The organism is Xanthomonas sp. 3793 (genome assembly GCF_024806835.1).
Lineage (GTDB): Bacteria > Pseudomonadota > Gammaproteobacteria > Xanthomonadales > Xanthomonadaceae > Xanthomonas > Xanthomonas arboricola_F.
In genome coordinates this window covers 1-57,671 of sequence record NZ_JANTYU010000009.1, presented here as the reverse complement: position 1 = coordinate 57,671, position 57,671 = coordinate 1, and the positions used below count along the sequence as shown (strand labels likewise).

The 57,671-nt window shown below is 65.1% G+C and carries 41 protein-coding genes and 1 pseudogene (1 of these 42 running past the window's edge); 20 read left to right on the top strand and 22 right to left on the bottom strand.

The features are described 5' to 3' along the window. The 4 genes from FHY18_RS21720 to FHY18_RS21705 all read right to left on the bottom strand — a co-directional run. Positions 1–66, bottom strand: partial view of a tryptophan halogenase family protein gene (locus tag FHY18_RS21720; RefSeq protein ID WP_259159985.1) — the 5' end (the start) only. The gene continues 1,461 nt to the left of window position 1, outside the view; the window shows 66 of its 1,527 coding nt (coding positions 1–66); it begins with the start codon at positions 64–66; its stop codon lies beyond the left edge, outside the window. Positions 67–176: 110 nt separating this feature from the next. Then, positions 177–3,209, bottom strand: a complete 3,033-nt coding sequence (locus FHY18_RS21715; RefSeq protein WP_259159983.1) for a TonB-dependent receptor — start codon at positions 3,207–3,209, stop codon at positions 177–179. Positions 3,210–3,512: 303 nt separating this feature from the next. After that, positions 3,513–6,545, bottom strand: a complete 3,033-nt coding sequence (locus FHY18_RS21710; protein ID WP_259159979.1) for a TonB-dependent receptor — start codon at positions 6,543–6,545, stop codon at positions 3,513–3,515. Between the two features lie 166 nt (positions 6,546–6,711). Continuing rightward, positions 6,712–7,764, bottom strand: a complete 1,053-nt coding sequence (locus tag FHY18_RS21705) for a LacI family DNA-binding transcriptional regulator (protein WP_259159978.1) — start codon at positions 7,762–7,764, stop codon at positions 6,712–6,714. Positions 7,765–8,169: 405 nt separating this feature from the next. On the opposite strand from FHY18_RS21705, the gene FHY18_RS21700 reads away from it, so the two are divergent. The 3 genes from FHY18_RS21700 (at position 8,170) to FHY18_RS21690 (ending at position 13,384) form a co-directional block, all read left to right on the top strand. Next, complete coding sequence (locus FHY18_RS21700) at positions 8,170–9,144, top strand: hypothetical protein (RefSeq protein ID WP_259159977.1); 975 nt, start codon at positions 8,170–8,172, stop codon at positions 9,142–9,144. After that, positions 9,144–11,813 carry a glycerol-3-phosphate 1-O-acyltransferase PlsB gene (gene plsB / locus FHY18_RS21695; protein WP_259159976.1) on the top strand — a complete coding sequence of 890 codons (2,670 nt, stop codon included), beginning with the start codon at positions 9,144–9,146 and terminating at the stop codon, positions 11,811–11,813. The genes FHY18_RS21700 and plsB overlap by 1 nt, the downstream gene beginning before the upstream one ends. Positions 11,814–12,403: 590 nt before the next feature. After that, entirely contained in the window at positions 12,404–13,384 is a 981-nt protein-coding gene (locus FHY18_RS21690) for a zinc-binding dehydrogenase (protein WP_259159974.1), read from the top strand. A gap of 407 nt (positions 13,385–13,791) precedes the next feature. Here the strand turns inward: FHY18_RS21690 and FHY18_RS21685 are convergent, their stop codons facing one another. Further along, the gene (locus FHY18_RS21685; protein ID WP_167393935.1) at positions 13,792–13,995 is read right to left on the bottom strand and encodes a YdcH family protein; all 204 of its coding nucleotides are present in this window, start codon (positions 13,993–13,995) and stop codon (positions 13,792–13,794) included. Positions 13,996–14,150: 155 nt separating this feature from the next. On the opposite strand from FHY18_RS21685, the gene FHY18_RS21680 reads away from it, so the two are divergent. Further along, entirely contained in the window at positions 14,151–14,723 is a 573-nt protein-coding gene (locus FHY18_RS21680; protein ID WP_259159971.1) for a hypothetical protein, read from the top strand. A gap of 157 nt (positions 14,724–14,880) precedes the next feature. Next, positions 14,881–15,309 carry a hypothetical protein gene (locus FHY18_RS21675; protein ID WP_259159970.1) on the top strand — a complete coding sequence of 143 codons (429 nt, stop codon included), beginning with the start codon at positions 14,881–14,883 and terminating at the stop codon, positions 15,307–15,309. 65 nt (positions 15,310–15,374) lie between these two features. Here the strand turns inward: FHY18_RS21675 and FHY18_RS21670 are convergent, their stop codons facing one another. Continuing rightward, positions 15,375–15,629: a hypothetical protein gene (locus tag FHY18_RS21670; protein WP_259159967.1), complete on the bottom strand. Its 255-nt coding sequence runs from the start codon at positions 15,627–15,629 to the stop codon at positions 15,375–15,377. Positions 15,630–16,153: 524 nt separating this feature from the next. Between FHY18_RS21670 and FHY18_RS21665 the strand changes: the two genes are divergently transcribed. Beyond that, positions 16,154–16,507 carry a ribonuclease E inhibitor RraB gene (locus FHY18_RS21665; protein WP_259160026.1) on the top strand — a complete coding sequence of 118 codons (354 nt, stop codon included), beginning with the start codon at positions 16,154–16,156 and terminating at the stop codon, positions 16,505–16,507. Positions 16,508–16,590: 83 nt separating this feature from the next. Here the strand turns inward: FHY18_RS21665 and FHY18_RS21660 are convergent, their stop codons facing one another. After that, positions 16,591–17,124 (bottom strand): lipocalin family protein, encoded by a 534-nt coding sequence (locus FHY18_RS21660; RefSeq protein WP_259159965.1) that lies wholly within the window; start codon positions 17,122–17,124, stop codon positions 16,591–16,593. 253 nt (positions 17,125–17,377) lie between these two features. On the opposite strand from FHY18_RS21660, the gene FHY18_RS21655 reads away from it, so the two are divergent. Then, on the top strand, positions 17,378–18,028 hold the full coding sequence (locus FHY18_RS21655; RefSeq protein ID WP_259159962.1) for a DUF6058 family natural product biosynthesis protein: 651 nt from the start codon (positions 17,378–17,380) through the stop codon (positions 18,026–18,028). Between the two features lie 182 nt (positions 18,029–18,210). Here FHY18_RS21655 and FHY18_RS21650 read toward each other — a convergent pair whose 3' ends face one another. The 3 genes from FHY18_RS21650 to FHY18_RS21640 form a co-directional block, all read right to left on the bottom strand. After that, entirely contained in the window at positions 18,211–19,245 is a 1,035-nt protein-coding gene (locus FHY18_RS21650) for a glycoside hydrolase family 43 protein (protein ID WP_259159960.1), read from the bottom strand. A 34-nt stretch (positions 19,246–19,279) separates the two neighbouring features. Next, the gene (locus tag FHY18_RS21645) at positions 19,280–20,767 is read right to left on the bottom strand and encodes an MFS transporter (protein ID WP_259159958.1); all 1,488 of its coding nucleotides are present in this window, start codon (positions 20,765–20,767) and stop codon (positions 19,280–19,282) included. A 241-nt stretch (positions 20,768–21,008) separates the two neighbouring features. Continuing rightward, positions 21,009–23,948, bottom strand: coding sequence for a TonB-dependent receptor (locus FHY18_RS21640; RefSeq protein ID WP_259159957.1), 2,940 nt, complete (start codon positions 23,946–23,948; stop codon positions 21,009–21,011). Positions 23,949–24,391: 443 nt separating this feature from the next. Here FHY18_RS21640 and FHY18_RS21635 point away from each other — a divergent pair, with 443 nt between their 5' ends. The 7 genes and pseudogenes from FHY18_RS21635 (at position 24,392) to FHY18_RS21605 (ending at position 35,433) form a co-directional block, all read left to right on the top strand. Beyond that, positions 24,392–25,708, top strand: a complete 1,317-nt coding sequence (locus FHY18_RS21635; protein WP_259159956.1) for an MFS transporter — start codon at positions 24,392–24,394, stop codon at positions 25,706–25,708. Positions 25,709–25,717: 9 nt separating this feature from the next. Further along, complete coding sequence (locus FHY18_RS21630) at positions 25,718–26,710, top strand: endo-1,4-beta-xylanase (protein WP_259159954.1); 993 nt, start codon at positions 25,718–25,720, stop codon at positions 26,708–26,710. Positions 26,711–26,757: 47 nt separating this feature from the next. Then, on the top strand, positions 26,758–28,179 hold the full coding sequence (uxaC, locus tag FHY18_RS21625; RefSeq protein ID WP_259159952.1) for a glucuronate isomerase: 1,422 nt from the start codon (positions 26,758–26,760) through the stop codon (positions 28,177–28,179). Positions 28,180–28,333: 154 nt separating this feature from the next. Then, on the top strand, positions 28,334–31,030 hold the full coding sequence (galB, locus tag FHY18_RS21620; protein WP_259160024.1) for a beta-galactosidase GalB: 2,697 nt from the start codon (positions 28,334–28,336) through the stop codon (positions 31,028–31,030). Between the two features lie 455 nt (positions 31,031–31,485). Beyond that, positions 31,486–32,532, top strand: coding sequence for a hypothetical protein (locus FHY18_RS21615; RefSeq protein ID WP_259159951.1), 1,047 nt, complete (start codon positions 31,486–31,488; stop codon positions 32,530–32,532). Positions 32,533–33,242: 710 nt separating this feature from the next. Beyond that, positions 33,243–34,319, top strand: a pseudogene (locus tag FHY18_RS21610) (endo-1,4-beta-xylanase); the annotation flags it as partial. A 76-nt stretch (positions 34,320–34,395) separates the two neighbouring features. Beyond that, the gene (locus tag FHY18_RS21605) at positions 34,396–35,433 is read left to right on the top strand and encodes an SMP-30/gluconolactonase/LRE family protein (protein ID WP_259159945.1); all 1,038 of its coding nucleotides are present in this window, start codon (positions 34,396–34,398) and stop codon (positions 35,431–35,433) included. Between the two features lie 145 nt (positions 35,434–35,578). Here FHY18_RS21605 and FHY18_RS21600 read toward each other — a convergent pair whose 3' ends face one another. Further along, the gene (locus FHY18_RS21600; RefSeq protein WP_259159943.1) at positions 35,579–36,622 is read right to left on the bottom strand and encodes a kelch repeat-containing protein; all 1,044 of its coding nucleotides are present in this window, start codon (positions 36,620–36,622) and stop codon (positions 35,579–35,581) included. Between the two features lie 220 nt (positions 36,623–36,842). On the opposite strand from FHY18_RS21600, the gene FHY18_RS21595 reads away from it, so the two are divergent. From FHY18_RS21595 to FHY18_RS21580, 4 genes are all read left to right on the top strand, one after another. Continuing rightward, positions 36,843–37,985 (top strand): DNA-binding protein, encoded by a 1,143-nt coding sequence (locus FHY18_RS21595; protein WP_259159941.1) that lies wholly within the window; start codon positions 36,843–36,845, stop codon positions 37,983–37,985. A gap of 473 nt (positions 37,986–38,458) precedes the next feature. After that, positions 38,459–38,881 (top strand): hypothetical protein, encoded by a 423-nt coding sequence (locus tag FHY18_RS21590; RefSeq protein ID WP_259159940.1) that lies wholly within the window; start codon positions 38,459–38,461, stop codon positions 38,879–38,881. 88 nt (positions 38,882–38,969) lie between these two features. Next, the gene (locus tag FHY18_RS21585) at positions 38,970–39,290 is read left to right on the top strand and encodes a hypothetical protein (protein WP_259159939.1); all 321 of its coding nucleotides are present in this window, start codon (positions 38,970–38,972) and stop codon (positions 39,288–39,290) included. Positions 39,291–39,356: 66 nt separating this feature from the next. Beyond that, positions 39,357–39,746, top strand: a complete 390-nt coding sequence (locus FHY18_RS21580) for a VOC family protein (protein ID WP_259159938.1) — start codon at positions 39,357–39,359, stop codon at positions 39,744–39,746. A 66-nt stretch (positions 39,747–39,812) separates the two neighbouring features. On the opposite strand, the gene FHY18_RS21575 is transcribed toward FHY18_RS21580, so the two are convergent. The 4 genes from FHY18_RS21575 to FHY18_RS21560 all read right to left on the bottom strand — a co-directional run bounded on the left by FHY18_RS21575 (position 39,813) and on the right by FHY18_RS21560 (position 43,481). Next, on the bottom strand, positions 39,813–41,435 hold the full coding sequence (locus FHY18_RS21575; protein WP_259159937.1) for a lactate permease LctP family transporter: 1,623 nt from the start codon (positions 41,433–41,435) through the stop codon (positions 39,813–39,815). A gap of 37 nt (positions 41,436–41,472) precedes the next feature. After that, positions 41,473–42,477 (bottom strand): 2-hydroxyacid dehydrogenase, encoded by a 1,005-nt coding sequence (locus FHY18_RS21570; RefSeq protein WP_259159936.1) that lies wholly within the window; start codon positions 42,475–42,477, stop codon positions 41,473–41,475. Positions 42,478–42,706: 229 nt separating this feature from the next. Then, complete coding sequence (locus FHY18_RS21565; protein WP_172454289.1) at positions 42,707–42,865, bottom strand: DUF2256 domain-containing protein; 159 nt, start codon at positions 42,863–42,865, stop codon at positions 42,707–42,709. A 325-nt stretch (positions 42,866–43,190) separates the two neighbouring features. Continuing rightward, complete coding sequence (locus tag FHY18_RS21560) at positions 43,191–43,481, bottom strand: SymE family type I addiction module toxin (protein WP_259159930.1); 291 nt, start codon at positions 43,479–43,481, stop codon at positions 43,191–43,193. 473 nt (positions 43,482–43,954) lie between these two features. Between FHY18_RS21560 and FHY18_RS21555 the strand changes: the two genes are divergently transcribed. After that, on the top strand, positions 43,955–44,341 hold the full coding sequence (locus FHY18_RS21555; RefSeq protein ID WP_259159929.1) for a VOC family protein: 387 nt from the start codon (positions 43,955–43,957) through the stop codon (positions 44,339–44,341). Positions 44,342–44,492: 151 nt separating this feature from the next. On the opposite strand, the gene FHY18_RS21550 is transcribed toward FHY18_RS21555, so the two are convergent. From FHY18_RS21550 to FHY18_RS21520, 7 genes are all read right to left on the bottom strand, one after another. Next, positions 44,493–45,959 (bottom strand): mannitol dehydrogenase family protein, encoded by a 1,467-nt coding sequence (locus tag FHY18_RS21550; RefSeq protein ID WP_259159928.1) that lies wholly within the window; start codon positions 45,957–45,959, stop codon positions 44,493–44,495. Positions 45,960–46,183: 224 nt separating this feature from the next. Beyond that, a complete protein-coding gene (locus tag FHY18_RS21545; protein ID WP_259159927.1) occupies positions 46,184–48,874 on the bottom strand; it encodes a glycoside hydrolase family 3 protein in 2,691 nt (896 codons plus the stop codon). A gap of 2 nt (positions 48,875–48,876) precedes the next feature. After that, a complete protein-coding gene (locus FHY18_RS21540) occupies positions 48,877–50,544 on the bottom strand; it encodes a glycoside hydrolase family 43 protein (protein WP_259160022.1) in 1,668 nt (555 codons plus the stop codon). Between the two features lie 155 nt (positions 50,545–50,699). Beyond that, positions 50,700–51,959, bottom strand: coding sequence for a D-mannonate dehydratase ManD (manD, locus tag FHY18_RS21535; protein WP_259159926.1), 1,260 nt, complete (start codon positions 51,957–51,959; stop codon positions 50,700–50,702). A gap of 11 nt (positions 51,960–51,970) precedes the next feature. After that, on the bottom strand, positions 51,971–53,935 hold the full coding sequence (locus tag FHY18_RS21530) for a sialate O-acetylesterase (RefSeq protein ID WP_259159924.1): 1,965 nt from the start codon (positions 53,933–53,935) through the stop codon (positions 51,971–51,973). Beyond that, the gene (locus FHY18_RS21525; protein WP_259160020.1) at positions 53,932–56,118 is read right to left on the bottom strand and encodes an alpha-glucuronidase family glycosyl hydrolase; all 2,187 of its coding nucleotides are present in this window, start codon (positions 56,116–56,118) and stop codon (positions 53,932–53,934) included. Before FHY18_RS21525 ends, FHY18_RS21530 begins: the two co-directional genes overlap by 4 nt. A 94-nt stretch (positions 56,119–56,212) precedes the next feature. Next, entirely contained in the window at positions 56,213–56,368 is a 156-nt protein-coding gene (locus tag FHY18_RS21520; protein WP_259159922.1) for a hypothetical protein, read from the bottom strand. Here FHY18_RS21520 and FHY18_RS21515 point away from each other — a divergent pair. Continuing rightward, positions 56,295–57,362, top strand: coding sequence for a LacI family DNA-binding transcriptional regulator (locus tag FHY18_RS21515; protein WP_259159920.1), 1,068 nt, complete (start codon positions 56,295–56,297; stop codon positions 57,360–57,362). The genes FHY18_RS21520 and FHY18_RS21515 overlap by 74 nt on opposite strands. Positions 57,363–57,671 lie beyond the last annotated feature (309 nt).

Sequence of the window (57,671 nt, the reverse complement as noted above, 5' to 3'; positions counted from 1 at the left end):
GGCCGCCATCCAGCCAGCGGTACCGCCGCCGACGATGACGATGTTGCGAAGTGGAGCGGGGATCATGCGGCGTTCGACCCTGTACAAACGTGGAAACCGCCAACAAGCGGACGGGGCCAGCTGGCCCCGTCCGGGTCATCTGCCTGCACAGCGCAGTCAGATGGCGTTGGGCTGCATCAGAACTTGGCGCCCACTTCCAGCACGACACTGCGTGGCACGTAGCTGATTTCGCCGTTGTCGACCACGGTGATGTCGGGCTGCAGGCGTCCATCGCTGCCGAAGCTGTTGTACTGGTACTGGGTGAAGTTCTTGAAGTTGAAGGCGTTGAGCACGTTGATGCGGGCATTGAGCTTGAAATCGCCCACCACCGTGAACTCCTTGTTGGCCTGCAGGTCCACGGTGCGGTAGCCCCAGATCTTGCCACCGAGCAGGAACTTGCCATTGCCCGGCGGGGTCACGCCCACTGCCTGGCAGGTGCCACCATCGGGATCGGTGAAGCCATAGCAGGCGATCGTGTTGATCGGCTCCGGCGTGGCCAGCACCAGCTTGGCACCGAAGGTCACGCCCCACGGACCGTCGATCGAGCCGGACGCAACAAAACGATGCGCCGAGACGGCATCGGACTTCACGAACGGGTAGTCGCGAATGGTCGCCTTGTCGAACGCGAACGGCTCGTCGATGGTGCGGTTCTGGCGCGCGCTGGTGTGGGTGTAGGACAGGTTCAAGCCCCAGCCCGATTCCTTGGTATAGGGCTTCTCAGCCGACAGCAGCACCTGGCTGCTGCGTTGCTCCAGGCCGTTGTAGCCCAGGATGGTGTTGCGGTAACCCGGCACCGGCTCGCCCCACGGCACGCTGCCGGTGGCGTCGAAATACGCGCCGTTCGGGTAGCGGTTGACCAGGCTCATCACCAGGCCGTCATAGGCCAGCACGCGCTGGAAGGTGACGTCGGTCAGCCAGTCGCCCACCTGGTTGCTGATACCGATGCTGTACTGGTCGCTGTACGGGGTCTTGAGCTTGTTCTTGAACATGAAAAGCTCGGAGCTGTCGCTGGTGCCCGGGATGGTGTTCAGCTGATCGATACCACTGAGATACCCCGGGTTCCACGGCGTGCACGCACGGTCGTCGCGGAAGCAGGGCTGTCCGCTGGCGGCATCGCTGAAATACACCACCACCGGCGACAATGCAGCCTTGACCGATTCCAGTGCGAGCTGCTCGAACAGGTTGCGATCGTAGGAACGGCCGGCACCGCCGTGCAGCACCGCGCTCTCGTCGCCGAAGAAGTCATACGAGAAGCCCAAGCGCGGCGCCCAGGCATCCTTGAAGTTCTTGCGGTTGTTGCCGGTGCTGATGTAGTCGGCCACGTTGATGCCGCTGGGCAGCAGGCGGTTGGCCCACGGCTGACCCGGGTTGTCAGGATCGTTCGAATACAACGCGTCCACAAACGGCTGCGACGTCACGAAGTCGGTGTACGCAGGTGTGTCCTCGTAGTCATAACGCACGCCGATGTTGAGCATAAGCTTGTCGTTCACCGCCCAATCGTCCTGCAGGTAGATGCCGTATTGCTTGGACGGCGACTCCACCACCGGCAACTGGCCAGGGTTATCGAAGGCACGGATATAGCGCACCTGGAACGGCACCGGCGCCACGCCGTTCTGGCCAACCTCATAGCTGAACTGCGGGTTGAGCGAGCTGGATTCGCGTGAGGTCAGCTTGATGTCGCGGTAGGTCACGCCGGTCTTGATGGTGTGCTCGCCATGCCACTGCAGTGCGTTGAAGGTCAGATCGTTCTGGAACGACCAGCCCTTTTGACTACGCAACTTGAAGTCTTCGCCGCTGGCGGCGCCGGTGTTGAGGAACACCCACTGGCGCGGATCGGCCTGGGTCCGGTCGATGTAGGTGTAGATGGAGCCGTTGCCGGTACCGCGCGGCGTTGGCACGTTGCGCGAATCCTCGGTGGTGAGGATCGCTTCGTTGAACCAGCTGTCGGCGCTGTGCTGCCAACGCAGGCTGGTGCGCTTGTCCTTGTTGATCTTGTCCACCGCGCGGTCGGGCGCGTTCTGGCCGCCGACGTTACTGACCTGGGTTTCATCGCGGTACTGCGTTGCCAGTTCGATGCGATCGTTATCGGTCGGTTCGAAGTCGATCTTGCCGAAGTACAGGTCTTCGGTGAACGGCATGTTGGACGCACCGTACTGATCGCGCAGGTTGGACGGCAGCAGGCCAATGAACGGCGAGGCTTCGGCGCTGGGCTGCACGCTCTTGGGCGCCACGTTGTCCTTGCCTTCATAAGCGAAGAAGAAATGCATGCGGTCCTGGATCAGCGGGCCGCCGATCGCAAAGCCGTACTCCTTGGTCTGCGAGTCCACCTTTCCATCTTCTTCGTCCGGACGTTCCTTGCGCAGATCCTGGTTGGTGAAGCGGTAGAACGCTTCGCCGTGGAACTCATTGGTGCCGGACTTGGTGGCTGCAGTGATCGCCGCGCCGCTGATCTGGCCGTATTCGGCCTTGTAATTGGAGGTGATCACCTTGTACTCGCCGATGGCGAGCTGCGGGAATGGATTGCCCTGGGTCTCGTCCTGCCCGGCAATACCACCGCCGGACACGTAGCTCTTCTGGCTCACGCCGTCGATATACAAGTTGCTGGAGCTGGCATTGGAAGCGCCACCGCGCAGTTTTGTATTGCCGTCCTGGTCGATCGTGAACACCATGCCCGGCACGGTATCGGCAAACTCAAGGAAGTTACGCGTCGCCTGCGGCAGCTGTTGGATCTGACGCAGAGAGACCGTGTTGCCCACCTCCGACGTCTTGACGTCGCGAATCATTGGCGCGCTGACCGTCACCGTGTCCAGCGTGGTCGCATCGCCGGCGGGCGCGGCCGCCGTCTCCGTGCCGAGATCGACGGTGGCGCTGGAGGCCACCGACAAGGTAACCGTGCGGCTGACGCCGTTGGATTCGACCTTGTAGGTGCCCGGCTGCAGACCGACGATGGTGTAGTTGCCGTTCGCATTGACCGGCGCGCGACGCACCGAGCCGGTGGCGAGGTTGGTGACGACGACTTCGCTGCCGCTCTGTGCGGAGGCGACCTGGCCGCGCAACGTGGCGTTGCTGGACTGGGCCATGGCCGGAGTGGTGGCGAACAACGAGGCGGCCAGGGCGCAGCACAACAGGCTGCGCGCCGGCAGGGTGGAGACGGTACGGTGGGTCTTCATGACTTTCCCCCTCCCAGGGGTAAAGCGCGAACCAGTGGAGTGACTGGCGCGTCGAGGTTGGTACTTTGATGTGAGTGATACGGGGACAGCAGGCAACGCAACAAACGACAGCAACTGCAAACAAGAACCACAAACCAGCAAGCGTTGCAGCACGCGCAGCGCGTCATTGCTCGCGCTGCACGGCATGCACCGCAACGGACCGTAAGCGTTACCAGTCCAGAGCGGCGCGATCTTCGTGCGGGGGAAGAAGGAAGTGTGCGAAACCTGCGGTCTGCAACAGTCGTGGCAGACCGCAGGGCCGGCTTACCAGATGATGCGGGCGCTCAAAAACAGGGTGCGCGGCGGAGTGGAGATCGCGCCGTACTGGTTGATGCTCACGCGCGGGTTGTACACGCCGGCATCGCCCCAGTCGATGGAGTACTGATCGTAGTTGCGGAAGTTCAGCGCATTGATCAGATCGCCGCGCACCTGCACGGTGAGTGCGTCGGTGACATGCATGTCCTTGGACAAGGACAGATCCAGCTGGCGCGTGCCGAAGATGTCGCCACCGGCGATGAACTTGCCGCCCGGCGCATCCACCGAGACGATGCGGATGTTGTCCGATGGCGGGCCGCCATACAGGTCGTACGACACCGCCTCGTTGCGCGGCGCCACCGTGGCCAGGGTCAGCTTGGCCGAGGCACTGATGCCCCAGAACAGGTCGTAGATCCCGGTCAACACCAGCCGGTGGCGCGGCACCGAGTTCAGATCCAGGAACGGGTAATTGGCGATGGTCGCGGCATCGAAGCCGTACTGATCGTCGTTGCCGCGATTGCCGCGTGCGCGCGAGAACGTGTACGCCGCGGTCAGGCCCCAGCCGCTTTCCTTGGTGTAGGCCTTGTCGGTGGACAACAGCAACTGCGCGGTCTTGGTTTCGACACCGTTGTTGCCGATGATCAGGTTGCCGAAGCCCGCCGGTGACTGGGTCCACGGTTGCGCACCGGCCTGGAAGAAATCGCCGTTGGGATAGCGATTACCCAGCGTGAGGATCAAACCATCCTTGCTGTGGATGTAGGACACCGTGGCCGAATTGCTCCACTCGCCCACACGGGTACGCAGGCCAAGCGAATACTGGTCCGAATACGGCGTCTTCAGATCGTTGTTGAGCAGGTCGATCTCGCCGTTGCGCACACGTGCATCGACCAGGCCGCCCAGGCTGTCCGGATTGCTGACAAAGGACGGGTTGAAGTTGGTGCAGGTGCCGGCCGCCGGGGTGCAACCGGAGGATTCGACAAAGCGGATGGTGTACTGCGACAGCGCAGACTTGACCTGCTCCAGGCCCATGATGTCGAACAGGTTGCGGTCGTAGCTGCGCCCGGCGCCACCGAACAGCACCAGCGATTCGTCGCCACGGAAGTCGTAGGAAAAGCCCAGGCGCGGCGCGAAGTTGTTGTTGTCCTGTTTGCGATTACGGCCGTTGCTGATGTAGTCGTTGACGTTCACTCCACCCTTGGCCAGTTGCTCGGCATAGGTGGCGCTGACCGCCGGGTCGGTACCGGGGCCGTTCAGTGCGGCGACCACTTCCGGCGGGGTCACGTTGTCCAGGTAGGATGGAATCTTCTCGCCATCCCAGCGTACGCCGATGTTCAACTGCAGCTTGTCGTTGACGTCCCAATCGTCCTGGATGTACAGGCCAAGCTGCTTGCTGGTGGTGGTGACCGACGGCGCGGCGCCGGCAAACGGCAGGTTGAAGCGCACCTGGTAGGGAATGGGCGCGGTGCCTGCGCCATCGCCCACCGCGTAGTAGAACGACGGGTTGGCCGCCGAATTCTCGCTCTGGGTCAGCTCCACTTCCTTGTACTTCACGCCCATCTTGATGACGTGGCTGCCATGCCACTCGATGTTGTTGAAGGTCAGATCGTTCTGGAAGCTCGGGCCTTTCTGCCCCTTGCGCTGGATCGCCAGGCCGCTGGTGGCGTCGTCGTTGATCAGCACATCGTCTTCGGCAATGCCGCGCGTGTACACGGTCTGGCTGCCGATGGTGTAGGCGGTGGGGTTGAACAGCACGTCTTCGTACGACACGCGCGCTTCGTTGACGTAGTTCTCGCCGAAATGCTGCCAGCGCAGGTCGTAGCGCTCTTCGGTATTGAGGTTGATCTTGGCGGCGATGGCGGTATTGCGATCGCCCACGCTGTCGCGGCTTTCTTCGTCGCGGTACTTGGCGGTGAGCTCCAGGCGGTCGTTGTCGCCGATGTCCCAATCGATCTTGCCGAAGTACAGGTCTTCGTTGAAGGGACGGGTGACCGAGCCCAGGCGGCTTTGCACGCCGGCCGGCAAGTCGTCGCGCAGGCTGCTGAAGTTATCGGGCACCGACACCGGATTGGCCGACACCTCGAACCCCTTGCCTTCGTAGCTGAGGAAGAAGTGCGCCTTGTCCTTGACGATCGGCCCGCTGAAGGCCATGCCGTACTCGTCCTGGTGGGTCTGGCGCTTGTTGCCGTCGGCGTTGGGCGCACCGGCGCGCTCGTCGGCCTGGCGCGCACGGAAATCGGTATTGGTGGTGCGCCCGAAGATCTCGCCGTGGAATTCGTTGCCGCCGGACTTGGTGGACGCCACGATCGCCGCCGATCCCACCTGGTCGAACTCGGCCTTGTAGTTGGAGGTGATGACCTTGTACTCGCCGATCGCCAGCTGCGGGAACGGGTTGCCCGCGCTCTGCTGCTGGCCGGACACGCCACCGAACAGGTAGCTCTTCTGGCCCACACCATCGATATAGACGTTGACCGCCGAGCTGGCCTGCGCGCCGCCACGGATGCGGCTGTTGCCATTGGCATCGGTCTCGAACTGCATGCCCGGCACGGTGTCGGCAAACTCCAGGAAGTTGCGCGTCAGCTGCGGCACCGTGTTGATCTGCTTCAACGAAATATTGGTGCCCACCTCGGAGGTCTTGACCTCCTGCAGCGTGGTGGCGGTGACCTGCACCGCATCCAGCGTGGTGGCGTCGCCTGCCGGAGCCGTCGCTTCGCCGCCGCCGCCCAGATCCAGGCTGACCGACGAGGCCACCGACAGGGTCACGGTCTTCTCGGTGCCGGGGCCGGCTTCCACCTTGTAGGTGCCCGGCGGCAGGCCCACCAGCGCATAGGTACCGTCCGCACCGGTGGTCACCCGTCGCACTGCGCCGCTGGCGACGTTGGTCGCGGTCACGGTGGTGCCTGCCTGGGATGTGGCGACCTGTCCGCGCAAGGTGGCATTGCTGGACTGGGCCATCGCCGGGGCGGCGGACAACAACGAAGCGGCGAGGGCGCAGCACAACAGGCTGCGTGCCGGCAGGGTGGACACGGTGCGGTAGGTCTTCATGACTTTCCCCCTCCCAGGGGTCAGGCGCGTACCGGCAAAGTGGTCGGCGTGGCGCGGGTAGTGCGTTGTTTCAAGGACTGCAGGACGGCAACAGGCAAACGACAGGTGTTATAAAAAACATAAGAAACCGCAAAGAATTCGTGAAGATGCGACGTGGCGCATGTGTCTAGCCTCCAGCCGCGCTACGCGGGGCACTGGACGCACGCACGATCAGCTCGGGCACCATTTCCGAAAACGCCGGCGGTGCGGCATCGGCGGGTGGCGCGGGTGCGTCCACCAGCTGCTGGCCCAGCAGCAGGCGCAGCGCACGCGCGCCCAGCCCGGCGATGTCCACGCGCATGGTGGTCAGCGCTGGCAGCACGTAACGCGCCATCGGCACATCGTCGAAGCCGGCCAGCGCGATGTCGTGCGGCACCTTCAGCCCGGCATGGCCGAGCGCGAACAGGCAGCCCAGCGCCATCATGTCGTTGGCGGCGAACACCGCGTCCGGGCGCGCATCCTGCGCCAGCACCTGGCCGGCGCGGTAGCCGGATTCCTCGTCGAAGTTGCCAGGCAGCACCCACGGCTGCGCGTCGGCATCCACCGCCAGCTCGTCGCGATAGCCGCGCAGGCGCTCGTGCGCGTCGAAGTTGTCGTCCGGGCCGGCGATGAAGGCGATGCGGCGGTGGCCGCTGTCGCGCAGATGGCGGGTCATCACCCGCGCCCCGCCGTAGTTGTCGACATTGAGCACCGGGCGCTGGCTGGCGCTGCCGGCGCAGTTGAGCAGCACCGCCGGCAGGCCGCCGGGCAATGCGTCCTCATGCACGCCCGAATCGCCCAGCGACGGCGACATCACCACCACGCCATCCACGCGCCCGGGCAGGCGTTCGAGTGCGCGGCGCTGCGCCTGCGGGTCGCCGTGCGAACTGGACACCAGCAAGTGGTAGCCCTGGTCGCGCGCCACCTGGTCGATGCCGCGGATCAATTCGGAAAAGAACTCGCCATGCAGGTCCGGCAACACCACGCCGATGGTGTGGGTGCGACGGCTGCTCAGGCTGCGCGCAGCGTGATGGGGGATGTAGTTCAGCGCCCGTGCCACCTGCAGCACGCGTTCGCGCACCGATTCGGCCACGTGCTGATGCCCGTTCATGGTGCGCGACACCGTGGCCACCGAGACCTGCGCCTCGCGCGCGACATCCTTGATGGTGACGCTGCCGCCTTCCGAACGTGGCCGACTCATGGCGCTTTCTCCAAGGCAAGGCGGTGGCGACCGCACGCCAGTACAGGGCGCACGGTCTGCTGGCGCAGAACGTTCGTGTCGCACAGGCTCATGAATGTCATCGGCCCCATCCGATGGCGACCTCGAAGCGAGATGGCGCGCACGCTAGCAGGAACTGCAAGCGCTTACATGATGCGCCGCACCATTGCGTCAAACAGAGCTGGGACAAGGGTTGCGACCTGATTGGTGGACAAAGTTGTCCGAATAAGACAACAGCAGCCAATGTCGGACACCGGCTGACATCGCACGGGAACTACGAAAAAGTAACATCTTTGCACCATACCGTGACGCACGGTGGCGCCACGCCTTGCCGCCGGTGCATTCAGACAGCAAGATGCGCCGATCGATCAGGGGAACATCGTGCGCATGTCGCCATTTACCGTCCGCGCAGGCCGGTGTCAGTCCATCGCATGGGTGTTGCTTGCTGCGCTGTGCGTCGGCGGCTGCCAGCGCAACGACGCTGCCGCTCCCTTGCCCGGTGCCGACGCCGAACCGGCCGCCGCGATGCAGTCGATGACCCTGCCGCTGCGGCGCAACGACCTGGTCGCCTATGCGCGGATCCGGGTGACGCCGGCGCAATACACCCAGTTGGAAGCGGCCTGGCGCAGCGGTGCCAGCCGCTGGCCGCTGACCGAGCTGCCGCTGCCCAACGAGGTCGGTGCGCTGCTGGGGTCGTTGTCGGCGCCCGATGCCGAGCGTCGTCTGCAGCAGGCCTTCGACGCGCAGCTGGCCGGGCAATCGCGCGGCATCGCCCAGGCGGCGCAGTCGCTGGGTCAGTTCGGCGTGCAGTACCTGCGCAGCCGCAACGATTACCAGCCCGAGCAGCGCGCCCATTACGTGCAGTTGGTCGACGCGCTGAGCGCCTGGGCGGCCACCGCGCCGCTGGCTGATCGCGCGCGCGCCAAGGCCAGCATCGCCGACCTGGTGGCTGCGGCCCGCGCCACCGGCATCACCTCCGACGCCGACCTGCAACGGCTGGGCATGGAAGACAGCCTGCGCCGGCTCGGGCCGTTCTGGGCGGCGTGCAAAAAGGTGCTGGAGCGCTACGACCTGTCGATCGACACCAGCCTGGACGCGCTGCGCACCGGGTTGATCAAGCAGGACGGCGATAGCGCCCAGGTGCGGCTGCGCTATCCGCTGGCCGCACACGCCATCGACCTGACCGTGGCGCTGATCAAGCGCGATGGGCACTGGTACCAGCAGCAGACCCAGAACGAGATACAGGCGCTGCTCGACGCCATGCCGGCCCCGCCCCTACCCGGTGCCGCGGCAGCTCCTGATACGGCACTGGCACCGCCTGCACCGGCCACGGACGCCGGGCAGCGCCCGGCTGGGCGATAATGACCGCGATGCCAGAACAGAATCCCCTGCCGTTCCCGGACGGCCAGCCCGCCCCGCCCAGCGCTGCCGCCGCCGATCTCGGCGCCACGGCCGCCGCCTTGCCGACCGCCACACCGGTTCCGCCGGAGGTTGCGCCGTCGATCGCGCCTGCCGTCGCTGCCGCCCGCAACGCCAAGCGCCCGTGGTGGGCGCGCCTGCTCGGCCGGCTGGCCGACCCCTGGCTGAGCCTGACCATCGAACCGGACCAACCGAGCCGCTACGACGACGGCACGCCGGTGGTCTATGTGCTGGAGGACTACGGCCTGTCCAGCGCGCTGATCCTGGACAAGGCCTGCCGCGAAGCCGGGCTGCCCTCGCCGCTGGTGCCGCTGCCGGGCGACCCGCTGCAGCGCAAGCGCGCCTACCTGGCGCTGTCGCGGCGCAGCAGCAGCAATTCGCTGATCCCCGAACAGCGGGGCGGCAAGACCCACTCCGATTCGCTGGCCAAGTTGCTGCAGGCGCATCGCGTGCGTGCCGACCTGGACGTGCACCTGGTGCCGGTGTCGATCTTCGTCGGCCGCGCGCCGGACAAACAGAGCGGCTGGTTTGCGGTGCTGTTCTCGGAAAACTGGGCGCTGGTCGGCCGCTTCCGTCGCCTGCTGGCGGTGCTGCTCAATGGCCGCACCACCATCGTGCGTTTCGCGCCGCCGATCTCGCTGCGCCAGACCATGGCCGAAGGCCTGCCGCCCGAGCGCACCCTGCGCAAGCTGCAGCGCGTGCTGCGCACGCATTTCCGCCGTATCCGCGAGGCGGTGATCGGGCCGGACCTGTCCACCCGCCGCTTGCTGGTGGACCAGGTGCTGGCTGCCGATTCGGTACGCGAAGCTATCGCCACCCAGGCCAAGCGCGACAACTCCAAGCCGGTCGATGCCTGGCGCAAGGCGCATGCCTATGCGTGGGAAATCGCCGCCGACTATTCCAGCCCGGTGGTGCGCTCGGCCAGCTTCCTGCTCACTCATGTGTGGAACCGCATCTACGCCGGCGTGCTGGTGCATCACCTGGACAAGCTCAAGCAGGCCGCGCCCGGGCACGAAGTGGTCTACGTGCCCAGCCACCGCAGCCACATGGACTACCTGCTGCTGAGCTACCTGCTGTACGAACGCGGCATCGTGCCGCCGCACATCGTGGCCGGCATCAACCTCAACCTGCCGGTGGTCGGCACGCTGCTGCGCAAGGGCGGCGCGTTCTTCATCCGCCGCTCGATCAAGGGCAATGCGCTGTATTCGGCGGTGCTGAGCGAATACGTCGCCCAGCTGGTGGCCGGCGGTTACTCGATCGAATACTTCGTCGAAGGCGGGCGCTCGCGCACCGGGCGTCTGCTGCAGCCCAAGGGCGGCATGATCGCGATGACGCTGCGCGCCTACCTGCGCCAGCCGCGCAAGCCGGTGCTGTTCCAGCCGGTCTACATCGGCTACGAGAAGCTGATGGAAGGCAACAGCTACCTGGACGAGCTCACCGGCCGGCCGAAGGAAAAGGAATCCATCTGGGGCCTGCTGTGGTCGATCCCCAAGGTGCTCAAGCAGAACTACGGCCAGGTGGTGGTGAACTTCGGCGAGCCGATCGCGCTCAACGATGTGCTGGCCAAGCACGCCCCGGATTGGGATGGCGAGCCGCTGCCGGAGGACGCCAAGCCCAGCTGGCTGGCACCGGCGGTGGACACCTTGTCCACCCAGATCCAGACCCGCATCAACTGCGCTGCCGACGTCAATCCGATCAACCTGCTGGCGCTGGCGCTGCTGTCCACGCCCAAGCACGCGATGGGCGAGGCCGATCTGATTGCGCAGATCGAGCTGTGCAAGAAACTGCTGGCGGAAATGCCGTACTCGGACCGCGTCACCGTGACTCCGCATACCCCGGCACGCATCATCACCCACGCCGAAGAGATCAACGTGCTCACGCGCGTGTCGCACCCGCTGGGCGATGTGCTCAGCGTCAGCGGCGACACCGCAGTGTTGCTGAGCTACTTCCGCAACAACGTGCTGCACTTGTTCACCGCCTCCTCGTGGGTGGCGTGCTGTTTCCAGAACAACCGCCGCATGAGCCGCGCCGGTCTGATCCGGCTGGGGCGCACGGTGTATCCGTTCCTGCAGGCCGAGCTGTTCCTGCCATGGAGCGAAGACCGTTTTGCCGAGCGCATCGAACAGACCATCGATATGTTCGTGCGCGAAGGCCTGCTGCTCAATGTCACCGACGACGACGGCGGCATCCTGACCCGCAATACCGGGCAGACCGATGAGGTGTTCCGTCTGCGCGCCATCGGCCACTCGCTGCAGCAGGCATTCGAGCGCTATTACATCGCCATCTCGGTGCTGGTGAAGAACGGCCCCGGCGTGCTCGGTGCCGGCGAACTGGAAAGCCTGTGCCAGCAGGCGGCGCAACGCCTGAGCCTGTTGTACGCCCCGGCCGCCCCCGAGTTCTTCGACAAGACCCTGTTCCGCAGCTTCATCCAGAAACTGCGCGAGCTGCGCCTGGTGTGGCCGGACGAGAACAGCAAGCTGCTGTTCGACGAACGCCTGGACGCCTGGGCCAAGGACGCCAAGTTCATCCTCGGCCGCGAACTGCGCCACACCATCGAGCGGGTCAGTCCCGAAGCGGTCAAGCCGGGTGTCGTGCTGCCACCGGCCGAGTAAGGCGGCGGTACGATAGCGGAGCCGTAGCAGGGCAGAGCGGTGCCCCTGTGCGGACGCCGCTCCCTTCCTCTCTCCGGGAGAAGACGCCCGAAGGGCGGATGAGGGCCGGCCAGCAAGCGATGTGATGCTGCCACCGGCTGAATAAAGTGGCGATGCAATGGTGGGAGCAGCAAGGCAAAGAGGCGCTCCCCATGCCGACGACGACGTTTCCTTCTCCCTCCGGGAGAAGGCGCCCGAAGGGCGGATGAGGGCCAGCCAGCAAGCAATGTGATGCTGCCGCCGGCTGAATAAAGTCGCGATGCAATGGTGGGAGCAGCAGGGCAAAGCGGCGCTCCCCACGCCGACGACGATGTTTCCCTTCTCCCTTCCGGGAGAAGGTGCCCGAAGGGCGGATGAGGGTCGGCCAGCACGCAGTCACCGGGCGTTGCACAAAACCAACTCACCCCTGGCGTCGTCCATTGACCCCAACGACTTCACATAACAGTTCCGTCCGTTTCATCCGCCTCTTGCAGCCCTGCCGATAGCATCGCGTCACCTTTCATCACGATCGGGGGCGTTGTACGACAGGCGTGCCCGGCAGGAGATTTCTCATGCGCGCAGCCATCCACACCCAATTCGGCGATCCCGCCAAGGTGCTCGAACTCGGCCAACGGCCCGTGCCGCAACCCGGCAAGGGACAGGTGCGCATCGCGATGCGTCGCTCGCCCATCCACAACCACGACCTGTGGACGGTGCGCGGCAACTACGGCTACAAGCCCGAGCTACCGGCGATCGGCGGCAGCGAAGCGGCTGGCGTGATCGACGCACTCGGCGAAGGCGTTGAAGGCCTGCAGACAGGCCAACGCGTCGTCGCCGCCGGCGTGCACGAAAGCTGGGCGGAGTACTTCCTGGCTGATGCCGCCGGCGTGGTGCCGCTGCCCGACGCGCTTGATGACGACCGTGGTTGCCAGCTGATCGCCATGCCGCTGAGCGCGCTGATGCTGATCGAATTCCTGCGCGTGGAAAAGGGCGACTGGATCGTGCAGAACACCGCCAACGGCGCGGTCGGCAAGACCGTGGCCATGCTCGCCGCCGCACGCGGCATCAACGTGATCAACCTGGTGCGCCGCGATGCCGGCGTGGACGAGTTGCAGGCGCTGGGTATTGGCAACGCAGTCTCCACCGCGCAGGACGGCTGGCAGGACACCGCGCGCGCGCTGGCCGGCGACGCACCCATCGTGCGCGCGATCGATTCGGTCGCCGGCAGCGCGGCCGGCGACCTGATGGGGCTGCTGGCCGAAGGCGGCGAGCTGGTTTCGTTCGGCTCGATGACTGGCGAGCCGCTGCAGATTTCCAGCGGCGATGTGATCTTCAAGCAGGCCAGCGTGCGCGGCTTTTGGGGCAGCAAGGTCATGGCCGCCACCAAGCCAGAAGACAAGCGCCGCATGATCGGCGAACTGCTCAAGGCTGCCGTCGATGGCAGCCTGGCCTTGCCGGTGGAGGCGGTGTTCGACCTGGAAGACGCCGCCAAGGCTGCTGCCGCGAGCGACGAACCCGGGCGCCGCGGCAAGATCCTGCTGCGCGCAGGCTGAGCGCTGCACGCAGGAATCTGATTGTCTCGCCTTGGCGCTTCCTTCTCCCGCTTGCGGGGGGGAGGTGCCCGAAGGGCGCATGCGGGCAACGCAGCGACAGTTGGTCAACGTCTGCGGACTGGCGGTCAGGCGGTTACGTGCGCGCAACGCCACGTCAAGGCCAAGCTTGCTCAACCAGCCATGACACGCCGCGTCCCCCATCGCGAATCACATGTTGCGCATTCGCACCCCTTCAGCCAATCTGCTGACAGGCACCGTAGGAGCGCGCCTGAGCGCGACGGGCCTTCTGGGGGAGCGCCTCATCGCGCCCAGGTGCGCTCCTACGCAGGGGAGTTGGCCCCAAGAGCGGGCAGACGCAGCGATCAGCGCGCGGGTGTCGACAGGCGAACCCAACTGCAGGCATGGCCTCACGCCGGCTCGTCAGGCACCAGCTCCATCTCCAGCCGCGTGATGCAGTCCTTGAGATGCAACTTGCGCTTCTTCAAGCGCTTCATCTGCAGTTCGTCCTCCACGTTTGCGGGCACGCGCTGGATCTCCTCGTCCAACGCGCGATGGGCGCGTCGCAACTCAGCGATCTGCTCGGCGATCTCGGCGGGTGAGAGGGTTTCCACGCCCCGAGCATACACAACCCCGGGCGACACGCGTCACCTGCGCTTGCCAAGTGGCCGCCGGCTGCGACAATGTCCGGGCGCCGACGGGGACACGGCGGCGCACCCGATCCCATCATTGCCGCGCGGCCCCGGCCGTCGAGAAAGGAGTCTTTACGATGCGTTTGCGTTCTTCCCTGCTGGCCCTGAGCCTGCTCACCGCCGTCAACCTGGCCTCGGCCGCCGATGTGGCCAAGTACGACGGCTTTCTGTGCTGCAACCTGCGCACCGACGGCAGCTGGATCAGCGACAGCAACTACGCCGAAGACGGCAAGCGCGTGCTTCCGGTGGGCACCCCGGTCAGCGTCACCGGCTTCGGCCGCAACCGCGTCAACCTCAAGATCGCCGGCGAAAAGCAGTCCATCGGCAACGACTACAGCCGCGATCTGGACAACACCGCCTTCGCCGCCCGCTACGTGGTGACCGCCGACCCCAAGCTCAAGCTGGCCACCTTCCCGCCCAAGATTCGCCAGGCGATCAACGATGGCAAGCTCACCGGCGGCATGACCCGCGAGCAGGTGCTGATGGCAGTCGGCTACCCGATCAGCAGCGAGAACCCCAACCTGGAAGCGTCGCTGTGGCGCTACTGGCGCGACAGCTTTTCCGAGTACCAGGTGCAGTTCGGCCCCAGCGGCAAGCTGGTCAAGGTCACCGCCGACCCGCAGTTGATGAATCTGGTTTGGGTGCCGTAACAATCACTGGCGGAGCGGATAGATGCCTCCGCCTCTTGGCTTTTGCTGAGACGGTCAAATTATCAAGTTAATCCGCTCTTTTTTAGCTCTATCGTTGGGTGGCTATAAAGCCCAGGTCTCATGAATTTATTTGGTCCTGCGGTATGTAAAGAAATTCGTGCTTGAAAATATTTTACGATCCTGGCCGGAAGCGCTTTCATCATGGCAGGTCCGCTCAAACAGCGAGGTTTTCTTGATTAGTAATAAAATAATTTTTTCAGCTATTATTTTTTGTTGTCTGTCTGGTTGCGCAACTGGATCGGTGAGGATGATAGGCGTAGCTAACAACTATAAGAGCGGCAGCTGCGAAGTGACGGTCTATCAAACAAAGAGTCAGGCCATAGAGGGTGGGCTGAAAAGAGAAGTGTGCGTTGTCGAAGGAAGTAGTGCATTTAGCTTCAACCACAGCATCGAAGGCGCCATCAAGAACAACATCAAGAAAGTCTGCCAGTGTGGGGTCAGTCGCGCCTACGTTGAATCAGGCCACACCGAATCTCAGATGGGCGTCAAGGGTGTGTCTTATATAAATTTGATTGGTTTCGAATAATCGAAGGCGTGGCTGCAACTGCGGGCTGGGCACCTTGGGGTGCCAGCCCCCCGATCTTGCCGCCGCTACTGCGTCAAGTTAGGTCCTAGAAAATCATCGGGCGTCAGCGTCTGGTTCAACACGTTTTCCAACTGCTCAGCCAACAGATCAAAGCAGAATGCAAGTGCATTCAGGCTCACGTGCGGCTCATTGAAATGACTCTCGATGGTTGCACTTGGCTGCGCCAGCGTCGCCAGGAAGCGCAAATGATCGCGCGTTTGCAGCAACCGAAGCTGCGCGTTTTCCGGCAACAGGTAATACCCGAACAGAGACTGCTCCATGCTCACTCCTCCGGAACAGGCTCCCGCCGCACGATGCGGCGGGATGCCGGGAGGTTAGCAACCGCAGATAGCCGGCGGGCTTATTTCCCTTGCGGGTGTTGTATTCGCCGCCCTCCCGACGTGGAAACGCCGAGCATGCGCCCAAACATCAGGCACAAAAAACCACCGCTTGACGGGGGTGGCACCGCTATCTGTGGAGTTGCTACGCTCCGTGAAGGAGTGTGCTACCGATGCATGGAGGAGTCAAGGTGCAGGCCTGGAGTCTTCGCGCCCTTTCGGTTATCAATGCCGTGTCGCAGAGATGTAGGTATTAACATGCAGACATTTCAGCTCAGGGGAATACTTAGGCGACTCGAATGCGCCTGCTGATGAAGCGGAAAATGGTGTGATCGCCAGAAATATAGTGAGCTCGAAGGGCATTCTGACACCATTTGATTTCATGCACGCAGTTAATGACAGGCCCCACACAAGCCGGGCGCTAGGATTCCTCCTCGGTAAATTGGTCAAAAAAAATGAAGCTTCCCATGCAACGAAATCCGGATCTGTATCCTAACGACGATAACGGCGACACCCTCTGGCACATTGCCCAGCAAGGAGTGGATCTATCGAAGCCGCGCGAGATCGCGTTCTCCGTGGTCTTCCCCACGAAGGAGTCGGCACTGGAATTTTCGGTGATGCTGCTGCGCTTCGAGCAGAAGGTGCGTTGCTGCCATTACCCGGACAACACGGCGTTTCCGATGGACGTGACGGTGTATCCGACCATGGTGCCGTCGCACAAGGCGATTTCGGCCTTAGAGGAAGAGCTGGCCGTGGAGGCCAAGCCCTTGGGTGGCTTGAATGACGGCTGGGAGTTTTCTGTGGATGACAAGGACACCTGACGCCGCCAGTGTGCGAGAGCTGGCGATGCAGTCACTGCATCGCTGAGCTCGTTGCACCCTTGCCGTGTCACCGCGTCACCGCGTCACCGCTGCGACTGCGGGACGCGGCGCAGCTGCGACACGTCGTAGCCCATGGCGGCGATACGTTGGACGGCCTGCTGATAGTCGGCCTCGGAGACCTGCGGCGTGCGCGCCATATACCAGACGTAATCGCGCTTGCTGCGTGCCACGATGGTCTGCGAATAGTCTGCATCCCGCCAGGCGATCACGTATTCGGCCTTGAATGGCCAGAAGAATTGCATGCTCCACAGCGCGCCATTGCCCTCCTTCGCCACCTGGCCGATCGGATGCATGGACTTGAGCGGCGCCTCGAAACTTCCCTTGCGGAAGGTGAAGGTGGTCTGGATGCGGCCATCCGGTCGCAACGCATAGCGCTCCACGGCATCGTAGGCCTTGCGCTCCGGCCGGGTAGGAATGTGCGCGATGACGTACCAGTCGCCCATGAAACGTGGCACGTCAACGGTGTCTGCGCGCGGCAGGGCAGCGCGTGGGTCGCTTGCGCTGGCACTCCCGTAGACCGCAAGCGTCAGTAACAACAGCATCGAACGATGTCGCATGGCAACCTCCATCAAAAGAGCACATACATAGGCCTACGTAACTGCAATGCGCTTGGATGCGGCCCCATGCGATGTAGTTCCGGCCCAGGTGCAAGCTGGCCCTCGGTGCCAGTGACATGACGGTACCGTGCGAGAAGTCGTGGCAGCGTTTGGTCGTCGTCTGTCCAGCTCTCGCGAACAGAGGCCGATCTTGTGCCTGCCTGCGTACCGGTGTGATAGCGTCTCGCACCTCTACAAACACGGGTGATTGTCCATGCAGCAGTCGGTGACGCTGGCAAACTATCTGCAAACGCACTTCGTCGACAAGCCAACGTTCGCATCGCTTGCCGGCATCACGGTCGATCGGCTCGATGCGCTTCTGGAAGCGGATGCCATACCAAAACCGACGTATACGTGCGACGGACATTCCATCCGTTCGGCGGCGTTTGGAGTCACACACATCGACGAGCGCCTTGTGGGCGACTACTTCCGTCCCGAATGCAGGAAATGGGTGGACATCGCCGACCGAGCCGCAAAGGGGGACGCGCGTGATGCCGTGCTTGCGGCATTGGGTCGGGAATTGGAGACAGGGCTGCGCGCGCACATCGAGGACACGGATGCCATCGAAAAAAGGATCCAGGGGTTCATCCCCTATTTTCTTGATGGGACCTTTGGCCTGTGCGTGGCAGATCCTTCCCTCGGCATGGAGATCGCCAGGAAGGAAATGCTTCAGGAACGGCTGACATCGCTGACCGAGGCCGGCAGTAATCCCGCGTCGGAGGAGATTGGCAGGGAAGCACTCTTGCAGCTCATCGATGCCTACGCAGACTCGGCAATGCCGTTCTCCCCGGTCGAGTACGCGCGTAGCAGCAGAAAGCGCCTTGTGGACGATCTGCGTCCCTTGGTGGCCATGCGCGAGGCGTGAGGCGTGCGCGATGGAGACAAGGCCTGAGTGGCTGGCTGCACAAAGCATGCAATGCAGTATCGACGCGCTACAGCACGCTCCCCGGAGGACCGCCAGTCAGCGGCAACGAGCGGGCCATGGCTCACTTGCCTTGGCGCCAGCCAATGACTAGCGTCTGCAACTGACCGCACAGCGGCGACCATTCACCAGGGCGACACAGCCGCTTCCCCGTACGGGTAGATCGTCGCGATCTTGCCGTCGGCATCGTGCTGCAACGGTGCCATCTTGATGCTGCGCAGATGCGTCTGCCCGCCCGACAAGACAGCGTCGTGATAGAACAGATACCACTGGTCTTCGAACGCACAGATGGAGTGATGCGTGGTCCAGCCAATCACCGGTGCGAGCAGCACGCCTTGGTAGGCGAACGGTCCATATGGGGAATCGCTGGTGGCGTAGCAGATCAGGTGGGTGTCGCCGGTGGAATACGACAGGTAGTAGCGGCCCGCATGGCGATGCACCCAGGGGCCTTCGAAGAAGCGCCGGGCGTGGTCGCCGGCGCGGAGCGGGGTGCCGTGTTCGTCGAGGATGACGATCTCGCGGGTGGGTTCTGCCAGTTGCGTCATGTCCTCGCGCAGGCGCGCCACGCGCGGGCCGAGTGCGGGTGCGTCGTCGGCGGGTTCCTGATGGGTCTGCGCGTAGACGTTGTCGCGGTAGTGCTGCAGCTGGCCGCCCCAGATGCCGCCGAAGTACAGGTAATGCGCACCGTCGTCGTCGGCGAAGACGGCCGGGTCGATCGAATAGGTGCCGGCGATGGGCTCGGGTTCGGCGACGAACGGGCCGTGCGGGCCATCGCCGACCGCCACGCCGATCTGGAAGATGCCGTCGGCCCGCTTCGCGGGAAAATACAGGTAGGTCTTGCCGTCGCGCTGTGCGGCATCCGGTGCCCACATCTGCCGCTGTGCCCAGGGGACGTCGCGTACGTGCAGCACTTGTCCCAGGTCTTCCACCGGCGCGTTCGGATGCGCCATGCGCAGCACGTGGTAGTCGGCCATGTCGAAATGCGAGCCGTCGTCGCTGAAGGCAACGCCGGCATCGATGTCGTGCGAGGGGTAGAGGTACAACGCGCCGTCGAATACGTGTGCGGAAGGATCGGCGGTGTAGAGATGGGTGACCAGCGGTGCGGAAATGGCGGTGCGCGCCAGCGCCTGCAGTGCAGCGGTGTGCAGTTCATCGGACATGCGCGTACCTGTGCATGAAGTGGAGGGGAGGGCGTCAGTGAGTAGCTGGCGTTGCGGTCTGTCGGCGGGCACCCAGCTCGTGTTCGATGCGGGTTTCCAGCGTCTTGTCGATCTCGTACAGCGCCAGCAGTGCGGTGCCGAGCAGAAACGGAATGGACGCATACACGCTGATGGCCAGGCGAATGCCGCTCGTCACTGCATCGCTTTGCAGCGGTAGCGCGGCGTCGTAGCCATAGAACGCCAGAATGCCGGCGACCAATGCGCCGCCGACGCTCAGGCCGATCTTCAGGCCGCACAACATCGCCGAGAAAATGATCGCGGTGGCGCGGCGGTGGTTCTTCCACTCGGAGTAGTCCGCCACGTCGGCGATCATCGCCCACAGCAGCGGGATGGTGATGCCGTAGAAGAAGCCGTGCAGCACGTAGGAGGCGAACACCCAGCCGATCGCCGTCGGCGGGTAGACGTAGAACGCCAGCAGAAACACGGTGGAGATCAGCAGCGCGCCACCGAACACGTTGCGCTTGCCGTAGCGATCGGCCAGGCGCTTGGAAAAACCGATACCCACGATCATCGCCAGAATGCCGCCGGCACTGAACACGCTGAAGGCCGAGGTCGGCGCGTCCTGCGGCCATTGCAGCGCGCTCATGCCGGCGCCGGTGAGCACGTTGTTGATTGCAGCGATGAAGCGGTTGAAACCGGCATTGTCGAGGAACAGCGTCAATGCGTTCGCGTCGAGGTAGTACTTGAAGTAGTAGATGTACATCCCGCCCTTCATGGCGAGATTGATGAAGACCAGGATGGTCAACGCCAGCATCACCAGCCAGGGTTTGTTGCGGACCAGGTCGGTGAGGTCCTGGCGCACGCTGGTGCGTTGTTCGGCGATCGGCAGCACGCGCTCGCGCGTGGTGAAAAAGGTGATCAAAAAGCACAGCGTGCCGACGGCGGCAAACAGCGCCATGGTGTTGCGAAAGCCCTGCGCCTTGTCGCCATTGCCCAGGATCAGTACCAGCGGCAGCAGCAGCACCTGAATCACGAACTGCGCCATTGTCACCGCCAGAAAGCGATATGCCGACAGGCTGTTGCGCTGCTCCATGCTGCCGGTGAGCACGCCGCTCAATGCCGAATAGGGCAGGTTGTTGGCCACGTACACCAGCATCAGCAGCGTGTAGGTGGCGAAGGCGTAGGCGATCTTGCCCTGCTCGCCGAGCGTGGGCGTATTGAACGCGGCCAGCGACAACGCACCGAACGGCACTGCCGTCCACAGGATCCACGGCCGGAACTTGCCCCAGCGCGTGCGGGTGCGGTCGGCCAGGATGCCGATGATGGGCGTGAACACGAACGCGCCGAGCATGCCCACCACGAAGATCAACGTGGCGGCCACACCCGCCGGGATGCGGAACACATCGGTATAGAAGAACGCCAGGAAGGTGACCAGCGTCTGGAAGATCAGATTGGCCGCCAGGTCGCCCAGGCTGTAGCCGATCTTTTCGCGCAAGGAGAGCTGCTGTGACCGATCGTTCATGAGGTGGGGCGGTCTCGTCGAATGCTGCGGGAAACGCCGCAGTGCGCGCGATGCCGCCGACCGCGATCGGTCCGGATCGCGGCAGCGGGCATGGCGCCTGAAGTGTCCGGCAAAACCGCGTGCGCCGTCGCCAGGGAGGCGCACGCGGCATGCGGTGCGCGTGCCATGCGGCAAGACCCTGCGCTCCGCGCAGATCGGCCACACCCGCCGGGTCCCTGCGCTGGCGTGTCGATGACCACGCTCAGAACGTACCGCGAATGCCGAGCATGACCGTGCGCCCGGGCTCGTACAGGTCGTAGGTGGCGTTGGGCCACGCATAGGTGGTGCGCAGCGGCTCGTCGGTGATGTTGGTGACGTTGAGGGTGAGTTGCGGTTTGGACGGCAGCCAGTCCAGTGCGTAGCTGGCCGACAGATCCAGCTGGCCACGCGCATCGGCGTTGAGGCGTGCATACGGGATGCCGTTCTGGTTGGCGCCGGAGATCACCATGTCGTCGTTCCAGGTGTAGGACAGGCGCACCGATGCAGCGTTCTTTTCCCAGTACACGGTGCCGTTCCACAGGTTGGGTGCGACGCCGACGGCCACCGCCGGCACGCCTTCGCCTTCGGACGACTGATTGACATGGGTGTAGTTGACGCTGAAGCCCATGCCGTCGATGAGCCTGTCCAGCGGCTGCACCCAGATCGCCTCGGTGCCGCGGATGTTGAGTACGCCATCGGCGTTGACCTGGGTCTGCACGTCCACGGTGGCCGCATTCGGGCCGCCGCGCTGATCCAGGCCGGCCTGCTGGATCGGCAGCAGGCTTTCGTACGGCACGCCCAGGTCGTTGAAGGGAATGCGCCGCACACCGTTGACGGTGAAGCCGCTGATGCGCTTGTTGAACAGCGTCAGGCCCACATAGCCTTCGCCGCCGGTGTACCACTCGCCGCCGAAATCCACGTTGGTGGACAGATATGGCGCCAGGTTCGGGTTGCCCTGGGTTGCGGTCTGCGCGGAGGGGTCGCTGAAGTTGGTGTTGGGCAGCATTGCGCTGGGATCGGGGCGGGTGAGCGTACGCGAGCTGGACAGGCGCAGCACCACGTTGTCGGCCACGTCCCAGGCGGCGTTGAACGAGGGCAGGGTTTCCTTGTAGTCCGAATCCAGCACCTGGATGCGGCGGATGCCGTTGATGGTGACCGGGCCGGTGATGGTCTGGTCGGTGGTCACGTAGCGCACGCCTGCGTTGAAGCGCAGCGTACGGTTCCACACTTCGGTTTCGGCGTTGGTTTCGATGTAGAAACCCAGGTTCTTTTCGCGGATGCCGCCGGCCGAGGCGCCGGTGTTGGCGGAGTTGGTTTCCGGGGCGGAATCGCGTAAGGCGTAGTAGTTGGTATCGCCCAGGAAGCGGTTGAAATCGGCGGTGATGAAGCCGTCCGGGCCGGGGCGCAGATAACCGGCCAGGGCCGCATTCGGAATTGCCGAGCCGGGGCCGCCGTTGCAGATGGTGCCGCCGCCGCCGCGGCAGACCACCTGCTCCCAGGCGATGCTGTTGTCGAAACCGCGAATGGTGCGCTCGGCCTGGTCGTAGGCGGCGCCGATCTTGATGTTGCGCTTGTCCTCGCCAAACTGCAGGTCGGCGCGTCCGCCACGCGTTTCGGTCACGCGCTTTTCGTTCTGGATATTGACCCGGCCGCCGCTCCAGCCCCAGCCCAGATTGGGGTCGTTGAGATCCAGCGGGCTGGTGATGCTGGGGCGGTCGCCGCCTTGGTTGCGATAGTCCACGGTGGTGAACGGCGAGGTGACCAGGATGCTGGGCGACTCGCGATCCAGCCAGCTGCGCGTGGCATTGGCCTGCACGTTGAGCTTGATGTCCTGGTCCGCGCCGAACAACAGCTCGGCACCAGGGTTGACGCTCCAGAACTTGACCTCCTCCCGGTACGGGCGCGCTTCCAGGAAGTACTGCGCATTGGCGAAGGTGGCGCTGGTGACCACATTGTTCTGGTCCAGCTGCATGCCCAGCGGGATCATGTTGCCGTTGCGGCCGATCAGATTCATGCTGATCCGCTCGGTGGTGCGCTTGGCTTCCGAATACAGCGTATCCAGGTAAAAATGCATGCTGTCGGACGGGCGCCATTCCAGCGACATCACCGACGCGTCCCGGTCGCGATCGCCATTCATGTAGACGCTGCGGCCCAGGCGCGGAATCAGCGCGTCGCTGATCTGGTCGATGCTCAGCCCCGGGTTGCGCGCCAGCAGCCAGGCTGCATCGATGGTCTCGCCGGTGGTCAGGCCGCTGCCGGCGGTGGCCGGCACGCGGTCGGGAATGCGCCAGTTGCCGCCGCCATTGACGTTGCACGCGGCCGGTTGATTGGTGGCCGGCGTGCCCGCAGGCGGGGTGAGGCCGCACTGCGTATAGGTCAGGCCCGGGTTGGTCCAGCCCACGCTTTCGAAGCCGCGCACGCCCAGCTTGCTGCGCACCGAGGCCACGCCGAACAGTGCGCCGAAGGTGCCTTCCTCGTTGGTCCAGCTACCCATGAAGGCGCCACGCGGAGTGGTCTTTTCGCTGGTGCTGTTCCAGTCGGCCTGCGCCTGATAGGTGAAGTGCACGCCGGGGCGGTCGAACGGCCGCGCGCTGCGCATGTCCACCACACCGGAGACGCCGCCTTCGAGCATGCTGGCGGTAGGCGTCTTGCTCACGGTGAGCTGGGTGAAGAACTCGGTGGGAAACAGGTTCAGGTCGACTTCGCGGTTCTGGTTCTGCGCGTTCAGGCCGATCGAGGCGGTGGCGATGCTGGCGCCGTTGAGCGTGGTCTTGGTGAAGCTGGTGCCCAGGCCTCGGATGGCGATGTTGAGGCCTTCGCCATTGACGTCGCGCGACAGCTGCACGCCGGGGATGCGGTTGAGCGACTCGGCGATGTTCATGTCCGGAAACTTGCCGATGTCTTCGGCAAACACGGTGTCGGCAAAGCCGACCGAGTCGCGCTTGGCGTCGGTGGAAAACTGGATGCTGCGTCGGTAGCCGGAGACGGTGACGGTATCGAGCTGGGTCACGGCATCGTTGTTGCCGGCCGTGGCCGGTGGCGTTTGCGTGGCGCTGTCGGCGTCGGCGTCGGTGGACTGTGCCCAGGCGGCAGTACTGGCCATGCCCAGCAGGATGGACCCCAACGCGCAGGACAACGCGGTTTGTGCGTAGCTGTTCTTCACCGTATTCCCTTCCCTAACAGGTGAGCAGATGTCCCACGCATCGCCCCTGCGCAGGGAGTGCCGCTGCCGATGCGTGGCGCGGCGATGGTGCGGTGGGGAAGAACGGGCGATCAGTGGCGCTGGATGTTAGCGCTACCAAATTCGGAACAGCACGCTGCAGGGCAGCATAGTTGCCGGGGCGTGGCGCATTGGCGTTGTCGTGCGGCCTGACATGCTGACGAACGGTTGCGGCGTGCTGCAGTGCGCGATGGATTTATGCCGACGGCATGGTAATGGTAGCGCTATCACCCGTGGCGCAAGGCCACCTTCGTGCAGGTGCAGTGGTCGATGATCCGAACCGGACAACGTGCAAGCGGGATGCTGCATGCGCCCGCCGATGTTGCGAGCTGCAGCACGTGCCAGCGCGCATGCGTGGCGGTTGCGCGCTTGCAGGGGCTGCGCCCATGAGCGATGTGCCTGCGGCCGACGCTGCCGGCCCGCGCGCGGGCCTGGGGCGGGTGCGTTGGCGTGTCTGCGCGCTGCTGCTGGCTGCGACCACCATCAACTATGTGGACCGCCAGGTGCTCGGCGTGCTGGCGCCGTTCCTGCAGACGCAGATCGGCTGGAACGAAATCCAGTACGGCTACATCGTCACCGCCTTCCAGGCCGCCTACGCGCTGGGGTTGTTGTGCAGCGGTGCGGTGATCGACCGCTTCGGCACGCGCGTCGGCTACGCGCTGGCGATCGGCATCTGGAGCCTGGCGGCGATGGGGCATGCGCTGGCCACCAGTGTGGTGGGCTTTGCGATCGCGCGTTTCTTCCTGGGGCTGGGCGAGTCCGGCAACTTCCCCGCCGCGCTCAAGACGGTGGCGGAGTGGTTCCCGCGTCGCGAGCGCGCACTGGCCACCGGCATCTTCAATTCCGGCTCCAATATCGGTGCCATCGTCGCGCCGTTACTGGTGCCGGTGATCGCCACCGCCTGGGGCTGGCAGGCGGCGTTTCTGTTCACCGGTGTGCTCAGCGCCACCTGGCTGCTGGTGTGGTGGCTCAGCTATCACCCGCCGGAGCAGCAGCCTGGCCTGTCGGCGGCAGAACTGGCGCATATCCGCAGCGATGCGCACGAGCCGGTGCAGCGGCGGCTGTCGTGGTTGCAGGTGCTGCGGCACCGCCAGGCCTGGGCCTTCGTGCTGGGCAAGTTCATCACCGACCCGATCTGGTGGTTCTTCCTGTTCTGGCTGCCCAAGTTCCTGCACGCCGAGTACGGCTTGAGCCTGCTGCAGCTGGGTGCGCCACTGATCGTGATCTTCGTGCTGGCCGATATCGGCAGCATCGCCGGTGGCTGGATGGCGGGGCGGTTCATCGCGCGCGGCTGGAGCGTCAACCGCGCGCGCAAGACCGCGATGCTGCTCTGCGCCGTGTCGGTGGTACCGATCGTGTTCGCCGCACGCGCCGATAATCTTTGGCTGGCGGTGGGCCTGATCGGCTTGGCCACCGCCGCGCACCAGGGCTGGTCGGCCAATCTGTTTACGCTGCCGTCGGACATGTTTCCACGCCATGCGGTGGCCACCGTGGTGGGTATCGGCGGATTTGCCGGCGCGGTGGGCGGCATGTTGATTGCCACCTTCATCGGGTTTTTACTGCAGGCGACCGGCAGCTACGTGCCGGTGTTTCTGATGGCCGGCTCGGCCTATCTGCTGGCATTGGCCGTCGTGCATGCGCTGGTGCCGCAGCTGCAGCCGGCGCAGCTGCCTGCGGCCACCGTAACGCCTCCATCTTCCTGAGGAATCACCATGTACCTGCACATCGCGAGAATCGGACTGTTGCTGGCGGCAAGCATGGCATCGGTTGCGCAGGCCGCGCCCTTGGCCGCGGGCGCGGCCAAGTTTCTGGGCAGCGCCTACAGCCCGCAACAGGCGCAGGGTTTTGCGCAGTACTGGAACAAGCTCACCCCGGAAAATGGCGGCAAGTGGGGCACGGTGGAAGCGGTGCGGGACCAGATGGACTGGCGCACGCTGGATACCGCCTACCGGTTCGCCAAGGCCAACGGCATGCCGTTCCAGATGCATGTGATGGTGTGGGGCAACCAGCAGCCGGAATGGATCAAGTCGCTGCGGCCGGCCGAGCAGCGCCGCGAGATCGAGCAGTGGTTTGCTGCGGTGGCGCAGCGTTACCCGGACATCGACCTGCTGGAAGTGGTCAACGAACCGCTCAACGACCCGCCCAGCAAGGACGACACCGGTGGCGGCAATTATCTGCAGGCGCTCGGCGGCGACGGCGCCAGCGGCTGGGAGTGGGTACTGCAGTCGTTTCGGCTGGCGCGCCAACACTTTCCGCATACCAGGCTGATGATCAACGACTACAGCATCACCAACAACGCGCAGGCCACGCAGAAGTATCTGCAGATCGTGCGGTTGCTGCAGCGCGAGCGGCTGATCGATGCGATCGGGATTCAGGAGCATGCGTTCGAGACCACATCGAATGTGGCGATGTCGGTGCATCGCACCAATCTGGATGCGCTGGCCGCCACCGGCTTGCCGATCTACATCACCGAATTCGACCTCGATGGTCCAAGCGATGCGCAGCAGCTGGCCGATTACCAGCGCGTGTTCCCGATTTTCTGGGAGCACCCCGCGGTGCGCGGCATCACGCTGTGGGGATTCCGCCCCGGCCTGTGGCGCGACAAGGAAGCGGCCTATCTGGTGCGTGGCGACGGTAGCGAGCGCCCGGCGCTGACCTGGTTGCGTGATTACGTTGCCGCCCATCCCGGCACGCCTGCGCCCTGACGCAGGCGCTGCACGACCCACCCCGTTTTGTCTGGTACCCCGACCCCATGTCTACCTCCTTGCCGTTGACCTTGCACGACGACCGCCTGTTGCCGGCCGACCCCGGCACGCGGGCGATCGCGCGCCGGGTGTATGCGCAGATCGCCACGCTGCCCATCATCAGCCCGCACGGCCACACCGACCCGGCCTGGTTTGCGACCGATGCCGTGTTCGCCAATGCCACCGAGCTGTTGCTGGTGCCCGATCACTACGTGTTCCGCATGCTGTACAGCCAGGGGATCGACCTGGATGCGCTGGGCATTCCGCGTGCCGACGGCACGCGCGCACCGGTGGACCCGCGCGCGGCGTGGCGCGTGTTTGCCGCGCACTTCACCTTGCTACGGGGCACGCCTTCGGCGGTGTGGCTCAATCATGTCTTCCACACCGTCTTCGATCTACGCATCCGCCTGGATGCCGGCACCGCCGATCACTACTACGACCACATCACTGCAGCGCTGCAGACGCCTGGCTTTCGCCCGCGCGCACTGTTCGAGCGTTTCAATATCGAGGTGATCGCCACCACCGAATCTCCGCTGGACACGCTGCAGCATCACGCAGCCATTCGCGACAGCGGCTGGAAGGGACGCGTGCTCACCGCGTATCGTCCGGACCCGGTGGTCGACCCCGAGCACGAGCAGTTTGCCGGCGCGCTGCAGCAGTTTGGCGCGCTCACCGGCGAAGATGTGTTGACCTGGCAGGGCTACCTGCGTGCGCATCGGCAGCGCCGCGCGTTCTTTGCCGCGCACGGTGCGACGTCGACCGACCACGGGCATCCCAGCGCCGCTACCGCCGATCTGTCGGCGAATGAGGCGCAACGCCTGTTCGAGACTGTTGTGCGTGGTGCGGCGACACCCGCGCAGGCCGAGCTGTTCCGCGCGCAGGTGCTGACCGAAATGGCGGCGATGAGCCTGGACGATGGCCTGGTGATGCAGCTGCATCCGGGTTGCTTTCGCAACCACAACCGGTCGCTGTTCGCACGCTACGGGCGCGACAAGGGCGCCGATATTCCGATGCGCACCGACTACGTGCATGCGCTCAAACCCTTGCTGGATCGCCACGGCAACGATCCGCGCCTGCGCCTGATCGTCTTCACCCTGGACGAAACCAGCTACAGCCGCGAACTGGCGCCATTGGCCGGCCATTACCCGTCGCTGCTGCTGGGCCCGGCGTGGTGGTTCCATGACGCACCGGAGGGCATGTGGCGGTTCCGCGAGCAGACCCTGGCCAGTGCCGGCTTCTACAACACGGTGGGCTTCAACGACGATACGCGCGCCTTCCTGTCGATCCCGGCCCGCCACGATGTGGCGCGGCGCGTGGACAGCGCGTTCCTGGCCAAGCTGGTCGCCGAGCACCGGTTGGAGGAAGACGAAGCGGTGGAGGTGGCGATGGACCTTGCGTATCGGCTGCCCAAGCAGGCCTACAAGCTGTGATGCAGTGGTTGCGCTGCGTGTGCGATGTCGGTACGACGCCGCATCGGCGTGCAGGGTCACCCCGTACGCAAGCGCAGAGGCCCAGCGTATGACCCAGACGCGATTCCCACGCGCTGAGGTGTGGCGCAACGCCTTGCGCCTGATTTGCGCCGGCATGACCTGCGCCGGCGTTGCACTGGCTCCGCTGCACGCCACCGCACAAACCGACGCGCCACGCGAGCGTGTGTCGCTCGACGCGCAGTGGCGCTTTCAGCGTGGCGACCCACCGGGAAATACGGTGGTGCTCGATTACGATGCGCGTCCGCAGGTGCTGCGCAGCGAAGACGGCAAGGTGGCCGATGCACGCCCGGATCAGGCGCAGCAGCTGCATCCATCGGCCAAGGACGTGCTCAAGCCGTGGATTCTGCCAACCGCCAATGCGTTCATTGCCGACCCGGCGCAACGGCATCGACGCCCGCCCGGCAATCCGGGCCATACCGTGGCATATGTGCAGCCGCACTTCGACGACAGCCGCTGGCAACCGGTGGACCTGCCGCACGACTGGGCCATCGCCGGGCCGTTCCTGGCCGATGGTCCTTACGGCGGCATGGGGCGCCTGCCCAGCTGGGGCATCGGCTGGTATCGCAAGACGCTGGACATTCCGGCCAGCGATCGCGGCCGCTCGCTGTTTCTCGATCTCGATGGCGCCATGTCCTATGCCACGGTCTGGCTCAACGGCCAGCTGGTCGGCGGCTGGCCTTACGGCTATAGCTCCTGGCGTGTGGATCTGACGCCGTATGCGCTTGTCGGTGCCCGCAACCAGCTTGCGATCCGTCTGGACAATCCACCGGACTCGGCGCGCTGGTATCCCGGTGGCGGGCTGTATCGCCATGTGTGGCTCACCAAGACCGCGCCGCTGCATGTCGCGCAGTGGGGCACGCAGCTCACCACGCCCCAGGTATCGGCGGCATCTGCACAGATCCACCTGGCTGTCACATTGGACAACGCCGCGCGCACTGCCGCGCAGGCGCAGGTCAGCACTGCCATCTACGTGCTCGACGCGGCAAGCGGCAACCCCAGCGGCGCGGCGGTCGCGCAGATTCCCGCAACGCAGATTACCGTACCTGCCGGTGGCAGCGCCCGCGTGCAGGGGCGCGTGCAGATCGACGCACCACGCCTGTGGGGCCCACCGCCCACCCAGCAGCCGCATCGCTATGTCGCGGTGACCGAGGTGCGCCAGCAGGGGCAGGTGGTGGATCGCTATCGGACCCCGTTCGGTATCCGCAGCATCGTGTTCGATGCCGGCAAGGGTCTGCTGGTCAACGGCGAGCATGTGCCGATTCGTGGGGTGAACAACCATCACGACCTCGGCGCACTCGGTGCTGCGTTCAATGTGCGCGCCGCCGAGCGCCAGCTGCAGTTGCTGCAGCAGATGGGCGCCAATGCCATCCGCATGAGCCATAACCCGCCCACGCCGGAGCTGCTGGAACTCACCGACCGCATGGGCCTGCTGGTGGTGGACGAGGTGTTCGACAGTTGGGAGATGAAGAAGACCCCGCTGGATTTCCATCTGGTGTTTGGGCAATGGCACGAGCCGGACCTGCGCGCCATGTTGCGGCGCGACCGCAACCATCCCTCGGTGATGCTGTGGAGTGTCGGCAACGAAGTCGGCGAGCAATACACCGGCGAGCAGGGCGCGGCGATCGCACGCACCCTGCATGCGATCGTGCATGACGAAGATCCATCGCGCCCGGCCACGGTGGCGATGAACTACGCCTCGCCCGAAATGCCGCTGCCCGCTGCGCTGGATGTCATCAGCCTCAACTACCAGGGCGAAGGCATCCGCGATACGCCGGAGTTCGAAGGCACCGAGCGCATCCGCAAGCAACCGCAATACCCGGCATTCCATGCGAGGTTTCCGCACAAGGCCATCCTCAGCAGCGAGACCGCTTCGGCGTTGAGCAGCCGCGGCGTGTACCTGTTTCCGGTGACGCCAGACACCAGCGCGCCGGTGCGCGATGGGCGCGGCGGCGACTCGGTTGCGCATCAGGTCAGCGCCTACGAACTGCATGCGGTGGACTTCGGCTCCAGCGCCGACAAGGTGTTCGCCGCGCTGGACCGGCATCGGTATGTTGCCGGCGAATTCGTCTGGACCGGCTTCGATTATCTGGGCGAGCCCACGCCGTACTACAGCTCGCGCAGTTCGTATTCGGGCATCTTGGATCTGGCCGGTTTTCCCAAGGACCGCTACTGGCTGTACCAGTCGCGTTGGCGCCCTGATCTGCCGATGGCGCATCTGCTGCCGCACTGGAGCTGGCCCGGTCGCGAGGGCCAGGTGACACCGGTGCATGTGTTCACCTCCGGCGACGAGGCCGAGCTGTTCGTCAATGGCGTCTCGCAGGGGCGCAAGCGCAAGGGCCCGCTGCAATACCGGTTGCGCTGGGACGAGGTGGTCTACCAGCCCGGCGAGCTGCGCGTGCAGGCGTACAAGGACGGCAAGCCATGGGCCAGCGACCAGGTGCAGACCGCCGGCACCGCCGCGCACATGCAGGTCACGCCCGACCGCAGCAGCATCCGTGGCGACGGCCGTGATCTGAGCTTCGTCACCGTGCGGCTGTTGGATCGCGATGGGCGTCCTGCGCCCACTGCCGGCGACCGCCTGCGGTTCCGGATCGACGGCCCGGGCGAGCTGGTCGCAACCGACAACGGCGACCCCACCAACCTGGAGTCGTTCGGCTCGCCGCAACGCAATGCCTTCAACGGGCTGTGCCTGGCGATCGTGAGGGCGAAGGCGGGCGCACGCGGCACCATCACGCTGCATGTCGAATCTGACAGCCTGGATGCCGCGCAGGCGCAGATCGTGGCGCAGTGATGGAGTGCGCATGACCTGTCGCTGCAGGCACTTACCCTGCAGCCAGCGTTAGAGACAACGCCTGCTCAGACAGCAGGCGTGCTCGGGTGCGGCCAAACTGGTCGGCCATGCCGTGACAAACCTCCCAGGAAAGCCGCCTGCCACGACGCTTGCGTGATGGAGGCGGCTTGAGCACGTGCGCCGCATGGCGCCGTCGAGGCACGCAGTTCGGTCCGGCCATGGCAAGGCAATGGTTGGGGGGCTCGCGCGCGCAACGAAGGCCCGCATTGCGAAATGCCGTAACGCAGCATCGACGTCACAGCTATGCCCGGTTAACACAAGAGCGTGACAGAGCCCAAAGTTGGCGCATTTACCGAATTGTTGACTTCGCTTTCCAGGACATCACTTCCTGGCGCCGCATGGGGGGCTCGGCGGTGCGAGGAAGATCGGTTGCTCCACATCCATAAGGAACGGAAATGAAGAAGATCGGTTCAAGGTCAGTGCTTGTTGCCTGCATCATCGGAAGTGTGGCCAGCGCAGGGGCCGCGACCCAGAGCGCGGCCATCAACGCCGCCGGTCGCGCCGAGGCCCTGTCGTCCTGGGAAGCGACGATCCATCAGCAAGCGCCGTCGATGGAGGGGTGCTTCCGCTCGGCGTTCCCGAACAATGGCTGGCAGGCGACACGTTGTGCGGCGCCACCCAAGCTCGTGTCGGTGCCGCCGGCCGTCACCAATGGCAATGGCCGCACCACTGCCGCGCGCAACGGTGGTTCCTTCACGGTCGGTAACGGCACCGACTACGCTGCACGCACCGGCAGGTCCACGCGCTCTGCCGTGGGCTCGTTCCCGAGCGTGAGCGGCGTGACCACCGGCGTGGCCGATTATTCGTTGCAGATCAATACCGACATCGCCAGTAATCCCACCACCTGCTCGCAGTTCGGTTACTCCACGTGCCAGACCTGGGAGCAGTTCATCTACTCCACCGATGGTGACGGCGACGCCGGCAATGGCCGCACTCCGATCGCCTTCATCCAGGACTGGTTCTTTGCCGGTAGCGCCTCGCAGTACAACGCGGTCGGCTGCCCGTCCGGCTGGTATGCCTATCCCGACCAGAACGCCTGTTATCGCAATAGCGACGCAGTGGACGCACCGCTGGTGGCGGTGAAGAACATCGGTAGCATCAAGCTGACCGGCTCGGCGACCGCTGGTGGTGTGGACACCGTCTCGTTCTCGGTCAACGGCCAGGCCTATAGCGTGAACCAGCCCGCCTCGACGTTGAACATCAACAAGATCTGGCGGCAGTCCGAGTTCAATATCTTCGGCAATGGCAGCGTCAATCCGGTGGTGTCGTTCAATCGCGGCTCGAGCGTTACCGTGAACGTGGCCGTCAACGACGGCACGACCAATGCCCCGACGTGTCTGGGCAACGCCGGCACCACGTTCGAGCAGAACAACCTGACCCTCGGCAGCTGCACTGCCTCGGGCGGTTCGTCGCCGCGCATCAGCTTCACCCAAAGCAACTAACGCGTGCTCAACGCCCGGGAAGGTCCTGGCCTTCCCGGGCGTTTGTCGTTGTAGAACTTGCCAGCGGCCGCGTGGATCCCGCTCCGGCGCGCGACATCTATCATCTTCTGGCAACGCAGCCTGTCGCGGCCAGTGCCGCTGTGCATTGCGCAGTGCCGTGCCTGCATCTGTCATCGCGCGCGGGCACAGGCTGGGGCAGTAGGCCCCGCACAACGCAGGCGCGTTGATCGATGCTACTGCCAACGGTGCATCGATCTTCGCGCAATGATCGACGCGACTGCTGAGGCTTCGTGTCGCAGAGTCGCCGACGCGCCATGTCGCTCCGCAGCCGTTGGACTTGGAAGCAACGCCAACAGTGGTGCGCCCACTGGTCCTCGCAAATGCCCGACGCCGTTGGGCGCGGCTGTTGGCCGGCATGCATGTACCGATGCAGGTCGGCGCTGCCCGCGGAGACGCAAGCGGCTATGCTGCATCACCGCCGTCGTGGGCCTAGGCAGGCTGTGCCATGGCCTTGCGCATCCCTTGCGACACACGCTGCACTGCAGTGTCGTCCCTGCGCCCCGGTCAGTCGCCCGCGCCTTCCTCAACGAGCTGCCGCCATGTTTGCACGTCACCGGTTTTCCTTCTTGTTGCTGGCCGGCATGCTGGCTGGCAGCGCAACCGCCAGCGCTGCGCCGTCGGCGGTTACCGCCTCTCCTTGTCCGGCACAGACGCTCAAGCAGGTCTATGCCGATGCCTTCCTGATCGGCACCGCCGTCAATGCCGAGATCGTGTCAGGCCACGACGCCGCGTCGGCGGCCTTGGTCGCCTGCCATTTCAATGCGCTCACGCCCGAGAACGTGATGAAGGCCGAAGTGGTGTCGCCGCGTCGCGGCGTCAACGATTTCACCGCCGCCGATGCCTTCGTCGATGAAGCGCGTGCGCAGCATATGTTCGTGGTCGGCCACACCCTGGTGTGGCACAACCAGACGCCGGACTGGTTCTTCACCACCGCCGATGGCCGGCCCAATACGCCAGCGCAGCAACTGGAGCGCATGCGCGAGCATATCGCGCTGGTGGCGGGCCGCTACGCCGGCAAGGTGCAGGGCTGGGACGTGGTCAATGAAATCATCGACGAAGATGGGCGCTACCGCGATACCAACTGGGTGCAGCGGGTCGGCGACGGCGACACCGTGGTGCGGAATGCCTTCACCTTTGCGCAGCGGTATGCACCGGATGCAGAGCTCTACTACAACGACTTCAATGCATGGCGGCCGAGCAAGCGCGACGGCATCGTGCGGATGGTCAAGATGCTGCAGCAGTCCGGCATCCGTATCGACGGCGTCGGCATGCAAGGGCACTGGGGCCTGGACTACCCCAGCCTGCGCGATATCGAGGACGCCATCGACGCATACGCCGCACTTGGCATCAAGGTCATGATCACCGAGCTCGACGTGGATGTGCTGCCGCTCACCAAGCAAGGCCAGGTCATCGGCACCGGGCTTGCGCACAAGCAGTTCCAGCTGCCGGAATTCAAGCGCTTTCTCGATCCTTACCGCGATGGATTGCCGCCTGCCGTACAGGCGCAACTGAGCGATCGCTATGCGGAGCTGTTCGCGCTGTTCTGGCGCAAGCGCGACAAGCTTGCGCGCGTGAGCGTCTGGGGCGTCAGCGACGGCATGTCGTGGAAGAACGATTACCCGGTGCCCGGCCGCACCAATTACCCGCTGCTGTTCGATCGCAATCACCGGCCCAAACCGGCCTTGGATGCGGTGCTGGCGGTGCCTGCGGCGGCTAGCGGGCGCTAGCGCGGTCGTCAGCGTGCGCAGCAGACCTGCACACGCATGATGGCATCATGGCTCGACTTCGTTACTGGACTGACCGATGCGCTTGCCGCCCTATCTGTTGTTGGCTGTTCCGCTGCTGGCGATCCTCGCCGCCTGCGCCAGGAAGGAGGTGCCCCCGCCGCGCTTTTCTGCGATCGGGCATCTGACAACTTTCGATCGCAGCTTCAGCGACGTGGTCGCCAGCGACGCGCGCATCGAGAAGCTCACCGAAGGCTTCACCTGGTCCGAAGGCCCGGCATGGGTGCGCAACGGTGGCTACCTGCTGTTTACCGATGTGCCGGAAAACAAGCTGTATCGCTGGTCCGAAGAGGCAGGGTTGTCGGTCTTGCTGTCGCCGTCCGGCTATACCGGTCCGGAACAGGCCACGCTGCGCGAGGCCGGTGCCAACGGGCTGTATGCCGAGCCCGATGGCACCGTATTGCTTGCCGATTCCGGTACCCGCATCGTTGCCAGGCTCGATCCGGCCACCCGCAAGAAGACGCCGCTGGCCACCAGCTTCGGCGGCAAGCGCTTCAATAGCCCCAACGACGTGGTGCGTCGTCGCGACGGCGTGGTGTTCTTCACCGACCCACCGTACGGCTTGAAGGATCTCAACGACTCGCCGGTCAAGCAATTGCGCTTCAATGGTGTGTACCGGCTGGATGTCGACGGCAGCGTGCATCTGCTGGACGACAGCCTGAGCTTCCCCAACGGTATCGCGCTGTCGCCCGATGAGCGCACCTTGTACGTGTCCAATTCCGATCCGGAACGACCGATCTGGATGGCCTACGCGCTGGATGCGCAAGGCGCCGTCACCGGCAAGCGCGTGTTCGCCGATGCGTCGGATCTGGTGGCAAAGGATGCGCCCGGCCTGCCCGACGGCATGGCGGTGTCCGCCGACGGCTACCTGTTCGCCACCGGCCCCGGTGGCGTCATCGTCTTCGATCCGGCCGGGCAGCGCCTGGGCCGTATCGAAACCGGTGAAGCCGTCTCCAACTGCGCGTTCGGCAACGACGGTCATACCCTCTACATGACCTCGCACGCGATGCTGACACGCGTGCGTGTCAAGTCGCTGGGATTGCAGTTTGCGCAGTAGCGTCTGTCGGGACCTCAGCTGATCCAGTCGCCGCTCCTGCAGGAGCGGCCCTGGCCGCGATGGAGCGTTACCGAGAGACCTGCATGACACGTCGCTTTCCCTTCGGGCCAGGACTGCGATCGGGCTTGGATGCAGCCCACCTTGCCTAGCGTGTGGCTTCCGCCTCAGCCAACATCAACACATCATCCAGCTCAGGCCCGCCGCCGCGGTTACCGCTGCCCGCAGCGATGTATAGAGTGTCGCCGACGGCGGCAACTTGGGTGCCATGCCGCCCTTGCGGTAGTGCGGCCAGCGTTGCCCAGCTGGAACTGGTCGGATCGTAGGCTTCCACTTCGTCGTGCGCCTTGACCTGCCGCATGCTCTCGCCACCGATGATCAGCAGGCGGCCATTGTGTGCGATGGCGGCAGTGCCTGCGCGCTGCGTCGGCAGCGCGGCCGGTGCCACCGACCAGGTGCCGCGCTTGATGTCATACACATCGACTTCGGAAATCGTTTGCGCCAGGGTGTTGCCGCTTTCGTGTGCCGACCTGCGGCCACCGGCGGCATAGAGTTTTCCGTCGATCACCGCCGCATGGAAATGGTCGCGCGCATGCGGCGCATCGGCCAGCTGCGTCCATTGCTGCGTTCTGGTGTCGAACGCATCCAGCCATGGCACATAACCGCTCATATGGCCGCGCGTGTTGCCGCCGACCAGGTACAGCACGCCGTCGTGTTCCACCGCGCCGGCCGCGCCGCGGCGGCGATGCTTGGGAATCTCCGGCCCGACCTGCCAGTGGTCGGTGCGGGGATCGTAGATCAGCAGATTGCTCAGCGACGCTTCCTCGGGATAGTCGCCGGTGAAGCCGCCCACGAAATACAACTTGCCGGACGACACCACCGCCTGTGCGTGGCTCACCATCAGCGGCGGCGCACTGCCTTGCGACCAGCGGCGCGTGCGGGTGTCGAAGATCTCCAGCGGGCGCTGATCGCGTCCGCCGATCAGATACAGGCGGTCGCCGATGGCCACCAGGCTGTTTTCATGGCGCGCATGCGGTTGGTTGCGCGTGCTCAGGGCCTGCCACCGGGCAGACTGTTTCGACGGCGCCGATTTGGACAACGGCGCCTTGTCGGCGGCCTGCGCAAGCGCGGGGACAATGCCGATCGCGGCAGCGAGCAGGCCCGCGTGGAACGAGGTCTTCAACAGGCGCATGCAGCACTCTTGCGATAGCCGTGGCAGGCCAGTGTAGCGACACATGCACGGCGATTCAGCGTCCCAAGCAGGCTGATCTGCAGCTGCGTCCGGTGCGGTGGACGTCGCCGCCGACGCGCCCTTTGCGACAGCGCCGCCGCGCGCCGCGTGGCGTGCCTGCGTGTCGCCGAGTCACATTCATCGCCGTGTGGTGTGCACGGCCAGTTGCCAGCCTCTTCACATGCAGCAGCACGGCGCCTGCGAACACTACGGCAACTCGATGCAACCGGAGAAATTCGTGGCACGCACACCAGCAAAGCGGGCGATGTCTACAGTGCCGCCCAGGAATGTTGCCAACGCAGCGGCGCGCGGTCTGCGCTTGCGTGAGCTGCACGGGCGCGGCGGTACCGCGATCGGCGTCGCGCGTGCACGCGATCTGTCGGCGCAGAAAACGCTTTCCACCCAGACCATTCGACGCATGCACGCCTATTTCGCGCGTCACAGCGTGGACAAGAACGGCAAGGGCTGGGCCGATCGTAGCGCGCCATCGGCTGGCTATATCGCCTGGCTGCTCTGGGGCGGCGATGCAGGTCAGCGCTGGGCGGCGCGGCTGTATCAGCGGCTGGAGGATGCAGCCAACGCGAAGACCGCGACAGGGAAGAGCAGCAGGTCCAGCAGCACGGCCGCTGCCGACGCCAGTGGTACGACGACACGCACCGCCGGAAAGACCGCAGCAAAACGCACCGCAAAGAAGACCGCCGCAAAGAAGGCCGCAAGAAAAACAACCGGAATGCCCTCCGTGAAGAAACCTGCGGCGAGAAAAAGCGCAGCAAGGAAAGCAGGGGCCGGTAGCGCGGCGACACCCACGTCCAGGTCTTCGACCGTTGCCCGCAAGACGACCGCCACGACCGCAGCAAAGAAGACCGCAGCAAAGAAGACTGCAGCAAAGAAGACCGCAGCAAAGAAGACTGCAGCAAAGAAGACTGCAGCAAAGAAGACTGCAGCAAAGAAGACTGCAGCAAAGAAGACTGCAGCAAAGAAGACCGCAGTCAGGAAAGCGACGGCGAAAAAAAGGGCGGTAAAAAAGACCGCGACAAAAAAGACAGCCGCTCGCCGGCCTTCGGCCAACAAGAGCGCCTCTGCACGCAGCACTGCGAAGAAGCGCGAGGGCAAGGCCTCGGCGCCATGGAAAAAACCGAACCCGAAGCGTGCCTCGCGCTCAAGTTCGCTTTCCCCAGCGCAGAAGACACAGGCCAGACAGCGTGCCAAGGCAGCAGGCCGGCCCTATCCCAACCTGGTCGACAACATGGCCGTGGCGCGTAAGGGCAACGCTGCCAAGCGGGCAAGCGGAGCGGGCGCTACGAAAAAAGCCGGCAAACGTTAGCCGCAACCAGTGGGGGGAAGGCCGCCCCCCGGGTTGGCGCAGGCGCTACGAGGCATGCCAACCCGGGCGGGCGTGACAGCAGACGACTGGGCCGGGCGATGCCGCCCGCTGTCACTGCGGCAGCGCTCCGGACGATACGTCACCGCGTTCCCCACCATTTTCCGCTCCTTGGGCCGGTGCAGCGCTCGCCCGCAGCGGACGCTGCACCGGCGCCGACAAGCGCTGCTCCCGTGGGCCGTCATGGTGGTGCCGGGTCCCGGAGTCATGCGCTGGTGCTTCAAGCATGTCATGGCGCCGCTTGAAGCAACGTCCCTGCTGCTTCGCCCGTCCATGCCACGCGTCGGCAGGCTGCGCAAGGCGTCGGTGAAAGCTGTGCACGCATTGTCTATAGTAAGCAAGCTCGCCCGTGCAGCTGCGATCCGGAGTTCCGCAAGCGAACACGCGCACTCGCCTCATCCTGGACAAGGACGCCCGTGAAGCTTTTTCTACTCGTGTTATCGGCCCTGCTGTACGGGGTTGCGCTGTGCCTTCCTGCATTGCACGGCGGCAATGATCACCTGGGTGGATTCGTCATCCTGCTGCTTGGCTGGATGCAGGTGGTCGATGGCCAGTGCGTGGCATGGATGAGCAATCCGTTGTTCTTCCTGGCGTGGCTGTGTTACTTCGTCAAGGTGGACAAGTTGGCGGCGGCGCTGTTGGTAGCGGCGTGCCTGATCGGGCTGGATACCTTCCGCGCAACCCGGTTCGACAAAAACGAGGCCGGCCATCAGGTCATGATCGACCACGTGGGTGTCGCGTTCTATGTGTGGGAGTTGAGCTTTCTGGTGCTGCTGGTGCTGGTGCTGATGCGCATTTTCAGCACGTCCGGTGCCAGGCAGGGCGTCCGGGCATCGTGATCGAGCAGCAGACCAGGGTCGGCTGGACGGTGCTGCTATCTTTGACATCGAGACGATATGCGGGTTCATCCCTATGTGGCGAATCATCGTGAATCGCAGGGCAGCCGTTGCAGTCACCGCGTTGGTGATCGCCTGCATCGCATCGAATCCGGAGCTTGCAGCGGCTGTGCCATTGCTGGATATGCTGGGCATCGACGTATTCGCCTACCTGCTGGTCAGCCAGCTGGGCACCGCGCTGCTGCAGGGCCTGGCCCCGGCACTACGAGACGCCTATACGCGATGGGGCCACAAGCTGGTGCGGCCATTGGGGTATGCAGTCAGCTCCTGCATCGGTGGATACTTGCGCCAGCTGAGCTGGTACACCCGGCAGCTGGGGCTAGCTGTCGTTACTGGTTGCGCGCGCATCTGAGCGCTTCGTGTGGCCAGCAATGGCCGTCCCGGTTTGAATCCGATTACCACTTCAGACGAGTTGACGATGAACGCCAAGGCCAACACCGCTGACCAGACCATCCCGATCCTGCCCAGCCGCGCCATTGCGCAGACGCTGGCTTTCTACCGCCGGCTTGGCTTCGAGGGCGATGCGCATCCGCATGATGCCGGGTATGCGATTGTGCGGCGCGGCGATGTAGAGCTGCACTTCTTCGCGCACCCGGATCTGGATCCGGCGAGCTGCTACGCGGGTTGCTATCTGCGGGTGGGCGATGTCGATGCCATCCATGCAGCGATGCAGGCAGCGGCGCTCCCGGCCCGGGGAATTCCAAGGATCGACCCGGTGGGCGACAAGCCCTGGGGCATGCGCGAATTTGCGATCGTGGACGAGAGCGGCAATCTGCTGCGGATCGGGCAGGTCATCGCCAATCGCTGACACAGCCTGGAGCAGGCCAGTGCAAGCAACCTGCTACGGCAGCCAGTTGACACGCCGCCACCGGCATCATTGCAGCAGCATCGACAACAGCCACGTGCAAAGACAGACATAAACCAGCAATCCAAGACTTGCCGCCAGCGTGGTCCGCATGATCGCCGACTCCTGCCCCACCAACTTGACCGCAGCGGCGGCAATGGCAATCGATTGCGGCGAGACCAGCTTGGCCATCACGCCACCGGCGGTATTGGCCGCCACCAGCAACGGCGCAGACACGCCGATCTGTGCCGCCGTCACCGCCTGCAGATGGGCAAACAAGGTGTTGCTGTTGACCACCGAGCCGGTGATGAACACCCCCATCCAGCCGATCACCGGCGACAGCAGCGGGAACACGCCACCGGCCTGCGCCAGCGCCAGGCCGATGGACGACGATGCACCGGAATAGTTGGTGACATAGGCCACCGCCATCACCAGCGACACGGTGGCCAGCGGTCTCCACATCTCGCGCGCGGACTTGACCAACTCGCCGGTTGCCGAGCGCAGGGTCAAGCGCGACGACAGCAGCACCGTGAGCAGCGCGGCGATCAGGATCGCCGTGCCGGAAGCATTGAGCCAACCGACATTCCACACCGCAGGCAGCGTGCGCACGCTGGCGACCAACGGCGGCACTTCCTGCACGCGTTGATCGAGCAGGCCGATGGGCAGATGCAGCACCGTGGCGGCCAACGCGCCGTCTGCGGCAAACAGCGCCTTGAACGCAGGCAGGCTCCATACCAGGATCGCGCCGGTGAGGATGTAGAACGGCGACCACGCACGCAGCACCTGGGCAAGCGCCCAGCGCTGGGTGGAGCAAGGCGGTGCCTGCGCTTCGCGGTAGATGCGCCTGGGGCGCCAGAACCGCATGAAAAGGGCCAGCCCGCCCATGCCGGCCAGCGGCCCGAGGATGTCCACCAGTTCCGGCCCCAGAAAGTACAAGGTCAGCGTCTGCACGCCACTGAACACCACGCCGACAAACAGCAGCACCGGCCAGGTCTCGCGCACGCCGCGCCAGCCATCGAGCATCGCCACCAGCCCCGCCGGCACCAGCAGCGCGCAGACCTGCACCAGCGCGATCAGCATCAGCGACATCTCTTCCAGGCGCACGCCGCCCTGCTGCGCGCCCACCAGCACCGGGATGCCGATGGCCCCATAAGCGCCCGCCGCGCCGTTGGCCAGCAGGCACAACATCGCCGCCTTGAGCGGACGGAAGCCCAGCTCCACCAGCAACGCCGCGCAGATCGCGATCGGCACGCCAAAACCGGCAGCGCCTTCCAGAAATCCACCGAAGCAGAACGCGATCAGTAACACCTGGATGCGCTGGTCTTCGGACACCGTGGCGATGCTGCCGCGGATCACCTCGAACTTGCCGCTGCGGATCGCCAGCTTGTACAGCCATACCGCCATCAGCACGATGAAGCCGATCGGGAAGAGGCCGTTGGCAATGCCCAACAACGCGGCGCCCACGATGCTGGCCAGCGGCATACCGAACACCAGCGACGACACCGCCACCGAGACCAGCACCGCCAGTGACGCGGCGGTCAGCCCCTTGAGCCGCAGCAGCGTCAGCGCCAGCAGGAAGAACAGCACCGGCAGCGCGGCGAGCAATGCCGAGAGGTTGGCGTTACCGAGCGGGTCGTAGAGTTGTTGCCACATGGTCGGACCTGCGCGGGAGTGAAAGGGAAACGCGGAGTCAGGCGCTCGGAACCAGGTTCGGGCACGCCGTGCCTGCGGCGAAATGCGCCAGATTCAGCAGCGTGATCCCGGAGATCTCCTCAAGTGCTTCGGCAGTGAAAAAGCCCTGGTGCCCGGTGACCAGCACATTGGGGAAGGTCATCAGGCGCTGGAACACGTCGTCGTCGATGATCTCGCCGGAGCGGTCCTGAAAGAACAAGGCGCTTTCCTGCTCGTAGACATCGATGGCCAGATGACCGAGCTGGCGGGACTTGAGTGCACGGATCACCGCATCGGTATCCACCAGCCCACCGCGTGAGGTGTTGACCAGCATCGCGCCGGGCTTCATCGCTGTCAGCGCGGCATCGTCGATGAGGTGCTGGGTGACCGGCGTCAGCGGGCAGTGCAGCGAGACGATATCGGCCTGTGCGAACAGCGCATCCAGTGCGACCCGCTCACCGAGCCCATCGAATCCCGGCGAGGGATAGGGATCGTAGCCGAGCATGCGGCAGCCCATGCCACGAAAGATCCGTGCGGTCGCAAGGCCGATCTTGCCCAGGCCCACAAGGCCGACCGTCTTGCCGTGCAAGGTGCGCCCAAGCAGGCCGTTGAGCATGAAGTTGCCCTCGCGCACGCGGTTGTAGGCGCGGTGTGTCTGGCGGTTGAGCGTCATCACCAGTGCCAGGGTGTGCTCGGCCACCGCCTCGGGTGAGTAGGCCGGTACGCGTGCCACGAACAACTCCAGGGCCTTGGCTGCGGCGAGGTCGATGTTGTTGAAGCCGGCGCAGCGCAGCAGCACTGCGCGCACACCGATCGCGTGCAATGCCTGCAACACGGCCGCATCGAGCCGGTCGTTGACGAACACGCACACCACCTCGCAGCCCTGTGCCAATGCTACGGTCTGCAGATCCAGCGATGCTTCGAAGTAAAAAAACTCGGCTATGGATTGCTCCCTCAAGCGCAGTTTCGCTTCGTCGAGAAATCGCTTGTCGTAAGGGCGCGTGCTGAAGACAGCCATTTTCATGCAGAGAACTCCATCGATACGGAAGTACAGTGACCCATCAGATGCCATGTGTCTGCCACTGACATTCGCCAATCAGTGCGGATGTGGCTAGCTCAAGCGGCGGCATGGACGTCAGCCTGACGGATAGAGTCTAAGCATGTCGCGCAACACTACGCGCATGCGCCGGTGTGCGCCGGTTTGGCGATGGAGTTGCACGTGTTGTCGATCGGCGATCAACACACCGCGCAGGTCACGGAGTCGGACGCGTCCGCTTGCTTTCGCCGCGGCAACGGTCGGAGCAGTATTTCACCTCGTCCCACACGCGCTCCCATTTCTTGCGCCAACGGAACGGCCGCCCGCACTGCATGCAGGGTTTCTCAGGCAACTCGTGTTTCTTGCGCATGGCCATGCGGCGCGTGAGCCTAAGCGGAGGTGGGTGGGGGCGTAGATGAGGCCAAGCATGTCATGTCGCGCGGTGCAGTGCAGATGCCAGTGCAGGCAACAAGCTCTGTGTCGCTGACGGCACGCGCGCCACACGGCTTTGCTTCACAGCTCCGCTTCGAAACGGACACTGTCCTCTCGCGTGCAGACGGCACAGGCAGCCTCCCTTCTTCAATGCAAACAGGATCAAGGCAGCCTCCCTTCTCCAATCCGGACAAGCGCAAAGAGCGTTCCCTCTCCCGTGCAGGGAGAAGCAACGCAAGCGCCGTATCAGCGCACTCGACCCACGCGCATCACTTTCGGCGCGATCTCACCGTAGGTACCGCAGGCGCCACGCGGCTGATCAACACCACGCCGCTTCCCACCGTGACCCGCAACGCATCGCCAACCGCGAAACCGCAGTGTTCCAGCCAACGGCCCGACAGCCGCAGCTTGGGTACTGCGCAGCCGACGACATCCTCGGCCCGCCGCACGTCGTAGTGCTGGCAGCTCATGGTGACCCGCTCGGGAATACGGAAGCCGGGCTTGCGCAAGGGCGGCGTGGGTGCTGGTGATGGATCTGCCGCCGACTCCGTGTCGGTCACGGCGCACACCGAGCTCTGCCTTGATCCGGTACGCGCGACAACAGAGCGCTTGGATCGCGATGCAGAGCGTGCATGGGCAGTCGCTTTGGGGCGGGTCATATCGAACTCCTTGTGCGATAGGAAGTCCGCCACCTCGCTGCTAAACAAGGGTGGCGAACGATGCGCGGTTAGCAGACCGGTCACAAGGAACCGGCAGACCTTGCGGTCTCCGCGCACCGCCCGCCGTAAAGCGAGCACGCCTGCCCACGCGACACGTCGGGCAAAAGAAAAGCGCCGACATCGTGCAATGGGCGCTGGTGCGCCTTGTGATTACGGGCTGCTAAACCCGGCTGCGGAATATGCCGCAGCAAGGAGATCTTGCGACTCGCCACTGGAGCGAGTCAAGACAGGACGGCACAACGCTCAACCGATCTGTCGGATGTGGCGTATCGTTGCGCCCAGCGACGACTTCGTTCTCCCACTGCGAGAAAGCGATGACTTCCAGTGCCCAAATGCCAGACCGTACGATTCCGCTGCTACCGGCCCGCTCCATCGAGCGCACGCTCGCCTTCTACCGGCGGCTGGGCTTTGTCGGCGACGCGCATCCGCACGATGCAAGCTACGCGATCCTGACACGTGGCGAGGTGGAGCTGCATTTCTTCGTGCATCCGGACCTGGATCCTGCTGCCTGCTATGCGGGGTGCTACATCCGGGTTGGCGATGTCGATGCGGTCTACGCCGCCATGCATGCGGCGGACCTTCCGGTGCACGGCATCCCCCGGCTCGATCCTGTCGGCGACAAGCCCTGGGGAATGCGGGAATTTGCGCTTGTCGACGAGAACGGCAACCTGCTCAGGATTGGGCAGGTAATCGGTAAATAGGCACCCAATCGCCCGCTGCATCTGCGGGCCTGCATATCCGCAACAGGCCCTGGATCGGGTAGCTCAATGGGCGTGTTCTGCGCACTGCTGTCCGCCAATCGCCCGCTGCAGACGCCGGAGCTTGTTGTATGCGACGCCACAGGGCGATGCATCACCTCAAATCAATGGCCCGATGTATCTCTGCTGGTGTTGCATTGCCCAGCGCAGCGTAGGCAGCGTGCAGCGCCTGCACAAAACGCGCATCGCCAGAGAGCGAAGCGAACACGGCATCCACGGTGAGGAATGACGCGATGTCATGGCCGGCATCGCCGGTGGTCGAGCGGCCGATGTCGCTGAGGACATCGCTCAACGGATCGATCAAGGCGATGCCATTACGTGACTGCCTGCGCACAAACTGCAACCAGGCCGCTACCGGAATGCAGAGCCGGTCGACCCGTCGCCCGGCATCCAATGCGTCGCCGATGACGCTGAGCAGGCGCACCGGAATCTTCTGCGAGCCATCCCAGGCGATCTGCGCAAGCAGGTGGCGGATGGCGGGGTTGCGGAAGCGGGCCAGGATGGCGTCGATGTACTGCTGCGGGTCGAAGCCTTGCATCGGTTGCAGGGTGGGGGCGATGTCCTCGCGCATCAGGGTTTCGACAAAGCTGGCCAGTGGCGGGTGACGCATGGCGTCGGCGACCGTTTCCAGACCGAGCAGGCTGCCGATATAGGCGAGTGCGGAGTGCGGGCCGTTGAGCAGGCGCAGCTTGGTGCGTGCATAGCCGGCGATGTCGTCGCTGAGGATCACGCCGGCACGCTCGAAGGCGGGACGGCCGTTGCAGAAGCGGTCTTCGATCACCCACTGGCTGTAGCGCTCGCGCTGGATCGGCCAGGCGTCGTGCAGGCTGGTTTGTGCTTGCACGTTTGCGCGTAGCGCGTCGTCGGTGGCGGGGGTGATGCTGTCGACCATCGAGCGTGGGAAGGTGGTGTGCCGGTCGATCCAATCCGCAAGCGCGGGATCGTTCTGCTGTGTGAGCAGCAACACTGCGCGGCGCAGCAGGCTGCCGTTGTCGGGCAGGTTGTCGCAGCTGAGCACGGTGAACGGCGCAATACCTTGCTGCCTGCGCTGGTGCAGGCCGGCGACGAGATAGCCGATGGCGCTGCGCGGTGTGCCGGGGTGGGCGATGTCGTGCGCGATGTCCGGATGAGTGAGGTCGAGCGTGTCGCCAGCCAGGCAGTAGCCTTTTTCGGTGACGGTGAGGGTGACCAGGCGCACGGCGGGATCGGCCAGGCGTGCGAGCACGGCGGCTTGTTCGTCGGCGGCGCACAGCACCTCGCGGATGGCGCCGATGATGCGCAGCTGCGGGTGCTCGTCGAGCAGGGCGAGGGTGTACAGGCCGTCCTGTGGGCGCAGCGCGTCGCGCACGCTCGGGCTGTGCAGGGAGACGGCACAGATGGCCCAGCGGGGATCGTCTGCGAGCAGGTCATCGATGTAGACGGCCTGGTGGGCGCGATGAAAGGCGCCTGCGCCTAGATGGACGATGCCGAGGGTGGTTGTCGCTGGATCGTAAGCGGGCGTTAAAAAAACCGCTGGCGTCAGGGTGGCAAGGGTATCGAGCGAAAGACGTGGGGCTTGCATCGTGGTGTCCGCGGACTAGGGATTTGGTGGAGCCGCCTGCGCCGTACCCTCACCCCAACCCCGGCTCCGCGCCCCGGCCCACGTCTTGCGACGCGGGCGCTCCAGGGCACGCGCGCCAGTGGCGCGCAAGCGGTGCCGCTTCGCCCCGGCGGGAGAGGGGCTTGGGGCAATCGCGGCCGGAGGGTCTGTTGGCAACGTCTGCAGAGCGAGGGGCCTCGAAGGCGCTAGTTGCCGGTGACGGTGAAGCGTTGCCTGCTGCGGATGTCTGCGCTGGAAGCGCCGATCTGCAGCTCGTATGCGCCTGGATCCACTGCGTAGGCCTTGCGCTGCTCGTCGTAGATGCGCAGTGCGTCCTGCGCCTTGATGGTGAAGCGCACCTGGCGTTGTTCGCCAGGTTGCAGCGCGATGCGTTGGAAGCCGCGTAGCTCCTTGCCGGCGCGTTCGCGTTGCGGCTTGAGCGGATGCAGATACAGCTGCACCACTTCATCGCCGGCGCGTTGGCCGGTGTTCTTCAACATGACCGTGGCCGTGAGCGTGCCGTCGGCGGCCACGGTGTTGCGGTCCAGCTGCAGATCCGAGTAGGCGAACTGCGTGTACGACAGCCCATGGCCGAACGGATACAGCGGCTTGCCGGTGAAGTAGCGATAGGTGCGCCCGCGCATGGCGTAGTCGTCGAAGGCGGGCAGGCGCTCGTCTTCCTTGTAGAACGTGATCGGCAAACGGCCGCCGGGACTGGCCTGGCCGAACAGCACATCGCCCACCGCGCTGCCGCCGCGTTGGCCGGGGTACCAGGCCAGCAGGATGGCGGGCACATGCTGCTGCGCCCAGTCGATGGCCAGTGCCGAGCCGGTGGTCAGCACCGCCACCACCGGCGTGCCGGTGGCCTGCAGCGCCTGCAGCAATTCGCGTTGCGGTTTGGGCAGGCGGGTGTCGGTGCGGTCGCCCCCGGCAAAGCCGGGATAGTTGACGTCCATCTCCTCGCCTTCGACATCGCCGGTGAGGCCGCCGACGAACACCACCACTTCGGCGTTGCGTGCGGCGTCCACGGCCTCCTGCAGCGGCGGTTTGGCGCCGGGCATGCGCCAGGCCAGACGCACGCCGGCATCGCGGGTGGCCTCGTAATACTCCACACGCAGGTCGTAGGCCTTGCCGGCTTCCAGTGCGACGCTGGCATTGCCGCCGCGCATGCGCGGGGCATCGCTCCAGTAATCGATCAGCAGCTTGCCATCCAGATACAGACGCACGCCATCGTCGGCGGCCACCTGCAACTCGTAGTTGCCCGACACCGGCGGCAACAACTGGCCATGCCAGCGCACGCTGAAGTCGTCCCTGGCCAGCGCACGGTCTGCCTGCAGTTCACCGCGGCCCACCGCATCGTCGGTGGGTGCGTTGCGATCCCAGCGGAAGGCGATGCGCGGGTCGATGCGGGTCAGCACCGGCGTGCCGGCCAATGCGCGGCCTTTGAAGTATTCACCAGTAAGGCCGTTTTGCTTGGCATCTGCCGCGGGGCGCAGATAGCGCGTGTCGATCGGTGCGGCGGCGTTGGGGTCTTCGCGTCCTTCCACCAGGTCGCTGCCGCGCGCGTAGACCACCTGCGCCTGCGGTGCGGCATCGCGAATGCCCTGCAGGATGGTGACCGGCGCGGCCGGGGTGCCGTAGTAATTGCCCAGCAGCGACATCGGATCGTCGGCGGTGGGGCCGACCACGGCGATGCGCTTGAGCGTGGGTTTGAGCGGCAACACGCCCTCGTTCTTCAGCAGCACCAGCGATTCGCGCGCGGTGCGGCGCGCCAGTGCATCGTGCTGCGGCGATTGATTGATTGATGCGGGAATCTGCGCCCACGGCACCTTGGCCGGCGGATCGAACATGCCCAGGCGCATGCGCGTGGTCATCAGGCGCTTGAGTGCGGTGTCGATGCTGGCTTCGTCGATCAGGCCGGCACGCACCGCCTTGGGCAACGCGGCATAGGTGTCGCCGCAATCCAGGTCGGTGCCGTGCCTGACGCCGAGTGCGGCGGCGGCCTCGGGCGTGGGCACGATCTTGTGGTTCTGCCAGATGTCGCGGATGGCGGCGCAGTCGCTGACGATGTAGCCATCGAAGCCCCAGTCGCGGCGCAGGATGCCTTCCAGCCGCGTGCTGGCTGAGGCGGATTCGCCGTTGACACGGTTGTAGGCGCCCATCACCGCGGCGACCTTGCCTTCCTGTACCAGGGCCTGGAAGGCCGGCAGGTAGGTCTCATACAGATCGCGTTCGCTTGGGTGCACATCGAAGTGATGACGGTCGGCCTCCGGCCCGCTATGCACCGCGAAGTGCTTGGCAGTGGCATCGAGCTTGCGGTACGGCCCCTGCTGGGCCTGCAGGCCTTGCACGAAGGTCACCCCCATGCGCGCGGTCAGGAACGGGTCTTCGCCATAGGTTTCCTGCCCGCGGCCCCAGCGCGGGTCGCGGAAGATGTTGATGTTGGGCGACCAGAAGGTGAGCCCCTGATAGCGCTTGTGCTCGCCGCGCGCCAGGAACGCGTGGTGCTTGGCGCGCGCTTCGTCGCCGATGGCGGTGGCCACCTCGGCCATCAGCGGGGTGTCGAAGGTCGCTGCCAGCCCGATCGCCTGCGGAAACACCGTGGCGCCACCGGCGCGTGCCACACCATGCAGCGCTTCGTTCCACCAATCGTATTCGGGCACCTGCAGGCGCGGGATGGCCGGTGCGGCGTTCTGCATCTGCGCGGCCTTTTCGTCCAATGTCATGCGCGACACCAGGTCGGCGGCGCGCGTTTCGAACGACAGTTGGGTGTCCAGATACGGCGGCGGTGGCGGTGCCGCCGCATGCGATGAGCCGGCGGCAAGGGCAGTGGCCAGCAGGCCGGCAGCCAGGATGCGGCGCGGGCCGGGAGCGAAACGGGCAGGGTGCAAAAGCATGGTCAGTCCTCCTTGGTGCGGTCTGGTTGCAACCGGGCGAAGGGCCCGATCATGCTGCCGACGAAGCCGCCGGCCTGTGCGGTGCTGAGCATGCCGGCGTCGTCGTCGCGGCGTAGCGATTGCCAGCCGGCACCGGTAGCGTCGTAGTCGAAGCTGTAGGCGCCGCCATCGCCGCTGATCTGCAGGCGCAACTGCGTTGTAGTGGCCGGGATGCGGGTACGCGCCAGCGTGGTGGTGGTGGCGCCGTCGCGCTTGTCGACAAACACCTCCAGTGCGGCGCCGTCGCGGCGCACGCCCAGCGCATACCACGCGTTGGCGTTCTGGAACGCGGCCAGCCCGGCCTGCACGCCGGCCTGGGTGGGTACCGCCAGCGCGGTGCTGGCGTGAAAGCGCGTGTGTTGCTGGCGACGCGCAAGAAAGGCTGGCGTGCCGTTACCTTCCAGGCCCTGCGTCGTCGCATGCAGGGTCAACCAGCCGGCACGTGCTTGCGTGTCAGCTACCGCGCGTTTGGGCACGCGCAGGGTGAGCCATTCGCGTTGCAAGGTGGCGGCAGTGAAATCGTCGTGCCAGCTGAAGTTGCCTGATAGCGGCGCCTGATCGACAAGCGTCTTTGCCCGGGCAGGTGCGCTGACGATGTACGGAATCGGTTTGCCCGCAGGCAGGATCGATGGCCAGCCATCGCGCCACTGCACCGGCAACAGGAAGGTTTCGCGCCCGGTGTTGTAGCGATCGCCGGAATACGGCCGGCTGGCCAGAAACACTGCCCACCATTGTCCGTCCGGTGCTTCGACAAAATCCGCGTGACCGGCATTGCTGACCGGATGCGCGCGCTCGGCCGGCAGATCGCGCTGGGTGAGGATGGGATTGTGCGGCGAAGGCGCGTACGGCCCCCACAGGTTGCGGCTGCGTAATACCACCTGCGAGTGTTGCGGCCCGGTGCCGCCTTCGGCGCACGACAGGTAGTACCAGCCGTCGCGTTGATACAGGTGCGGGCCCTCGATCCAGATCGGCTTGCTGGCCAGATCCACACCGCCGTTGAGCAGCACCTTGCGCGGGCCGACCGGTTGATTGCTGGCGAGGTCGAAACGCTGCATCCAGATCGCGCGATGGCCTTCGTACAACGGCGTGCCTTCCGGTGGGCCGTTGTTGAGCAGATACGCGCTGCCGTCGCTGTCCAAGAACAGCGACGGGTCGATGCCGTCGATGCTGGGCAGCCACGTCAACGCCGACCACGGCCCGGAAGCACGCTCGGCGCTGGCGATGAAGTTGCCACCGCTGTCCACCGAGGTGCCGACCACGTAGAACCGCCCGTCGTGATGCCGAATGCTGGCGGCGAACATGCCGCGCGACACGCCCAGGCCGTCGTAGTTCAGCTGCTCGCGCCGTTCGACCACATTGCCGATCTGCGTCCAGTGCACCAGATCCGTGCTTTCGAACACCGGGATTGCGGGGAAATACGCGAACGTGGAATTGACCAGGTAGTAGCGCTCGCCGACGCGGGTGATGCTGGGGTCCGGATAGAAGCCGGCCAGGATCGGGTTGCGGTATTGACCGGGCGCCAGCGGCGTGGCGAACACCGCATCGTCGCCGCGATAGTCGAACCAGTCGAAGGCGACCTCGGCCTGCGCTTGCGCCGTCGCTGGTGCGAGCACTGCGATGACGGTGACCACCATGTAGCGAGCCAGCAGCACAGAAACGCGTGTGACAAGCAAAAGCAAGCGCTTCGGCGCCGAGTGCGCAGACTGGCCAAGCCAGCATGATCGCCGCACGGAAGTTGTCTGGGACGCGCTTGCGCCTGGCGTGCCGACGGTCGTCGCGTGCCGCATCACCAATCCCACATCGCGCCATCTTCCAGGCGCGCGACCGGCAGCTGTTTGGGCACGTACGGGTACTTCGCCGCCAGCGCTTCGTCGATCTCCACGCCATGCCCGGGTGTCTCGCCGCAATGCAGGCGGCCAGCGCGGAAGACGTAGTCGTGCGGGAACACCGCATTGGCCTCGTCGGAGTGGAACATGTATTCCTGGATGCCGAAGTTGGGCACCCAGGTGTCGAAGTGCAATGCCGCGCCCATGCACACCGGCGACAGATCGGTGGCGCCATGGAAGCCGGTGCGCACCTGGTGCAGGGCGGCAAAATCCGCCAATCGCCGCACGTGGGTGATGCCGCCGGCGTGGACAATCGTGGTGCGGATGTAGTCGATCAGTTGCTGCTCGATCAGGTGCTTGCAGTCCCAGATCGAATTGAACACCTCGCCTACCGCCAGCGGCGTCACCGTGTGCTGACGAATGATCTCGAAGGCGCGCTGGTTTTCCGCGGGCGTGGCGTCTTCCAGCCAGAACAGCCGGTAGGGCTCCAGATCGCGGCCCAGGCGCGCGGCCTCGATCGGGGTGAGCCGGTGGTGCGCGTCGTGCAGCAGTTCGATCTCGTCGCCGTGGTCGTTGCGCAGTTGCTCGAACAGCTTGGGCACCACGCCGAGATAGCGCGGCGTGGACCAGACTGTTTCGGTCGGCAGTTCGCTTTCGGCCGGCTCGTACGGCTTTCCGCCACTGGAAATGCCATAGGTCTTCTTGATGCCGGGCACGCCGCATTGCGCGCGGATGGCGATGAAACCCATCTCGCGGAAGCGGCCCACTTCATCGCTGGTTTCGGCGATGTCGCGGCCGTTGGCATGGCCGTACACCAGCGCGCCCTCGCGCGAGCGCCCGCCGAGCAGCTGGTACAAGGGCAGCCCGGCCATCTTGCCCAGGATGTCCCACAGCGCTACGTCCACTGCGGCAATGGCGCTCATCGTCACCGGGCCACGGCGCCAGTACGCGCCGCGATAGAAGAACTGCCAGATGTCTTCGATACGCCCGGCATCGCGGCCGATCAGGTTGGGCACCAGGTGCTCCTGCAGATACGCCGCCACCGCCAGTTCGCGGCCATTGAGCGTGGCATCGCCCAGCCCGGTGATGCCCGAGCGGGTGCGGATCTTCAGGGTGACGAAGTTGCGGCCAGGGCAGCTGACGATGACGCGCGCCTCGACGATCTCGCGATCGCGGGCCGAGCCTTGCAGCGGAGCAGGGGAGTCGGGGGTCTGTGACATCGTGGTCTCGCTCATGGGGAAGAGGCGGCAGTGACGGGGAGTTCGAACGGGCCGGCCGGCAGGCCGCTGCGGTCGTACAGCGTGCACACCGGGCTGTCGGCCCAGCAGTAGCGCACGCGGGTGGCGACGATGCCCGAAGGAAGGCGCAGGCTGACATCGCGGCCCTGCAGCGTGGTGCTGGTGTAGCGGCAACTGTCGGCTGCCGCAGCGCAGACTTCAAAACCGATCGGTGCGTCGTTGCCATAGCTCAGCAAAGCCGCATCCACGTCGTCGAAGGCGACGTGGATGGCATCGCCCTCGCGACGCGCGCTACGCGGCACCGGGCCGGAGGGCGCAATCGCCTCGCCATACACCACATGCCGCGCCGCGCGTGCCAGGCGTCGCCCAAGTTCCTGCTTGTTGGACGGATGGATGTCGTAGCGGTCGCCGATGTCGATGGCCACCGCCAGGCCGGCATGCGCGTCGTCGGCAACGAAGCGGCGCTGCGCCTCGCGTAGCTGCGCCCACCCGCTTTCCACCGGTTGCGTGGGTGGGGCGCCGTAGTTGGCCAGCTGCACCACCAGCAGCGGGAGCTGCGCACCAAAGCGTGCGCGCCAGTCGCGCTGCCACGCCTGCAGCAGCGCCGGGTAATGCACCGCATCGCCCGCATTGGATTCGCCCTGGTACCACAGCACGCCGCGCAGCCCGAGCTGGCCGAGCGGGGCGATCATGCCGTTGTACAAGGTGGTCAGCCCGGCCGCCGACGACCATGGCGCGCGCGGCGGTGTGCCCAGGCGCGGCGAGACGATCTGGTACTGCCAGGGCGCATCCAGCGGCACGCGGCTGCCATCGGCCAACTGCAGCGCACGCGACGATGCATCGCCCAGCAATCCACCGCGGCGATAGGTATTGAGCACGTTGAGCACGATGCTGTTGCGCCCGGCATGCAGGTGGCCGCGTGGCAGCGTGTAGCGACGCGGCTGATCGGCGCCATAACTGCTGCCCACGCCGCGTCCATTGACCCAGGTCTGGTCCAGTTCGTCCACCGGCCCCAGCAACAGGCTGGCCTCCTGCGCGGCTTGCGCGGCGGTCAGCTCCACGCTGGTGCGGTACCAGACCATGCCATTGAAGCCGACCAGCTGCGGCACGCCCCAGTCGTCCCATGCGCCCAGCGCCGCAGGTGCGGGTTGCCACGCTTCCGGCGCATCCGGCAGCCATGGCGTGCCGTCGCCATGCGCACGCCACCAGGTTTCCCACAGCGTGCCCCAGCGTGGCGCAGCATCGGTCGGGCTGGTGGCATAACGCGCCAGCACGTCCAGCGCCGGACCATCGTCGCCTGCCGCACGCAATGCCTTGTCGCCGATCCAGGCCTGCAGCTGCGAGCCGCCCCACGAAGCGTTGATCAAACCCATCGGCACATCGACGGTCTTCTGCAATTCGCGTGCGAAGTAGTAACACGCTGCAGAAAACTCCTTCACCGTGTCCGGTGTGGTGGGCTGCCACGTCGCCTGCCCACCGAAGCGTGTCTGCGGCGTGGGGCTGGACTGCGCCGGCACCTTGAACATGCGGATGGTGGGATGGTCGGCATCGGCAATCTCGCTGCGCGCATCCAGCGTGCGATGCACCTGCAATTCCATGTTCGACTGGCCCGAACACAGCCACACATCGCCGATCAATACATCGCTCACCTGCTGCGTGGTGCCATCGGGCGTGCTGGCCTGCAAGCGGTACGGGCCACCGGCCGCGTGTGCAGGCAGGCGTACCTGCCAATGCCCGTCACGGTCTGCGCGTGCCTGCACCTGCTGCGTATGGAGCTGTACGGTGACGCGCGTGCCCGGCGCCGCATCGCCCCAGACCTTGATCGGTGCATCGCGCTGCAGCACCACATGGTCCTGGAAGAGTGCGTGCAGCAAGGGCGCATCGGCGGCCTGCGCAGCATTGGATACCACTGCCGCGGACAGCAGCACCGCCAGGGATGTCGCCACGCGTGCGCTCATTTCGGATTTCCTGGTGCATAAGGAAACTTCAAGGCCTGGTAGTACGCCAGCGGATGCGCGGGCGGTGCCACGCCGGCCGGCAGGCCGCGCCCGGACACGCTTTGAAAATAGGCGATGCTGGCATCGCGCCACCACTGCGCCTCATCCTGCTGGATGGCCAAAAACTCGCTCACCTGCTGGTAACGTGGCGCATCGATCTTGCCCGCCAGGCCCTGCCAGGTCGCGCGCATCGCACGCACCTCGTCCACGCCATGGTCGTAGTGCCAGACCAGCTCTTCCCAGAGTGGCCGTCCGGAGGCCATGCGTCGGTCCCACGGCACATGGTGGAACCACAGCAGATACTGCTCGGGCACGCGCTGCACATCGCCGAATACCCGCGCCACCGGTGCTGCGTATTGCGCCACCGCATTGCTGCCGCTGGCACTGCGATCGAAGCCAATGCCATTGCGATCGGCACGGTGGTAGTACACCGGGTCCCAGTCCGGCCGTTCGCTGCCGGCATCCCACGGCGCCGGCCCGTAGTGATGGCCGCGTCCCATCAGGTGATGCAGCCCGAGCGGGGTCATGTAATCCACGACCGCCTCGCGCGAGCGCAGCATCATGCCGACCACCGGCGTCACCACGGCGGCGTCGTTGGACAAAGTCATGCGCACCCACTCCTGCGCGATGGCCTCCGGCGACAGCGCCGGATTCCACGCCAGCCGCCCGTAGGCGTACCAATTGGCCTGATCGAAGAGCGAGCCGCTCCAGTTGCGATCGGCACCGAGATTGGCCACTCCGGCAATGCCGGTGAGCCGGGCATGCTTGCCGGAGTTGAACAGCGTGCCGTCCACCGTCTTTGCCACGCTCCAGCCCTTGCCGCGCGCATAGGTATCGGCCTGCAGGGTCTCGGCGAACAGGGTGCCCAGATACGCCAGATGCGTGGAAAAGCCCAGATATTCCTTGGTGATCTGAAACTCCGGCATCAACGGCGTCTTGCGCATCGCGCCGAACAACGGATGGAACGGTTCGCGCGGCTGGAAGTCGATCGCACCATTCTTGACCTGCACGATCACGTTGTCGCGAAATGCGCCATCGAGCGGAACAAACTCGCTGTACGCCTGTTTGGCGCGGTCGTCCGGCTGCTCGTGCGAATATACGAAGGCACGCCACATCACCACGCCTCCATGCGGTGCCAGCGCGTCGGCCAGCAGGTTTGCGCCATCGGCATGGGAGCGCCCGTAATCCTGCGGGCCGGGCTGGCCTTCGGAGTTGGCCTTGACCAGGAACCCGCCAAAATCCGGAATGCGCGCGTAGATTTCTTCGGCCTTGGCGCGCCACCAGCGTTGTACCTGTGGATCCAGCGGGTCGGCGGTGCGCAGGCCGCCAATCTCGATCGGTGCACTGAAGCGCGCGCTGAGAAACACGCGGATGCCGTACGGACGAAACACCGCGGCCAGCGCCGCGGCCTTGTCCAGATATTCCGGCGTCAGGCTCCAGGCCTTGGCGTTGACGTTGTTGAGCACGGTTCCGTTGATGCCCAGCGAGGCGTTGGCGCGTGCATAGTCGGTGTAGCGCGGGTCCAGATAGCCGGGCAGCGTCTGCCAGTTCCACAGCGATGCACCGGCATAGCCGCGCTCCACCACGCCATCCAGGTTGTCCCAATGGTTGAGCATGCGCAGCTGCAATCGCGGCGATTCGCGTACGTTGAGTGCGGTGATCGGCTGGGCGGTCTGCAGCAGGCGCAGGAAATGAAATGCGCCATACAACGCACCGACATCGCTGCCGCCCACGATGGCCGTGGCGCGATGCCCATCCACGCGCACCGTCTGGATCAGATATCCCTCATGACCAAGATCGCCGGTTTTGAGCTGTAATGCGGCAATCTGCGGTGCGTTGGCGGCGCCCAGCACGATCGCGCCATCGGCGGTCACCGTGGCAGCGCTCTGCAGGGCATGACCGAGCAGGCCCTGCACCCCGCGCGTCAGCTCATCGCGCGCCGCATGCAGGGTGGGCGAGTCGCCGGCAATCACCAAGCTCCGCGCGCCTGCCTGCAGTTGCGCGGCGTCGCCCACCATGTGGTAGCGCAACCATAGCTCGTAGCCATCTTCTGCCCGCACCGTTGCGACCGGAAGCAGTGCACCACCCAACACCACCAGCCACATCAGTGCCAACGCACGCACGCTTGTGCGATTGCGTCCCATCGGCCATGCGCTCATGCCGTACGCTCCGCTGCGGCAATGGCATCTGTGCGCATCTCCCCGCTCTGTCTGCTTCCCGGTACCATGGCTTGCATGCTCATGCCCGCACCTGCTGCAGGTCTACCGGCAGCAGCACGCGCGCTTGCGCCAACTTTCGCTCGCATTTGAAGAGGCCATGCTTGGAGAAGGTCAGGAAATCGGTCCGCCGCACCAGCCGCGCGACCACCATCGACGAGGTGGCGGCGCTGGCCAAGGTGTCGCCGATGACGGTCTCGCGTGTGGTCAACAACAACGGCAGCGTGCGCGACGCCACCCGTGAGCGCGTGATGCGCGCAGTCGACAAACTCGGTTACACGCCCAATCTGGCCGCAAGCGCCCTGGCCGCTGCGCAGAGTACGCGCATTGCGCTGATCTACAGCGACCCCAGCGGTGCATATCTGCGCGAACTGTTGCTGGGCGTGCTGCGGGTTGCCTCGCGTACGTCGATCCAGCTGGTGATCGATTGCTGGGACGATCTTGACGCCGATGCCGAACGCCGTGCCGCGCGCAAACTCGCCAAGGGTGTGGCCGGGGTGATCCTGCCGCCGCCGTTGTGCGAATCCCGTGCTGCGGTGCTGGAACTTGTACGTGCCAAGGTGCCGGTGGTGGCGATCGCCTCCAACCATTTCAGTCCCGACGTGGCCTGCGTGCGCATCGACGAATTCGCTGCTGCCAAGGAAATCACCGAGCACCTGATCGCGCAGGGGCATACCCGTATCGGCTACATCGCCGGGCACCCCAATCTGTCGGCCAGCACGCGGCGTTTCGAAGGATTTCAGGCCGCCTTGTCCGACGCCGGCCTGCGCCTGGACAGGCATCTGGTACAACCGGGCGACTACACCTACCGCTCGGGTCTGCTTGCGGCCGAAAAACTGCTTGCACGCAAGCGTCGCCCCAGCGCGATCTTCGCCAGCAACGACGACATGGCCGCCGCGGCCATTTCGGTGGCGCACCGGCGTGGGCTGGATGTGCCGCGCGATCTGTCGGTCGTGGGTTTCGATGACACCTCGGCAGCCACTGCCGTCTGGCCCGAACTCACCACCGTGCAGCAGCCCATCGCCGCCATGGCAGATGCCGCGCTGGACATCTTGTTGAAGACGATTCGCGCCAAGGAGCGCACGTCGAAGATGGTCGATCATGTGGTCGCGCACCTGCTGGTCAAGCGGGATTCGGTAGCCGCACCGATCGCAATCGATCCGGCCGAATAAGAGCGGCTGGCGCACCGCGATGTCGCTGCGGGGTGGGCGCTAGCTGCGTGTTCCTGTCGCACGCATGCCGTGCGGTTGTCGGCGCAGCGATCCCCTGATCGCCACGCCATGTTGTCAGCCATCTCGATACCTGATGCGGTCGCCCGCAGCGCCGTGGCAATGCACGCGGTTGTCATGCGCGCGCGGCGTTACACGACGCGCGTGCGATGACAGGCATCAACGCGTCAGATACTGGTTGATCAGGTTCTCATACGCTTCCTGGCGCCCGCTGACCTGCTTGGGCGCGTTGCCGGCCGCGTAGCTGGCCAG

What these genes read in the sequence shown, in the direction of transcription:
- FHY18_RS21715 (WP_259159983.1), bottom strand. Translation starts at nt 3,209, where the DNA reads ATGAAGACCCACCGTACCGTCTCCACCCTGCCGGCGCGCAGCCTGTTG.
- FHY18_RS21710 (WP_259159979.1), bottom strand. Translation starts at nt 6,545, where the DNA reads ATGAAGACCTACCGCACCGTGTCCACCCTGCCGGCACGCAGCCTGTTG.
- FHY18_RS21705 (WP_259159978.1), bottom strand. Translation starts at nt 7,764, where the DNA reads ATGAGTCGGCCACGTTCGGAAGGCGGCAGCGTCACCATCAAGGATGTC.
- FHY18_RS21700 (WP_259159977.1), top strand. Translation starts at nt 8,170, where the DNA reads ATGTCGCCATTTACCGTCCGCGCAGGCCGGTGTCAGTCCATCGCATGG.
- plsB (WP_259159976.1), top strand. Translation starts at nt 9,144, where the DNA reads ATGACCGCGATGCCAGAACAGAATCCCCTGCCGTTCCCGGACGGCCAG.
- FHY18_RS21690 (WP_259159974.1), top strand. Translation starts at nt 12,404, where the DNA reads ATGCGCGCAGCCATCCACACCCAATTCGGCGATCCCGCCAAGGTGCTC.
- FHY18_RS21680 (WP_259159971.1), top strand. Translation starts at nt 14,151, where the DNA reads ATGCGTTTGCGTTCTTCCCTGCTGGCCCTGAGCCTGCTCACCGCCGTC.
- FHY18_RS21670 (WP_259159967.1), bottom strand. Translation starts at nt 15,629, where the DNA reads ATGGAGCAGTCTCTGTTCGGGTATTACCTGTTGCCGGAAAACGCGCAG.
- FHY18_RS21665 (WP_259160026.1), top strand. Translation starts at nt 16,154, where the DNA reads ATGCAACGAAATCCGGATCTGTATCCTAACGACGATAACGGCGACACC.
- FHY18_RS21660 (WP_259159965.1), bottom strand. Translation starts at nt 17,124, where the DNA reads ATGCGACATCGTTCGATGCTGTTGTTACTGACGCTTGCGGTCTACGGG.
- FHY18_RS21655 (WP_259159962.1), top strand. Translation starts at nt 17,378, where the DNA reads ATGCAGCAGTCGGTGACGCTGGCAAACTATCTGCAAACGCACTTCGTC.
- FHY18_RS21650 (WP_259159960.1), bottom strand. Translation starts at nt 19,245, where the DNA reads ATGTCCGATGAACTGCACACCGCTGCACTGCAGGCGCTGGCGCGCACC.
- FHY18_RS21645 (WP_259159958.1), bottom strand. Translation starts at nt 20,767, where the DNA reads ATGAACGATCGGTCACAGCAGCTCTCCTTGCGCGAAAAGATCGGCTAC.
- FHY18_RS21635 (WP_259159956.1), top strand. Translation starts at nt 24,392, where the DNA reads ATGAGCGATGTGCCTGCGGCCGACGCTGCCGGCCCGCGCGCGGGCCTG.
- FHY18_RS21630 (WP_259159954.1), top strand. Translation starts at nt 25,718, where the DNA reads ATGTACCTGCACATCGCGAGAATCGGACTGTTGCTGGCGGCAAGCATG.
- uxaC (WP_259159952.1), top strand. Translation starts at nt 26,758, where the DNA reads ATGTCTACCTCCTTGCCGTTGACCTTGCACGACGACCGCCTGTTGCCG.
- galB (WP_259160024.1), top strand. Translation starts at nt 28,334, where the DNA reads ATGACCTGCGCCGGCGTTGCACTGGCTCCGCTGCACGCCACCGCACAA.
- FHY18_RS21615 (WP_259159951.1), top strand. Translation starts at nt 31,486, where the DNA reads ATGAAGAAGATCGGTTCAAGGTCAGTGCTTGTTGCCTGCATCATCGGA.
- FHY18_RS21605 (WP_259159945.1), top strand. Translation starts at nt 34,396, where the DNA reads ATGCGCTTGCCGCCCTATCTGTTGTTGGCTGTTCCGCTGCTGGCGATC.
- FHY18_RS21600 (WP_259159943.1), bottom strand. Translation starts at nt 36,622, where the DNA reads ATGCGCCTGTTGAAGACCTCGTTCCACGCGGGCCTGCTCGCTGCCGCG.
- FHY18_RS21595 (WP_259159941.1), top strand. Translation starts at nt 36,843, where the DNA reads ATGCAGCAGCACGGCGCCTGCGAACACTACGGCAACTCGATGCAACCG.
- FHY18_RS21580 (WP_259159938.1), top strand. Translation starts at nt 39,357, where the DNA reads ATGAACGCCAAGGCCAACACCGCTGACCAGACCATCCCGATCCTGCCC.
- FHY18_RS21575 (WP_259159937.1), bottom strand. Translation starts at nt 41,435, where the DNA reads ATGTGGCAACAACTCTACGACCCGCTCGGTAACGCCAACCTCTCGGCA.
- FHY18_RS21570 (WP_259159936.1), bottom strand. Translation starts at nt 42,477, where the DNA reads ATGAAAATGGCTGTCTTCAGCACGCGCCCTTACGACAAGCGATTTCTC.
- FHY18_RS21565 (WP_172454289.1), bottom strand. Translation starts at nt 42,865, where the DNA reads ATGGCCATGCGCAAGAAACACGAGTTGCCTGAGAAACCCTGCATGCAG.
- FHY18_RS21555 (WP_259159929.1), top strand. Translation starts at nt 43,955, where the DNA reads ATGACTTCCAGTGCCCAAATGCCAGACCGTACGATTCCGCTGCTACCG.
- FHY18_RS21550 (WP_259159928.1), bottom strand. Translation starts at nt 45,959, where the DNA reads ATGCAAGCCCCACGTCTTTCGCTCGATACCCTTGCCACCCTGACGCCA.
- FHY18_RS21545 (WP_259159927.1), bottom strand. Translation starts at nt 48,874, where the DNA reads ATGCTTTTGCACCCTGCCCGTTTCGCTCCCGGCCCGCGCCGCATCCTG.
- manD (WP_259159926.1), bottom strand. Translation starts at nt 51,959, where the DNA reads ATGTCACAGACCCCCGACTCCCCTGCTCCGCTGCAAGGCTCGGCCCGC.
- FHY18_RS21530 (WP_259159924.1), bottom strand. Translation starts at nt 53,935, where the DNA reads ATGAGCGCACGCGTGGCGACATCCCTGGCGGTGCTGCTGTCCGCGGCA.
- FHY18_RS21525 (WP_259160020.1), bottom strand. Translation starts at nt 56,118, where the DNA reads ATGGGACGCAATCGCACAAGCGTGCGTGCGTTGGCACTGATGTGGCTG.